The following is a 56,790-nucleotide window of genomic DNA, read 5'->3' as shown; positions in this document are numbered from 1 at the left end:
GCATTGGCGTGCTCCAGGTTTTTGGGCACCGAGTAGTCATAATCGTTGGTGTGGATGGCCCACAACGTGTCCGCGAAGGTCCGGAGTTCGTCCGGCAAGTCCTGGTAGGCGCCCGCAGACGACGCGATGAGCGTTTCGCCCCCGTAGGCAGGAAGATCGATGCTCCGCAGCGTTGAAGCCTGCGGCGGGTTGACCACGAACGTGACATCGGTGTGCCAGTTGTTGGCCGAACCGTTCTCGCTGTCCACGGGAAGGACGTTCTCCTCACCCTCGACCGAGGCAACCGTGGGGTGCGCCTTGGTCAGCGGTCCGAAACGCGAAGCGAACTTCACCTGGGCTTCGTCGGTGAGGATGTTGGCCTCCCTGAACACCAAGGCCTTGTGTTCGTTCAGTGCCGCACGGATTTGGGCCACGGTGTCCTCGCTGAGGTGTCCGCTGATGTCCAGGCCGCGTATTTCGGCGCCGATGCGGGAGCCCAGCTTCTTGAACTCGAGCTTGGTTTCGGTGATGACGGTCATGCTTGTTCCTTACTGTTGGTTGATTTATCAGGGTGGTTTAGGAAGCGTCCGCGCCCACTGCGGTCCGCCAGCGGGAGAAGTGCCGCTCCAGGGCGACGAGGAGGAAGTTCACTCCCAGGCCCAGCAATGAGACGGTGAGGATGCCCGCGTACATGTCCGGGATCAGGAAGCTGCTTTGGGCGTTCACGATCAGGTAGCCGAGCCCTGCCTTTGCGCCTACCATCTCCGCGGCGATCAGCACCAGGATGGACGCTGTGCCCGCCATGCGGATACCGGTGAAGATGGTGGGAACCGCCGAGGGCAGGATGACCTTCTGGAAAAGCCGGAAGCTGTTCAGCCCCAGCGACCTCGCCGCCCGGATCAGCAACGGATCCACGGTTTTTACGCCCGCGATCGTATTGAGCAGCACCGGGAAAAACGCGGCATAGGCAACGATGCTGATCTTCGATTCCTCGCCGATCCCCAGCAGCAACGTGAAAACGGGGAGCAGGGCCAGCGCCGCAGTGTTGCGGAACAGCTCCAGCAGCGGATTCAGGACGGAGTTCAACTTTCCGTACCAGGCGATTAACAGCCCCAGCGCAACACCCGCCACCAGCGCCGCACCGAAACCGGCCACGGACCTGGTGAGGCTCGCTGCGATGTGGCCCTGAATCGTGCCCGCTTCGAAGAGCTTGCCCCACGCCAGGAGCACTTCATGGAGCGGCGGCAGGAAGACACGGGTGGACGGGCTGGCAAGGTACGTCGGGCCAAGCTCCCACAGGGCCAGGAAGGCCAGGATCGCCGCTGCTTTCCACACGGCGGAACCCGCCACGGAGGCGACCCGACGCACTGTGGCGCGGACCGGCGTCGTACGCTGTTCCTCCTGGGGGAGGGAACGTTCGACGGCGGCTGTTCTGTCAGGCGCGGAGGCTGCAGTTTCAGCCCGGGCCAAGGTGGTGGTCATCAGGCGGCGCTCCTTTCGGGAGTGGCGTTGGCAGGTTCGTCAGGTGCGCTGCCGTCGGGCAGGATCTTGCGGTGCCCGGCGTCCTGGGCGCGGCGGACTTCATCGTGCAGGAGGGTCCACACTTCGTGGCGATGCTCCACGAAGGCGGGGTTGGAGCGGATGTCGTCGTCGCCGTCGCGGTCCGGAATGTTGATGTCGACGATTTCCTTGAGCCGGCCGGGACGTGCGCTCAGGACGGCCACGCGCTGGCCGAGGTAGACGGCCTCGTCGATGCCGTGGGTGATGAACACGATCGTCTTGCCGGTCGCCTTCCAGATCCTGAGCAACTCGTCCTGCAACTGCTCGCGGGTCTGGGCGTCCAAAGCGGCGAAGGGTTCGTCCATGAGCAGGACGTCGGGCTCGTAGGCGAGGCTCCGGGCAATGGCCACACGCTGCTTCATGCCGCCGGACAGCTCATGAGGGTAACGGTCCTCGAACCCGGCCAGGCCAACAAGTGCCAGGTACTCCTTGGCTTTGGCGGCCCGTTCGCGGCGGTTCAGCTTTTTGCCGTCCGGCCCGGTGCCCTCAAGCCCGATCGACACATTGGCCGAAGCCGTCCGCCAAGGGAAGAGCGCGTATTGCTGGAATACCACTGCACGGTCCTTGCCCGGGCCCGTGACGGGTTTGCCGTCCACCAGGACCTCCCCGGAGGTCGGCGTGGACAGTCCGGCCAGCAGGTCCAGCAGAGTGGTCTTCCCGGAGCCGCTGGGGCCGACCAAGGTGAGGAATTCGCCGTCGCGAACGTCCAGGCTGAGCCCGTCGATGGCGGTGAGCCGGGTTGCCGCGGCACCCTTGGTTGCGCGGACAGTGAATTCCTTGGTGACGTTCTTGAGGCTGATTTTCGCTGTCATGACTATCCCTTCGTCGCGGGTTGGGCGGCGAACTCGTTGAACTGGTTCGTGTAGTACTTGGACGGCGTGAGCTGGCCCTTCACGATCCCCGAGGAGTTCAGCCAGCTTTCCCAGCGGGTGAAGTCCTCGTCCTTGATCACGCCGTTGTCCGGTACGCCCGGGCTCTTCCAGTACTTGAGGTTGGCTGTGCTTTCGTTGCGTCCGCGGCTCTCGATGATCTTGGTGAAGCGCGCGATGACTTCCTCACGCGGAGTTTCCGTAGCCCACTTGATGGCTTTGGCGATCGCCGTGGTGAATTCGCGTGTGGTGTTGGGGTTCTTCTCGATGAAGTCGTTGCGAAGCACGATCTGGCCCCCGGCGAACGTTCCGAACAGCTCGTAGTCGTTGAACAGGGAGCGCAGTCCGCCGGCTTCGATCGCGCGGTCCTGGAGGACCCCGCCGAGCGTCCCGGCATCCACCTGTCCCCGACGGATGGCTTCCTCGGTGTCATTTGGCGGCAACGGAACCAGTTGGACCTGCTTGATTTCGTCCGGGCTGAGGCCGTTCTTGGTCAAGTAGGTGTTGATGACCGCTTCGTGGTGGGCGCCCAAGGTGTTGACGGCGATCTTCTTGCCGATCAGGTCCCGCGGTTCCTTGATGTCGCTGTCAGCTTTCACGTAGTAGCCGCTGAAGTTCTTCTCGTCGGCGCCGTAGTAGTTCACGACGCCCTTGACGGGTGCCCCGGCTTCGATGAGTTTGGTGACGGCACCAGTGAAAGCACCCCCGAAGTCGGTCTGGTTGGTTGCTGCGGACTGGATATCCTGGGGCCCGCTGGTGGTGTTGCCCACCCACTTCAGCTTGACGTCGCCCAGGTAGCCCAAGTCCTCGGCGAGTTCGGGGAACGTGACTGTATTGGCCCAGCCCTGGTAGCGCAGTTCCTTGACCTCAGTGCCGCTTTGGTTCTCTTGGCCGGCTGTGGCTGCACCGCCGCAGCCGGTCACCGTCAGCGCTAGTACGACGGCGGCCGCGACGCTCAGCAGGGGCAGTTGCAGTTTCATGGGAGCTACTTTCGAGTGGTTGTGATGTGTTGGGGGGAGCCGGCTGCTTCAGCGGCTTGGGAATGATGTAAGCCCATCCCGACGGCGGGTGGAAAGTGCGGCGGTAACGCCCGGAAACGGTGCGAAACAGCGGGAAACGGGACGAAATCCGGGGTTACCGGGGGAAACAATGTCCCTGTGTTGAGCCCAGTGAAGAAGTGCGGCAGGTTCGTTGCCAATGACTGGCGCGTTCGGTCGTCGGCCAGTCATACTCCGCCCAGGGGAAAGTCATACGGCGTTTAGTTCGTATTGATCCTCACAACCGGGCGCAATTCTTGGCCTTGCGGGGCGCCGGGCGGATACGGTAGATACATGACGTCTAGCATCGCCGCCGAGTCCGTTCGGCCTACCCGCAATATTCCCGCCGATATCGCCCGTTCCTGGCTTCTTGTGAATGCCATGAAGACGGAACTTTTTGACGAATCAGCTGGATCACGGGCAGACGCGATCATCCTGGACATCGAAGACGCCGTAGACCCGTCCCAAAAGGACGCCGCACGCGAGAACGTCGTGAACTGGCTCGCCGGTGGCGGCCAGGCCTGGGTCCGCATCAACGATGCCACCAGCAAGTTCTGGGCCGATGACCTGGCGGGCCTGCGCGGCACTCCGGGCCTGCTCGGCGTCATGCTGGCCAAGACCGAATCCGCGGACCAGGTCACGGAGTCTTTCCACCGCATGGACGGCAAGACCCCCGTGATTCCGCTCGTGGAGTCGGCTCTCGGCATCGAGGAAGCCAACCACATCGCGCGTGCCCAGGGTGCTTTCCGTCTTGCCTTCGGTTCGGGTGACTTCCGCCGCGACACCGGTATGGCAGCCACCCCGGAAGCCATGGCCTACCCGCGTGCCAAGCTCGTCGTCGCGAGCCGCGTGGGTAACCTCCCGGGGCCCATCGACGGCCCCACCGTGGGTACCAACCACCCCATCCTGCGCGAGCAGACCGGCATCACGGTGACCATGGGCATGACCGGCAAGCTCTGCCTCGCCATCGATCAAACCACCGTCATCAACGAGGTCATCAGCCCCACGCCGTCTGACGTCGCATGGGCCACTGACTTCATGAACGACTTCGAAGCCAACGGCCGAGTCATCCGCGACGGCTCCGACCTCCCGCGCCTTGGCCGTGCGGAGAAGATCATGAAGCTCGCAGTGGCTTTCGGGGTGCAGCCCTCCCTGTAACCATGCTGGTTCATGGTGTGGCTTGGGACTCCCTGTCCCCGGCGTTGCGGCTTCATTCGGTCGACGGGGAATTCACGAATGTTGCGTTGGCCCAGGGTTCAGCCCTGGGCCTGCGCGTCATGCCCGGCCTCTGGTGTCTTGGCCATACCAAGGTCCACGGTCCTGGAGATCGCACCCATGTTCCGTGCAGGAGCGGTTTACCTGCGGAACGCGGGAAACAATGCGGGGCATGTTTCGCCAAGGACGATTCCCGGCTCATGCATGACTTCCACCGTGGAGGTTCCGTCCCTTCGGGGATGCGGGCGTACCTGATGCAGCCCCATTGGCTCTACGTCGCCACGTTCGCCAAGGGTGCCACCAAGGTTGGAACCGCCTCGTCCCAGCGCAAATGGAACCGCCTGGCCGAACAAGGTGCCGTCCACGCCTCCTATGTCGCCCATGCGGAGGATGGGAAAGTCGTGCGGATACTTGAGGATCTTGTGACGCGCGAGCTTGGGCTCGTGCAGCAAGTCCGTTCCGCCGCCAAGGCGGCGGCGCTCGTGGAGCCGCGACCCGCCGTCGAGCTTGTGTCCATCAACCGAGGTCACGCAGACCGGGTGCGTCGGCTACTGGATGGGCTCGCCATGACTGGATTTTCACTCGTGGAGGAGGAATGGGACCGGCCGGCTTTGGCTGATCCGCTCTGTTCCGTCCGCCCTGCCGGCGCGGTGCGACACCTGTATCCTGCAGCGTTCGACGGCGGCGGGCACGGCCTGCGGGTCCGGTCGCTGTCCGGGGCCATCGCCTTGGCCGGCCTTCCCGACGCTTCCGGCAACGACGTCGAGGGCAGCTTCGTTGCCGACCTGGGCTCGTTGAAGGGGCGAAGGATTGAGTTCGGCGAGCACGTCACAGAGATTCCTGCCCTTCAGGATTCCCTGTTCTAAGTTGTGGGGCCTGCTCCGGGATAGGGCCCACGCCGCCCGGGTTCCCTGCCCGGGCTTGTGAGGTTAGGGCGGCGGTAGGGGGCAAAGCGGGCCTCGCAATTCGGCCCCGGTAGACTTGAACGGTGCTGAACGAATTCTGGGCCACCGCTTCCACCGCCTACAAAGTGCTGGTCTTCAGCGCCATGGGGCTCATTGCCGTCGGGCTTATCCTCTCCATTGCCGGGAACACTTCCGGAAACCAAGGCTTGGCCATGGCATCGCTGCCCGTGATCGGCGTAGGGCTTCTGCTCCATGTGGGCGGGATAGTGGTTCGCGGCCAGCAAATCCGCAAGGGATACAAAAAGTAGCAGCATCCGCGGCACATCGCCCGCGGCGCCGATAGGGTTGAACCAGCCGATAGGGTTGGACCATGAGTATCAATCCGGACCTGCAGGGCCGAAGCTACCCTGCCGCAGAGGTATATGACGTCGGCCGTGAGAAAATCCGCGAGTTCGCGAAGGCCGTAAAGGCGGACAATCCAGCGCACTTCGACGTTGAAACGGCGCGCGCCCTTGGCCATAGCGACCTCGTTGCCCCACCGACGTTTGCGATCATCGTCGCCCAGCGTGCCGACGCGCAGCTCGTCGAGGATCCGGAGTCCGGCATCGACTTCTCCCGGGTCGTCCATGCCGACCAGCGCTTCACACACCACCGCGCGATCGTTGCCGGTGACAGGCTGGTTGCTGAGCTGCATGTGGACGGTGTCCGTGCCATGGGCGGTGGCGCAATGATCACGACCCGCTCCGAAATCTTCGCGCTCACTGGCACCGATGACCGCGAAAAAGTCGCCACCACCACCTCATCCATCCTGGTCCGCGGGGAGGGACAGTAGCCATGAGCCCGAAGTTCGAAGAACTGACCGTCGGCCAGGAAATTGGCTCCCGCAGCATTGAGGTCACCCGCCAGGACCTCGTGAAGTACGCCGGCGCGTCCGGCGACTTCAACCCGATCCACTGGAACGAGGCCTTTGCAACGTCCGTCGAGTTGCCCGGCGTCATCGCCCATGGGATGTTCACCATGGGTTCGGCAGTGCAGTTGGTGAGCGACTGGGCAGGCGACCCGGCCGCCGTCGTCGACTACCAGACGCGCTTCACCAAACCTGTCCTCGTTACTGACACCACCGGGACCGAAGAGCCGGGTGCCGTGATTGACGTTACCGGTGTTGTGGGAGCGCTCGACGCCGAAGCCGGCACCGCGCGCATCGACCTCACTGTCGTGGCCGCCGGACAGAAGGTCCTCATGAAATCCCAGGTGGTCGTGAAGGTCTCAGGAGCCAACTGAACACCTCCCAGCGGCGTGCCACTGCGTCTGAATTGTCGCGGTGGCGCGCCGCTGTTCTTGCTTCCCACGCCGCCAGCGGCATCGCATTTGCTACCGGGGCTGCTTGCTGAACACTTCGGCACCCTGCATTCCCAGCTGGCGCCGTTGGCGCTGCTGGTGATCAGCTTCTTCCTGGCCCCTGTGTCCGGGAAAGGGTCCTCGTCTCTGCACGCGGTCAAAGCCCGTTAGGCTTGATTGGTGACCCAGACGCTGCTTTCCGACCTGACCACAGCTGCCGTCGGCGGCCCCGCCGGCAACTATGTTGAGGCCCGCACCGAGGCTGAAATCATCGACGCCGTTCGCAAGGCTGATGCTGCAGGGGAAAAACTCCTGATTATTGGTGGCGGTTCCAACTTGTTGATTTCGGACGAAGGCTATTCCGGAACTGTCCTCAAGATCGCCTCCGAGGGCTTCACCGTCAACTCGGAGGACAGCTGCGGAGGCGTCTCCTTGGTAGTCCAGGCGGGCCATAATTGGGATGCCCTGGTGGAATACACCGTTCTGCACGCATGGTCCGGCCTGGAAGCGTTGTCCGGCATTCCCGGGGCAACCGGAGCCACGCCGGTACAAAACGTGGGCGCATACGGCGCCGAGGTAGCGCAAACCATTGCCGCCGTCCGAACATGGGACCGCCAACGCAACGCTGTGCAGACCTTCACGAATTCGGAACTGAAGTTCGGCTACCGTGATTCGATCCTCAAACAGACCACTGTTGAGGGCTCCCCTCGCTACGTTGTGCTGACTGTCGAATTCCAGTTGCCCCTTGGACGCATGAGTGCACCCATCCGCTACGCCGAGCTGGCCCGTGTGCTGGGCGTGGAGGTCGGAAGGCGTGCCTACTCCAACGATGTCCGACGCGAAGTACTCAGGCTCCGTGCATCCAAGGGCATGGTCCTGGATGCCTCGGACCGGGACACCTACTCCACGGGTTCGTTCTTTACCAACCCCATTGTCCCCACCGAGCGTGCGGACAAATTGCCGGACAATGCGCCGAGGTATCCGGCTGGAACGGACGGACTGGTGAAGCTCTCCGCGGCATGGTTGATCGACCAGGCAGGCTTCGGCAAGGGGTTCGGGCTCGAAGAATCGAGTGTTTCCGGTGGCAGGGCCTCATTGTCCACGAAACATACCCTCGCCATCACTAACCGTGGTTCTGCCTCGGCGGCAGATATAGTGGCTATCGCGCGCGAGGTACGCTCCGGCGTCGTGGATCGCTTTGGTATCGAACTGCATCCGGAACCGCTGCTCATCGGCGTGGCCCTCTAGGGTACCTACCGGGTCCGTCGCTCCGCGATCGGCAGCACCTTGTTCAGCAGCAGGAACGTCAGGCCGCAACTGACCGATCCCAACAGGAAGATCTGGCTAAAAGCGATGCTCTGAGGGGAAGGGCCACTGGGCATGAAGAGTCCCGCCGTGGCGAAGCCCACCAGGCCCAGCATCATCACGATGGAGCCCAGCAGGAAACTGCGTACCTGCGCTGCAGCTGCCGGATAGAACCACGGCTCGGGGGCGTCGTCGTCGCGATCCGCAACGGGCTGGCTGGCCGCAGCTGTCCCGATCAGCAGTGCGGCGGCGGCTGTCGCCACAAGGCCCACGGTTTGAATGCCTTGCATTGAGGGGGAGAGGCTTACGCCCGTGCCGACAGCGACGATCAGCCCGGATCCTAGCCCGACGGCGGTACACCACCAACCGGCGGCAGCCAACCACCGGCTGAGCGGCCGCACCAGCGGAGCAAGATCACCAAAAAGCATGTAGCTATCTTAGGAAAGGCTGCTGGAAAGCCGCTGGGAGGCGTTGCAACGTTCCCTGTGGCGGTAGTCGCTTCTAGGATGAAGCATGCCCACAGCTATTTCACCGAGGGTCATGGGACGCCTCCGACTTGCCAGCCAAGGCCTGCTCGGCGATGGCTTCGCCTCGATACCTGACGCCGTCCGCTGGATGACCGCAATGCAAGCGCAGGACCTTGGAATGGCTTTGTGGGCAGTAGGGCAGCGGGTGCGGGGAATAGCGGCCTCGGACGTACGCGCCGCAGTGAGTGCCGGCACGGTGGTTCGCTCATGGCCAATGCGTGGCACCCTGCACCTGGTGGCCCCCGAAGATCTCCGGTGGATTTTGGGCATTACCAGTGGGCGGCTCATGACGATGGTGGCGGGCCGCCACCGCGAACTTGGCATCACACCGGACGACATCAGCCACTGTCGTGACATTGCCCTCAAAGCCATGGAGTCCCTCGCAGCAGCCGGAAGCGGACCCGGCGCCACGCGCGAGCAGCTCTTCGCGGCCTTCGAAGAGGCCGGCCAGGCTACCAAGGCCCAACGCGGCATCCACATCCTCGGCAGCCTCTGCCAACGCGCGTGGTTCGTCCAGGGACCCATGGCCGGGAGCGGTGGAAAAGCAGGCGTACAGCAGCTGTTTGTTCCCTATGACGACTGGATCAAGGATTCCCGTGACCTGGACCGCGAGGAAGGCATCGCGGAGCTCCTGCTCCGGTACTTCCGCGGCCATGGGCCTGCCACCGTGAAGGACTTCGCGTGGTGGAGCCAAGTGCCCGTCACAGAAGTGCGCAAAGCGCTGGCATCCATCCGTGACCGCTTGGTGGAGCTGGAATACCGCGGCACCACTTATTGGCTCTCGCCGGAAACGGCTGCGATGCTCGACGACGGTGTTCCCGGCTCCCGCTCGCTGCTTGCACTTCCCGGGTTCGATGAGTTCCTGCTCGGGTACCAGGACAGGAGCCTCGTCCTCGCTCCCGAGCACGCGGAACGTGTGGTTCCGGGCAGGAACGGGGTGTTCAAGCGCATCATCGTGTCCGGGGGAGAAGTGGTAGGCACGTGGGCGAAGGCAGGAAACGGGAAGGGCCCGGGCGTTGTCCCGGAGCCGTTTGTTGGATCGCTCGGTCCTGCCGCGGAGCGTTCGTTCCAGGCACAGGGGCGCGCCTACGCGAAGTTCATGGCGGGCTGAGCGCCCGGTGAGTGCAGCTCAGAACATGGAAAACCCGCTGTTCCAGTGCCGGGCGGCAACGGAACAGCGGGTTAGCGACGGGCTTGGCGGAGGACGGGCTTAGAGTTTGCCCGTCACGATGTTCAGCATGCGGCGCAGCGGCTCGGCTGCACCCCACAGGAGCTGGTCGCCCACGGTGAAGGCGCTGATGTACTCCGGGCCCATCTCAAGCTTGCGGATACGGCCAACGGGGATGTCCAGCGTGCCGGATGCTGCCACGGGGGTGAGGTCGGCCATGGAGGCTTCCTTGGTGTTCGGAACCACCTTGGCCCACTCGTTGTCCTTGGCCAGGAGGTTCTCGATCTCCGTGACGGAAAGGTCTTCGCGGAGCTTGAGGGTCAGGGCCTGGGAGTGGGAGCGCATGGCGCCGATGCGGACGCAGAGCCCGTCCATGGCGATGTGGTCCTTGCCCGCGGTGCCCTTGCCGGTGCCGAGGATCTTGTTGGTTTCCACACCTGCCTTCCACTCTTCCTTGGACTGGCCGTTGCCGAGGTCGGCATCGATCCAAGGAATCAGTGAACCGGCCAGCGGCACGCCGAACTGGGTGGCGTCAACGCCGTTGCGCTGGGCAGCGAGCACCTTGTGGTCGATTTCAAGGATGGCTGACGCAGGATCGTCGAGTTCGCTGCTGACCTCGTTGTTGAGCGTGCCGAACTGGTTCAGGAGCTCGCGCATGTGGCGGGCGCCGCCGCCGGAAGCAGCCTGGTAGGTCATGGATGTGCCCCACTCCACCAGGTTGTTCTTGAAAAGGCCGCCGAGGCCCATGAGCATGCAGGAGACCGTACAGTTGCCGCCGATGAAGTCCTTGACTCCACCGGAGAGGCCGGCGTCGATGACGTCGCGGTTGATGGGGTCCAGCACGATGATTGAATCGTCATTCATGCGAAGGGTGGAGGCGGCATCGATCCACAGGCCGTCCCAGCCGCGGCTGCGGAGTTCGCCGTGGACCTGCTTGGTGTAGTCGCCGCCCTGGGCGGTGACAATAATCGGCAGCTTGGCAAGCGTCTCAATATCGAACGCGTCCTCGAGCTTGCCGGCCCCATCAGCAAAGGACGGGGCGGCACCTCCTGCGTTCGAGGTGGAGAAAAATACCGGGTTGATGGTGGCGAAGTCATTCTCTTCCTGCATGCGCTGCATCAGGACGGAGCCGACCATGCCACGCCAACCGACCAGTCCAACGGACGGATTAGCTGCTGTAGTCATTCATCCAGTCTAAACTTTGGACGCCAAACACCGCTGTCGGTTACGTCACGCACGCAAAGTACGACGCCGGCACTTGGCACCGGCGGCAGGCTCGCCGGACGCGGGACTACAGTCCGGCGTCGTGCTCCTGCAGCAAAGCAGCCTTGCGCTTGCGCAAGGCGAAGAACGCACCGAACGTGAACACCTGGGTCACGACCACCAGGACAATGATGCCCACGATCTTGTTCCCGCCCAGGATCATCGTGAGGCCCACGATTGCCGAGATCAGGGCGAAGAGCGGCAGCAACATGTAGCCCAGCACAAACAGGGTTTCGGGTTTCTTGAGCATTTCCAGCATGTCCTAGTTTTCTAGCTTTCGGTCCGGCGCCACGTAGTGAACCGGTAGTTTGTGCCGTTGTCGGCGGTGAGCCATCCGTCCGCGGGGGCCATGGTGTCGAAGGCCCAATCGTCGCCGAGTTCGGGGGCGAAGGTGTCGCCGTCCAGGTCGGCGTCAATGATGGTGATGACGGCGATGTTGGCGATGCCCATGGATTGTTCGAAGATCTCGCCGCCGCCGATGATCCACACCTTTTGGCCGCCGGGTGCGAACTGCGATTCCAGCAAGGCGGCGTCCAACGAGGACACCACGACGGCGCCCTCGGCCTCGGGGGTGGACGCCCAATCCTGGTTCCGCGTGACCACGATGTTGGTGCGCCCCGGCAGCGGCCGGTACTTGTCCGGGAACGATTCCCAGGTCTTACGGCCCATGATGACGGGGTGGCCGGTGGTGAGTTTGCTGAAGTGCTTCAAATCCTCGGGAAGGTGCCACGGCATGCTGCCGTCCTTGCCGATGACTCCGGCTTTCGTCTGGGCCCAGATCAGGCCGATGCCGGTCATGGCCGCGGCGGTCTCCTGCGTGAAGATCAGGCCGGGAAGCTGGACGTTTGCCTCATCGGATGAAGTGTTCATACGGCGATCGGCGCCTTGATGGTGGCGTGGTGGCGATAGTCCACAACCTCGAAGTCTTCCACGGTGTAATCGAAGATCGAGTCCGGCTTGCGGAGGATCTTGAGCTGCGGGTAGTCATACGGCTCGCGGCTGAGCTGTTCGGTCACCTGTTCCACGTGGTTGTCGTAGATGTGGACGTCGCCGCCGGTCCACACAAATTCGCCCGGTTCCAGCCCCAGCTGCTGCGCCACCATGCACGTGAGCAGCGCGTAGGAGGCGATGTTGAAGGGCACGCCCAGGAAGGTATCGGCCGAACGCTGGTACAGCTGGCAGGACAGTTTGCCGTCCGCAACGTAGAACTGGAAGAACGCGTGGCACGGTGGCAGCGCCATGTCCTTGAGCTCGGAGACGTTCCACGCGGACACGATGTGCCGGCGGGAGTCGGGATTGGCTGCGAGGCTCTTCATGACCTCGGCGATCTGGTCGATGTGTCCGCCGTCGGGCGTGGGCCAGGTGCGCCACTGGACCCCGTACACGGGGCCGAGTTCGCCATCGGCGTCCGCCCATTCATCCCAGATGGTGACGCCTTGGTCCTGCATCCACTTCACGTTCGAGTCGCCGCGCAGGAACCACAGCAGTTCCACCGCCACGGACTTGAAATGGACACGCTTGGTGGTGATGAGCGGGAAGCTTTTGCCCAGGTCGAAGCGCAGTTGTCGCCCGAAGACGCTCCGCGTTCCCGTCCCGGTGCGGTCCGATTTGTGCGTGCCATTCGCCATGACGTCACGCAGAAGGTCTTCATAGGGGGTGGGAATGCTCACGGGTCAAGCTTACTTGCCAGCCGGCCACGAAGCAGGTCAAGCAGGGTTCCATCGCTCACACCCGCGTCGCGGGCGGTCTGTATCAAGCCGTCGACGGCGGCCATCACCGCAGCGTCCGCCCAAACCGTGCCGTGCGGCACGGCAGGCGGCCCGACGACGAGAGTCCCGTTCCGGCGTCGTGTTTCAATCAGCCCGGACTGCTCGAGTTCCTTGTATGCGCGCGCTACTGTCCCCGCAGCGATGCCAAGATCAGCCGCAAGGCTGCGGACCGTGGGCAGGCGGCTGCCGGGTTGGAGGGTTCCTACAAGGATCAGGGAGCTGAGCTGCTGCCTGATCTGCTCATAGGGCGGAACCGGATCCGCGAGGTTGACGGAGATTCCGGCACTCATGGCGACGGTTCGGCCTGCGTCAGCGAACTGTCCCGGGGGATAGCGCTGAAAAGGCTGCGGACAGGTGTGACAGCCGTGATGACGGCAGCGACGGCAAGGATGATCCCTGCGATGAAGGCGGGACTTGGTCCCAGAGGGGACGCTCCCGGGGTGGTCGGGAAGATCCGGTACCAGGCATCCGAGGAGGTGATCAGGAGGACGGCTGCCTGGCCGAGGCAGTATGCCGACAAGATCCGGACGATCCGGTACAGGGCAATGGAACGGAGGGCGGCATCAAGACCCGCTTCATGCTCCCGTTCGGGAATGCCGGGCCGCAATCGCGTGGCAAGTATCGCCACCGCCGCCGCCAAAGCCGTGGAGGCAGCTGCGGCGAGGGAAACCAACCAGAGCCGGGGTCCGAATTGTGCATGTGGTCCGGATTGTCCTGCTGCCGAAAAACTGATTGCCAAGGCCAAGAACAAAACGCTGACGATGCCGAAGGACAGCAGACCATTGGATACGGGCTGCACGGGCCAATGCACCGGCGCCTCCGGATCTCCGTAGTTGCGGCCCACAAGGACCTCCCCGCCGGCGACCGCCAAAAGGAGCACCCCTGCCGTTGCAGCGAACAATCCGGCAAGGCTGGAAGGTGACCGGGTGAAGTCCAGTAACGGCGCAAGAAAGAATCCCGCCGCCAATGCGATGCCGCCAATCAACCCCAGAACCGCGCCCAAGGAAACCGTGAGCCTGGCTGCCCCGTGGGTGCGGGGATCAGCACGGAGGGTACTGCCACTGATAGTCCGCCGGGCTTTTTCCAGGGATGGTAGCGATGGTACTTTCCACCACCACATGACCAGCAGGACTGCCATATTGACGAAACCGAGGTAGCTGACCCAACCGGGTTGCCACAGGGCGCCGGGTGCAGGCAGCGCCGCGAAGTTGCCGGCGATTGTTGCGAGTCCTGCCGCCATGGTGGCGACGGTTCGCAGCAGACGGTTGGCGGCGATGGTGCGAAGCATACGGTTGTCGTCGCCGTCCAGTGTTTCCAATTGGCGTCGCCGGGAAATGAAGATCAGTACCAGCCACGTTCCGAGAACCAGGACTAACAAGGAGGCGCCGAGCCATGCAGCAAGCTCGGAACCGGCAATCCTGCCGTCCTGTCCGTAGCCCGCGTTGTTGCCGGGGCCGACCGCCGATGGGGGAGTCGAGGGCAAGACAGGTGCGTAGGCGGGCAAGGCAGCGATCCATGCGATGGCCACAGCCGCGTAGGCAGCGATACCCGCGGTGGTCCAGGCAAGTCTGCGCGGAAGGACATCAAGGACGCGGCGCACGGTGAGTTCGGCGTACCTGCGCTGCGCCTTGGGCGCAGGGTAGCTCGATTGGCCCAACGCATGAATGGTCAGGGTTGCCAGGACGGGCCAGGCGAAGGCGATGAACAGCTGGTCAGGCGTGCTTGGCGAGTTGTTTACCGCGGGGTTTGCCCGGATGATCCCCGCACTCATCGCACCTTGCAGGGAACTGGCCATCCACCCGATGATTCCCACCCACAGGCCGTGTGACTCCACAGACGTGGCATCGGGTCTGGACCAGACCAGGAGACGCAGGAAGAGGTAAACAATGATCGCGCCTGCCACCGGAGCGAGCAGCAGCATCGGTGGCAAAGAGAAGGACACCACGGAAGACCCCCAAGTCTTTGAATCAATGTGTCAAGTATTTGATACAAAGACCCGGGTGGTCAACCTCACGGTCCTAGTCGTCGTACGGTTTGATCTGCTCCACGGCGATAACTTTTCGCTCGGCCCCCCGTGCAACGTGGCACACGATGACCTCGCCCGGGGAAAGGTACGGGTCGGAGGAAGGAAGCGTGTCGCGCAGGGCGGCCGACATGTGCTGGCCCAACTGTTTGAGGACCGTCGGCAGTGCAGGGCGGTGCGTGCATGCCGCGATGGGCACTTGTTTGTCGAACAACGCCTCAATGGCTGCCGCTGTCTTTTTGGGTGCCCGGTGATGGTTGTGCTCGGTCAGGGCTTCAACAAGTTTGACCTTTGCCCCGCTTGCTTTTGCATACGGTGCAATGGTGGCTACGCAGCGGGTCCAGGGGCTGGTCACGATCCTTTGCGGTTTCCACACCTCAAGGAGTCGTTGGACGGCAACAGCCTGTCGCTGCCCCGTGGCTGCCAAGGGCCGGTCGCCCTCCGCCTTGGTCCAAGAGGATCTGGGCTTGGCCTTGGCATGGCGGATCAGCACAAGCGGCCAGGTATCCAGTTCCCCGCGGACGTGGGCCTTCTCCAAGAACTCGAGGGGCTCCACATCCGTGGGGTTGCTCAAGAATGCCGCGGCACGATCCGGACTGCACCACATGACGCTGTCCACCTCCTTGCCGTCGGGACGGAGTTGATCCCCGTTGACCCGAACAGCCCAGTAGTGGACGACCTTCAAGCCAGCGGCCACGTGGTAGTGGATGGAGGGCAGCGGAATGCCCAGCGAGGCTGTAAGCCCAATCTCTTCCCGAACTTCACGTGCGGCGCATTCCGGAACTGTCTCGCCGTCGTCGAGTTTGCCTTTGGGCCACGACCAATCGTCGTACCGTGGCCGGTGGATCAGCAGGACCTCGAGGGCGCCCTTTTGGACGCGCCAAGGGATGGCGCCGGCCGCAGTGACCGCCACTGCCTCTCCGGGGTGGTCCGTCTGATCCGCCACGGGGGTATCGCTTTTCAACTCTTTCCTTTACCGCCGGGCCGCTGCGCGCTGGCGTGACCGTGAAGCCAGAAGCCAGGACTGCATGTCCAGCAGGGGTTTGCCGTCCTCGTCGAGATGGTGCCGGGTCCAGTGTCCACTGTTATCAAGGTGCCAGCTGGCGGTCTCGTCGTCCACATACCGGTTCATCAGGTCCAGGACCGTGGCTGTATCTTCCTTGCTGGCCAACTGGACCAGGGCTTCCACCCGGCGGTCGAGGTTACGGTGCATCATGTCAGCGGAACCGATGTAGACCACAGGCTCGCCACCGTTGGCAAAGGCAAAGACGCGGGAGTGTTCCAGGAACCGCCCCAGGACGGAACGGACCGTGATGTTTTCGCTGAGCCCCGGGACCCCGGGCCTCAAGGAACAGATGCCGCGAACCACGACGTCAACCTTCACGCCTGCCTGCGAGGCGCGGTAGAGGGCGTCGATGATGGCTTCATCCACCATGGAATTGACCTTGATCTGGACCCGCCCGGGAATGCCGGCCCGGGCATTGCGGATCTCGGCCTCGATCCTGTCCACCAGGCCGGAACGCACTGAACGGGGGGCAACGAGCAGCCTCTTGAACGTGGACTTGGGGGCGTAACCGGAAAGCTGGTTGAACAGCTTGGACAGGTCCTCGCCTACTTGCTCATTGGCGGTCAACAAACCGAGGTCCTCGTAGTAACGGGCAGTTCGCGGGTGGTAGTTGCCCGTACCGATGTGGCAGTACCGGCGCAGCCCGTCTACTTCCTGGCGAACCACCAAGGACAACTTGCAGTGGGTCTTCAGGCCCACGATGCCGTACACCACGTGCACGCCTGCCTGCTCCAGCTTGCGCGCCCAGGAGATGTTGGCCTGCTCATCAAAACGTGCCTTGATTTCCACCAGGGCGAGAACCTGTTTGCCCGCCTCGGCAGCATCGATGAGGGCATCAACGATGGGGGAGTCACCGGATGTACGGTACAGGGTCTGCTTGATGGCCTGGACCTTGGGGTCGGCCGCGGCCTGCTCAAGGAACGCCTGAACGGACGTCGAGAACGAATCGTAGGGGTGGTGGAGCAGGATGTCCCGGCGACGCATGGCGGCAAAGACATTGGCCGCCTTGGAAGTTTCGGATTCGTTGAGGTACCGCGACGTGTGCGGCACGTGCTTGGGGTAATGCAGGTCTGCGCGGTCGATGCCGCCGATCGCCGAGAGCCCCCGGAGGTCCAGCGGAGCGGGAACCGAGTAGACCTCGGACTCTTCAACCCCAAGTTCCCGAACCAGCAGTGCCCTGATGTTCGGGTTGATGTCGGTGGTGACTTCCAAGCGCACCGGAGGACCGAAACGGCGACGCAGCAGTTCCTTTTCCAGCGCCTGGAGGAGGTTTTCGGCGTCGTCTTCTTCTACTTCGAGGTCCTCGTTCCGCGTGACGCGGAACGTGTGGTGTTCCAGCACTTCCATGCCCGGGAACAGCTTGTCCAAGTGGACGGCGATGACTTCTTCCAAAGCGATGAAGCGTGCCACGCGGCCCGGAATGGCTCCGGCCCTCGGGCCGTCCACCGAGATGAGGCGCGGCAGCTGGTCCGGAACCTTTACGCGGGCGAAGAGTTCCTTGTCGCTGACAGGGTTGCTGACGATCACCGCGAGGTTGAGGGAAAGCCCGGAGATGTAGGGGAAGGGGTGCGCAGGGTCCACGGCCAGCGGCGTGAGGATCGGGAAGACCTTCTCCTGGAACATGGTGCTCAGGCGGTGGCGGGCGTCCTCATCCAGTTCGTTCCAGTGCATGATGTGGATGTGCTCGTAGGCGAGGGCGGGCCGGATCTGCTCGGCGAAGACACGGGCATGGCGTTCCTGCAGTTTGTGGGCTTCCTCGCTGATCTGCTCCAGCACCTCGATAGGGCTCAGACCGGCAGGGGAAGGGACAGCGAGGCCCGTAGCGATGCGGCGCTTGAGGCCGGCGACCCGGACCATGAAGAACTCGTCCAGGTTGGAAGCAAAGATCGAGAGGAAGTTCACGCGCTCCAGGAGAAAGAGGTCGGGATCCTCTGCCAGTTCCAGGACGCGGGAATTGAATGCCAGCCAGCTGAGTTCGCGGTCAAGGAAGCGATCGGGTGAAATGTCGCCTTCAGGTTCCAGGCTCGGTGCAAATTCGGGAATGTCAATGCGGTCCTGGGTGGCTCGCGAAGCCGGTACTTCCGAGGACCCGAAGCGTGCGGGCAGCGTTGCGCCCTTCGAGGTGGATCCGGCGGTACCGACGGGGTCCGGCTGCATGGGGTTCTCCTAAGCTCGGGACGGGGGTTTCCTCCCACATTACAAGGAATTGAGGTACCCGAATCCATGAAGTCCAAGGCTTTCGCCACGGAGGCTTTCCAAGGTTAATTCTGGGTTAACAGTCCGTACATGACATCAGTGTCCCAGCGGACGAATCCAAGCTTCTGGTATAGGGCTACCGCGGCCTGATTGTCGGCATCGACGTAGAGCATGACGGAATGCAGGTCCTTGTCCTGCAAGTGCTGGATGCCGGCCACCGTCAGCGCCTTGCCCAGGCCCGAACCTTGCGCAGCCGGTGTCACACCCACCACGTACACCTCGCCGATGGGCGGATGCGGCCCCTGCCGTGGGTGCACCTTGGTCCAGTGGAAACCCAGGATCTCGTCCTCGCTGTTGACGGCCAGCAGGAAACCGGCCGGATCGAACCAGTCCTCGGCCATCCGGGCCTGCAGATCTGCGAGCGTCATGGATCCCTGCTCGGGGTGATGGGCAAACGCAGCACGGTTGGCGGCAAGCCATGGCTTCTCATCCCGGCCCGGCACGAACGTACGCAGCGAGACTCCGACCGGGAGACCGGCGTCGGGCAGTGCCGCGGTGGAGGACATCAGGCGCATCTTCCACAATTCGCGGACCGGACCATAACCGAAGCGCGTCGCCAGTTCCGCAGCGGCTTCGTGGTTCCCGTGGGACCAGGCACTCAACCCATCGAACCCGCGTTTGTCCTGCAAGGCGCCCAGGAGGCGCCCGGCCACGCCCTGGTTGCGGTAGCTCGGGTGGACTGCCAACTCCAGCACACCCGCCGCTTCCGGTTGCCCTGGCGCCTCAACGACGACGGCGATACCCGCCAGGTCTTCGGCCGTCGCCGGATCGGAGTCCTCATCCGGAGCGTAGAGGGCGAGCGACAGGACAGAGTGATCGCCGGCATCCGCCCCGCGCAACATCACCAGCGTCTGTTCGGACAGCGGCGGGTTGCCGTCGGATTCCTCGGCTGCGGCGGCGAGGGTCTTGAAGTCTTTGAAGAGCTCAGGGTCCAAGGCGCCGTTGATGATCAGTACGGGCCAGTTCTCCGGGTGCGCATGACTCATGATGTAAGGCTATACGCCACGGCAATACTCTGTGATTTGATGTGCCCGCAGTTCGGCGGTAGGCTCGTTATCTCGTTCGGCGTTGAAGCCGGATGCAGGGGGGATCCACCAGTGGGGTGGCCTCGATACGTTCGACCCGTATGTCCTCCACAAGCAGAGGCCAGGATTCACGCGAATCCTGGCCTCTTCCAGCTTTAAGCTTCAGAAAGTTCGTCGTCCGGCAGCCGGACCAACGTCAGCCGGTAGCCGACGTTGCGGACCGTGCTGATGAGGTTCTCATGGTCCACGCCGAGCTTTGCCCGGAGCCGTCGAATATGGACGTCCACTGTGCGGGTGCCACCGTAATAGTCATAGCCCCAAACCTCCGTGAGCAACTGCTGGCGCGTAAAAACACGTCCAGGGTGCTGGGCGAGGTACTTGAGGAGTTCGAATTCCTTGAAGGTGAGGTTCAACGGTTGGCCGCTGACGCGCGCCGTGTAGCTGGCTTCGTCGATCACGACGCCGGCGGCGCGGATCTCCGTTTGGGTTTCCTCTTCACCCGGGACGGCGCGGGCCATCGCCAGGCGGATCCGGGCTTCCACTTCGGCAGGGCCGGCAGAGTCCAACACAATGTCATCCACGGACCACGCGGAAGAGACGGCAGCCATGCCACCCTCCGTGAGGATCAGCATGAGCGGTGCACTGAGGCCCGTGGCCTTCAACAATTGCGTCAGTGAGCGTGCCCCCACCAGGTCCTTGCGGGCATCCAGGAAGACGATATCCGTGGGGTCGGTTTCGAGCAGTGCGGTGGGTTCTGCCGGGAGGATGTGCACTCGGTGGTTGAGCAGCTCCAAGGCAGGCAAAATGTCAACCGAAGAGCCGGTGCTGTTCGTCAGGAGCAGGATGTGCGACATAGTTCCTCCAATGGGCTTTGCGCGCATCATCGGGCGTCGAAACCGGAGTTTCACCGGCCGGTCACGGCAGCTTGCGGGCCCCTGCCCGTTGTAACGGGATCGGGGCAAACGCAGTGCGCCGTTGAAGTCCGAGTATACCTACCAAGCCCCTGACAGTCAGGGATTCGTGACGGGCAGGCGTTGGAATTACGACATATTCGTCCGCCATGAGGCAGGATTGTCGAGAGGTCGTAAGGCGCATCGAATTGAGGTCGGGCACACAGTGAAGTCTTGGAGCATCGGGGTATTCGGACTCGTGGCGCTCGCAGCCATCGTGGCCAGCACCTTCGTTTCCCGGGAAGCCATGGTGGGTGTTGGGATCGCGGCGTCGATCGGTGTGGGGCTTGGTTGGCCCCATTTCCTTGCGGTGCCCGCCAAGAAGACCCTGGCAGCTGTCATTGCGTTGGCCGGGGCCGGTTCCGCCGTGACCGCGGCGTACATGCCGGCTCCGGGATTCCTGGACGGAACCCCCGCCTTTGTTGCGCTGGGGGTGATGGCCGTGTTCGTCATCCAGCTCGTCAGGGGCACCGGACAGGCGCAGCGGCTCGAATCGACCCTGGGCTGCTCCGCCGGAGTGCTGCTGAACTGCCTCGGAGCCGGATGGATCGCCGGCGCAAGGTTCAACGGAGTCAAGGAGATGGTCCTCGTCGCCGGGCTCAGCGCGGCGGTGGCCCTCGTGGCCGGGATCATCCGCTGGCCGGACCGGATCGTCGCTCCATTAGGCGTCGTCATGGCCGGGCTCATGGGTCCGCTGGCCGGCTTTGTCTTCTCGGATATCGCAGTGATCCCGGCAGCGATCGTAGGTGTCGTCATCGGCTCGGTCCTGGTGTGCTTCCGCCGCATGACGACGCTCAGGCGCGGACGACTCAATATTCCTGCCGCGGTGGGCATGGGCGTTGCGCCGGTGTGGGCCGTGGGGGCTGTGGCGTATTTCATAGACAAACTACTCATCTACTAGCGGTTAGGATTGCATCATGTCTGTACTCGCATTTGAAATCTTCTTCCTCGTTCTCCTTGGCCTGGCCAGCATCGCCATGGCATGGTTTGCGGGTTTCGTTGTTTACCGCCTTTTCAAGGGCCAGAAGTAATCCTTCTGATCCTGCAGTCCACCAGAGGTAGTCGTTGTGCCCATTGAGATCCCCACAGACCTGACGCCTGAACTCGTCCCTCTTTCCTGGCTCATTGGCGAGTGGGAAGGCCGTGGCCGGCTTGGCAGCGGTGACGAGGGCTCGGAGCATTTCGTCCAGCACGTCTCCTTCACCCATAACGGTCTGCCGTACCTGCAGTACCGGGCAGAGACCTGGCTCAGCGACGACGCCGGCGCAAAGTTGCGTCCGCTGACCGTCGAGACAGGGTTTTGGGCCTTGGAGCGAAAGCTCCAGGAAGGCGACGGCGGTCCCGGGCTGGTTCCGGCCGATATCGTTCCTGTGCTCAAGACAGCCGATGAGGTCGAAGAACGCCGTAACAAGGACGGCGGCTTCGATATTTCCGTGTCCATTGCCCACCCGGGCGGTATCACGGAGCTCTACTACGGCCAGATCAAGGGACCGCAAATCCAGCTCAGCACCGACATGGTGATGCGCGGCAGCCACTCCAAGGAGTACACGGCAGCCACCCGGATCTTCGGGCTGGTGGACGGCAACCTCCTTTGGCGTTGGGACGTCGCCGCCAGCGGAAAGGCGCTTGAGGCTCACGCCTCGGCATTCCTCCATAGAGTGACGTGATCGCTGGCTCGAGGGTCTCACTGAACGTTCCACCAGCAACCGGCAAAGGAGCAGTTAGTGAACAACAACCCCAGGCCAGGAGGCTACGAGGGCCTGAAAGCCGTCTTCTTTAATGGCACCCTGAAGCCGTCCCCGCAGTTGAGCAATACTGACGGTCTGATCAGGATCAGCCGCGGAATCATGGAGCGGCAGGGCGTCGCCACCACCCTCATCCGCACTGTGGACCACGACATCGCCAGCGGTGTCTACCCGGACATGCGGGAACATGGCTGGGCTACTGACGAATGGCCGGAGATCTATCCCGCCGTTCAGGAAGCGGACATCGTGGTGATTGCCGGACCCATCTGGCTGGGTGATAACTCGTCGCAAACCAAGAAGCTCATCGAGCGCCTCTACGCCCACTCCGGCCAACTTAACGAAAAAGGCCAGTGGGCGTTCTACCCCAAGGTCGGGGGCTGCCTCATCACCGGCAACGAGGACGGCATCAAGCACTGTGCCATGAACGTGCTGTACAGCCTCCAGCACATAGGCTTCACCATTCCTCCACAGGCGGACGCCGGCTGGATCGGTCCCGTGGGTCCCGGACCGAGCTACCTCGACGAGGGTTCGGGAGGCCCGGAGAGTGATTTCACTAACAGGAACACCACGTTCATGACGTGGAACCTGCTTCACATGGCCAGGCTGCTCAGGGACTCCGCAGGGATTCCGGCCTACGGCAACCTGCCGGAGGAATGGAGCGCCGGTACCCGATTCGACTTTGAGAACCCGGAATACCGCTGAATCCGGAATACCAATGAGCCCCAAGGACTTCTACTACATATGACTTACAAGAGCCCTCTGTTGTCGCGCCCTGGCGCGGTCGAGGACGCCGGACTTGATGCCGGCGTCGCGGCCCACTATGGCGAGCCGCTGCGTGAGCAACGTGCCCTCGCCACCGGTACCGCCGTCGTCGATCTTTCCCACCGTGGCGTGGTGACAGTAGCCGGACCCGACCGACTCAGCTGGCTCAATACGCTCTCCTCACAGCAGCTCACCAACCTCCAGCCGAAGGTGGCCAGCGAGCTGTTGCTGCTCAGCGTTCAAGGCCGCATCGAGTTTGATGCCCGGGTCATCGACGACGGCGCCACTACTTGGCTGATCGTCGAAGCGGAGGAGGCCGCACCCCTCGCGGAGTGGCTGAACAAGATGAAGTTCATGCTGCGGGTGGAGATCGACGACGTTTCGGATCAGTGGGCGGTGCTCGCTTCCACCAAGCCGGTTGAGCAGTGGGCCGAACGCCTGGTCTGGGAGGATCCCTGGCCGCATGTGGGTCCCGGAGGCTATTCATACAGCGTTGTTCCGGAGGAATCGCACCCCGGGCTTGAGCGTCCGTGGTTCGAATACCTCATACCTTCGGCCGAACTCGAGGCAGCCGTTGAAGGCCTGCCGCTGGCCGGTGCCATGGCCGCAGACGCCCTGCGCATTGCTGCGTGGCGGCCCCGCCTCGGCGCAGAGACCGACGACAAGACCATTCCGCACGAACTGGACCTCCTCCGGACGTCAGTCCACCTGAACAAGGGCTGCTACAAGGGACAGGAAACGATTGCGCGCGTCCACAACCTCGGCCACCCGCCGCGGCGGCTCGTGTTCCTGCAGTTGGACGGCTCGCAACACACGCTCCCGGCGGTCGGCAGTGTTGTATTTGCGGGGGAGCGCAAGGTAGGTACCCTGACATCGGTGGCGCAGCACTTCGAGATGGGTCCCGTGGCGTTGGCCGTCATCAAGCGTTCAGTCTCCCCGGACGAGACGTTGACGGTGATGGACGGCGAGGAGCCGTACGTCGCAGCCCAGGAAGTGATCGTCGCCCCCGACGCCGGCCAGGTTGTCGGACGCCAGACCGGATTCTTGAAGGGACCCCACCGATGAGCCAGTCCACCAGCCCCGAACCCTCCAGCGGGCCCAGCGACGCCGATGACGAAACGTTGGCGTTGGCGCACACTCTCTTCGACGCCGCCCGCGAAGGCAACACCGAGCTGCTCAGGAGCTACCTCAACGCCGGTGCCCCCGCCACCCTTACCAACTCATCCGGGGATTCGCTGCTCATGTTGGCGGCCTACCACGGACATGAAGAAACCGTTCAGTTGATCCTGCACCATGGTGCGGACGCGAACGCCGCCAACGACCGTGGCCAGACGCCCCTTGCCGGCGCGGTCTTCAAGGGATACACGGGAGTCGCCCGGGTGCTGATTGACGCAGGAGCAGATCCCGACGCCGGTACCCCCACCGCGCGTGAAGCTGCCGCCATGTTCGCGAGGGCCGAGATCCTGGCCCTCCTGGGCTGAGGGACGATGCCGGTACCGAAAGCCACAGCACAAGGAAACCGGGACGACGTCGCCCGGCCATGGCCGGCCCTGTGGTCGCTGGTCATCGGCTTTTTCATGATCCTGATCGACACCACCATCGTGTCGGTCGCGAATCCGCGGATCATGGAGGGCCTCAACACCGACATCAACGCCGTTATCTGGGTGACCAGCGCCTACCTTTTGGCCTACGCGGTTCCCTTGCTCATCACGGGAAGGCTGGGCGACCGATTCGGCCCCAAGATCCTTTACCTGATCGGGTTGGTCGTTTTCACCCTGGCTTCACTGTGGTGCGGCCTGTCCGGTGACGTCACCATGCTGATCGCCGCCCGTGCCGTCCAAGGCTTCGGTGCCGCCATGATGACTCCGCAGACCATGGCCGTGATTACCCGTATCTTCCCACCGGACCGGCGCGGCGCAGCCATGGGACTTTGGGGAGCTACTGCGGGCATGGCAGTCCTGGTTGGCCCCATCCTGGGCGGTGTACTGGTGGATGGCCTGGGCTGGGAGTGGATCTTCTTCGTTAACGTCCCCATCGGCATGGTTGCCTTTGCCATGGTGATGCGCTTTGTTCCGAAGCTGACCACCCACAACCATAAGTTCGACGTCGTAGGCGTGGTGCTTTCCGCCGTCGGAATGTTCCTGCTGGTTTTTGGCATCCAGGAAGGGCAGACCTACAAATGGGGGAATGTCACGGGGCTTGTCACAGTGTGGGGCTTGATCGTCTCAGGCCTTGTGGTCCTCGTGCTGTTTGTGGTGTGGCAGTGGCTGCTGGAGCGGCGTGGCGGGGAACCCCTGCTGCCGCTGGGACTGTTCAAGGACCGCAACTTCTCCCTGGGCAACACGGCCATCATGGCGGTCGGGTTCACCGTGACCGCGTTCCCGTTGCCGACGATCTTCTACTACCAGACAGTGCGGGGCCTGACGCCTACCCAGTCGGCACTGCTCATGATCCCCATGGCCGTGATTTCCGGCGGATTGGCCCCCTTTGTCGGCAAGCTGATTGACCGTGCCAATCCGCGCTGGTTTGCCTCCTTCGGGCTGGTTTGCCTAGCCGGAGCCCTTCTCTGGACGTCGTCCTTGCTGGGACCGGAAACGCCGATCTGGATGTTCCTGCTTCCGAGCGCCCTCCAAGGCATCGCCAACGCCTTCATCTGGGGGCCGGTGTCCAACGCGACTACCCGGAACCTGGCGCCGAGGCAGGCCGGGGCGGGCTCGGGCGTCTTCAACACAACACGCCAAATAGGTGCTGTTCTCGGATCGGCAGCAATTGCCGCACTGATCCAGGCACGCCTGGCAGCGGAGCTCCCGAGCGCCCCGGCCGGTGCCCCTGCCAGCGAAGCGTCCATGAAGGGAGTCCTGCCCGAAGCGTTGCACGCAGGATTCTCGACGGCGATGAGCCAGGCAATCCTGTTGCCCGCCTTCGTGGTCTTGCTGGGAGCCGTAGTGGCCCTGTTCTTCGGGAAGCCGAAGGCCGTGGATGGGTGGGGCAGCGCCGCATCGGCAGGGTATCAAGCCGGGGCCGACGCCGAACGCTCCCAGGATGCCGCCCGCAACTAGCCGAGCAGCACGCTCGCGTGAAGCCCGCCGGTGGCGAAGCCAAGGCTGCGGGCCATGGCCAGCGCGCCGCTGTTACTGACGTCGGCTTTCCATTGGAGGGTCAGTCCCGATGCCAGGGCTTCGTGCGCTGCTATTGAAGCGGCAAGCGTGCCGAGGCCCCTCCGGCGCCAAGGTGGTGCCACCAGGACGCCCATGTTGGCCAGGAGGCTCTCCCATTCTGAATAGGCGCCGCAAGCCACGGGGGTGGCATGTTCGTCCTCCGGGTGCATGATGGTGAAGCGGTGTTCCAGTCCCTGAAGGCCTACCTCGTTGACATCGTCCGGTGGGCACAGGGACTCAAGGCCTATCGCTTCAGGGTTACCTTGCGAAACCGTCAGGTCTTCGGAGGGCTGCCTGAGGGGAAGGTCGTCTGCGAAGAACAAGGCTGAGGAACCACGACCATGGCCGCCGTGGGAACGCGTCAGGGTCAGCAAGGTGACGTGCTGCGCAAGTTCGGTATCGGGAAGTCCCGCGGCGGCATCCACCGCCCACTGCGGGCCCACCAGGACCGAGGCACCGAATAGCCGCAGGAACACGAATTCCTTGGCCGAATCATCGGCACGGATGATCCTGTTGGACGGGTCGCCCGGGTCCACCGCGGACGAGGCGAGCCGCTCGGCTGCGGTGGCGAAAGCGTCGTCGTCGAGCCCCAAATGGCGAGCCCACGCCAGCTGGATGATGGCAGCGGACGTGGGCTCGAGAGTCATGGGTTCAGCCTAGCCGACTAGCCGAACAACACACTCGCTTCGTCGTAGCGGTGCTGCGGAACTGTCTTGAGCTTGCCTAGTGCTTCCTCGAAGCCGACGTGGGAGATGTCCGTCCCCTTCAGCGCCACCATGGTTCCCCAGCGGCCGTCAACCACGGAATCGATGGCAGCCATGCCGAGGCGGGTGGCCAGCACGCGGTCATACGCTGTGGGAACGCCACCGCGCTGGATGTGGCCGAGGATGGTTGCACGGGTTTCGATGCCCGTGCGGGCTTCGATTTCAGGTGCGAGCTGGTCTGCGATGCCACCCAAGCGGGGGCGGCCGAACGTGTCAAGGCCGCGCTCGGAGTGCGGGGATTCCATGTGCTCGGGAACGAAGCCTTCCGCGACCACAAGCAGCGGGGCACGGCCACGGTCATGGGCTTCCTGGACCCATTCAGTGATCTGTTCGATGCTGACTTTCTGTTCAGGGATGAGGATCGCGTGGGCACCGGCTGCCATCCCGGCGTGCAGGGCGATCCAGCCGACGTGGCGGCCCATGACTTCGGCAATCATGCAACGGTGGTGGGATTCGCCGGTGGTCCGAAGCCGGTCGATCGCTTCGGTGGCGATCTCAACGGCGGTGTCGAACCCGAACGTGTAATCGGTGGCGTCGAGGTCGTTGTCCACGGTTTTGGGGACGCCAACGATTTTGAGGCCGGCATCCGTGAGGCGCTTCGCTGCAGCCAAGGTGCCTTCGCCGCCGATGGCGATGATGGCGTCGATTCCCAATTGCTCCATGTGGGCCTTGATGACGTCCGGTCCGCCGCCGTTTTCGAACGGGTTGGTGCGTGACGTACCGAGGATGGTGCCACCCTGCTTGGCGATACCCCGGACCATGGTGCGGGGGATGTCTATGACATCACCTTCCACCACGCCGCGCCAGCCGTCCCGGAACCCTACAAAATCCTGGCCGTGAATGGCTATGCCCTTGAGGACTGCTCCGCGGATCACTGCATTGAGGCCGGGGCAGTCGCCGCCGCTGGTAAGAATGCCAATTTTCATGTTTGCTCACTCATGGCTTGGAGGAATACGTGCAGAGCGCCACGCTGAGCTCCCCACGATTGTAGACGGGCATGTGGGGTGGGACACAAATGGTTACCTTGTCCCCGGTTGTGCGGTAGTGGAAATATTCCCGAAAACGAAGAACAGCGCCCCGCTGGTGCGGAACGCTGTTCTGGTGTTTCCCGGACCGTCGTTGCCGGAATTTTTACCTGGAACGCTGGCTGATGAAGGACTCGAGCGCGATCTTGTTGTTCTGGTCCGGCAGGATGAGCCAGGCGAGGATGTAGAACACCACGGCCGGTCCCGGCAGGAGGCAGAAGAGCAGGAACGCCACCCGGACATAGGCCACATCCACGTTGAGCTTGGCTGCAATTCCGCCGCAGACGCCACCCAGCCAGCGTTGCGGTCCACGCTTCAGGCCGAAGCCCCTGACGATGCTGAAGAACTTGTCCATGGCTACAGACTTCCTTGTTGGAGTTGCTTTGTCACTTCGTTCGACCTGTCGCTTCGTTCGAAACGCTCTGTCTTGGTAACGGTCACTTCACCGCGGTGGTTCCACCGGAACCCTTGGTGTTCTTGGATCCTTTGCGGGCGGCGAGCAGTCCACCGATCACCAGTGCGGCACCTGCGCCGATCATGAGGCCGATCAGCACGTATGTCCCGTCCAGGACTACCCAGCCGAGGGTGGAGATGGCCAGCAAGGCGGCCAAGGCGATCACGATCAGCCCCCAGACCACAGTGCCCACCCGCGCCTGCCGGGGTTCGTCGTCGTCGGTGTTTTCCGGTGACCTGTAGCTTGGCTCCAGCGGCGGCGTGAGGGGGATCTGCTGCAGGCGGGGCGAGGGCAGCGGCTCGGTGGGCCGGGTTTCCTTGCTGACTGCTGCGGTGTCCGCGCCGCCGGGTGCTTTGGCGTCGGGAGCGTTGCTTGGCTCGTTGGTGCTCATGTCAGTTTCCTTCCTGGATGGTCACGTTGCTGAACGTGCCGTCGATCTCCACCACGAGGTTGGCGCCGGGCTTGTCGCTGTTATAGACCGACAGTTCATCCTGGAACCGGCCGCCGCGGTCCGAACCGCGCTCGTTGAGGTTGCCGAACGTCATGTCCGCCCTCACCTCCACGGGGACGTCATCCGGGATGACCACCGTGACGTTGCTTGCTGTGGCATCTACTGGCACCACCACTTCAGTGGTCAGCGGGGGAGTCAGGTTCAGCTCGCTGAGGTCAAGGGTGCCCCTGGCGCCCGTGACGTTGATTCCCAAACGTGCCTGCTCGATGCTGACGGGTGTCCAATCCACGTCGTGGAACGAGAAGCGGTCGCCATTCCTGGGAACCACATTGAAGATCCCGCCGATGATCAAGGCCGCAACTGCAAGGAAGCCGAGGAACCCGGAAGTTCGTCCCCGCAGCCCGGCGATGAGGATTCCCAAGCCCAGGACGGCTGCGCCCGTGGCCCATACCACCGCATTGGCCGAGTTTCCGAGGTCGATGACATTTCCGGCGTCCAGCGCCTTCATGGTGCCACCCGCCAGAAGTGCTGCGCCTGCGGTGACCGCGACGATCGCAGGCCCGGGACCTTTGCGCCTGGCTCCCGCAGGTTTGGGCTGTTCGCCCTGCGGCGGAGTCGCACCGTAAGGGGGCCGTGGTCCTGATGGCGAATAGGGACCCGACGGCGGGGTGGGACCGGACGGTAAAGTCGTGCCGGTGCCGTATCCGGTACCGGCGCCGAAGGCGCCACCGGCTGCGTACCCCGCACCGCTTTGGGGCCTGTTGCCGGGCTGGGATGTACCGTAAACCGGCACGCCCGTATTGGTTCCCGACGCCGTGGTGGCACCAAACCCGGCAGTGGTGGCGGTCGCAGCGGGGTCACCATATGCGGTGCCCGGCGATGCTGCGAAGTTCTGCTGGTTCATCGTAGGAGTTCCCTTCCGGGCTTTGTTCCGCTGTACGAGGAAGTAGATGAGGTAGAAAATGCCGCCCATCCAGAAGAGCGTCCAGAACAGGCCGGGAAGGCCGTCCCAGCCCCAGCCCCAGAAGCCGCGGCCCAGGCTGGGCAGCCCGATGATGGTGGTGATCAGTGCACCCGTCATGCCGCCTGACCAGCGGCCCGCCCCGGCTTCCTGCACATGGATGCGGCCGTCCGGCTCGGGAAGCAAAGCCCACGCCAGGCCGTAAAGGAGGACACCGATGCCGGCGAAGAGTGCCAGGACAATGAAGATGCCCCGCACAATGAGGGGATCGATCCCGAAACGATGGGCGACACCGCTTGCCACGCCGCCAATCCAGCGATCCGGTCCCCGGCGGATTCCCTGGTTGCGAATCCAATCAAAGAAGTTTGGCTCGGTTCCGGCAGGCCGGCTTCCTGCCGGAGGGTAGGTGCCGGCGGCAGGGCCTTCCGAGGCGCCCGTGGCGCCCGAAGCGTCCGTGGCGCCCGTGGCGCCCGTGGAAGCGCCGGTAGTGGCGTTCGGACCCTGTGCGGAGGCGTCGCCCGCCGCTCGGGAATCCTCTGAATTCATGCTGTTCGCGTTCATACTTTGATCCTTCCGCCCGGCGGTCCCTGGCCTCTACTGGGGGATACCCTGAATGATCCCTGAGGGACCCCCGAAGAACCCGGGATTCCCGTCGCGGCAACCCTGATCCGTGTTTGGATTGGTACATGACAACCGCTGTACAACGCCCGCCGCTGGTCCGCAGCAGCGACCGGATGATCGCTGGCGTCTGCAGTGGCCTGGCCGACCATTTGGGGTGGCCGGTCAAGCTTGTCCGCCTGGCCATGGTGCTGTGCTGTTTCGCCGGTGGTGCCGGCGTAGCCTTCTATGCGTGGCTCTGGACCATGGTTCCCACGGCGGATGAAAGCGCGCGGCGCAATGCCCGCCGTCCGGCGTCGCCCATTGCTCCCGCGGTGAGCGTCCCGGCTGCCGTCGCTACTCAGCAAGCGCCCGACGGCGGACCCTCGCCGGCGGCGCACAGCACACCGGCGGCAGCCGGCTGGACACAGCAAGCGGAGTCATCGGCGTTGCACCCCGCCGCGTACACGAGCGGCCCTCCCGCCGCCGCAGCGCCCGCACCCGGATTAACTGCTCCCGGCAACCCGGCGTGGGCAGGAACCAGTGATACGGCCACACCGGCTGCTGCCTGGTTCAACTTCCGGAAAATCCACTACGGCAAGGAAATCCTGCTCGGCGCAGGCCTGCTATTGGTTGCTGCCATCCTCATTGCGCGTCAGTTCGGCGTGGATGTGCCTTTGGGAACACTTATTCCCGCTGCTGCCATCCTGGGCGGTGCGGCGATTGCCTGGATGCAGCTGGACGAGACCCGGCGCGCGGGCCTGGTGGACAAGACGAAAGCCGATCAGGCCGGCGGTTGGGTGCGTCTGGGAGCAGGCCTGGCGCTGGTAGTGGCAGGCGTCCTTGTGATGGTCTCCGGTTCCGGGTCATGGGAACAGACCTGGCTTGCACTCCTGGCATCCGTGGCTGTGCTGGGCGGCGTGGCATTGGTGTTGCTGCCTTGGGGTTTGAAGTTCTGGAAAGATCTGGAAACCGAGCGTGCCGGCCGTATCCGCGAGACAGAACGGGCGGAGATAGCGGCCCACTTGCATGACTCCGTGCTGCAGACACTCGCCTTGATCCAGCGCCGGGCGGGTTCGGAGCAGGACGTTGTGCGTCTCGCGAGGGCCCAGGAACGTGAATTGCGATCCTGGCTCTTCAGTGACGCCGCCAAGGAATCGGGTCTTTTGGCAGAGCGCATCAAGTCCGTCGCCGCGGAGGTCGAGGACGCCCACGGACACGCCGTGGAGGTGGTCACCGTTGGCGACACGGACATGACGGACCGGCATGAAGCATTGGTCCAGGCCGCAAGGGAGGCCATGCTGAATGCGGCCAGGCACGGCGGCGGGACCGTCTCCGTCTACCTGGAAAGCACCGCCGGCGGCTCCGAAGTTTTCATTAAGGATAGGGGTTCCGGCTTTGACCTTGAGGCTGTTCCCGAAGACAGGCTCGGCGTCAAGGAATCCATCATCGGCCGTATGAAGCGGCACGGTGGAACGGCGGTCATCGACAGCGGCAGCGGCGGCACCGAAGTCCGTCTGGCCCTTCCAGCGGTGACCACGGAGAACGCAGAAGCCCGGAATGCCGAAGTGCGGAATGTCGAAGTGCGGAATGGAGAAACCAGGCAATGAACACCACCAACCCAAGCGGTGCTTCCCGCACGGTACGTGTGGTCATCGTGGATGACCACACCATCTTCCGCTCAGGTTTGAAGGCCGACCTCGACCACCGCATGGAGGTGGTGGGGGAGGCCGGGACTGTTGAACAGGCCATCGCCGTCATCGCTGAGACACGGCCGGAGGTTGTCCTCCTCGACGTCCACCTGCCGGGCGGGATGGGCGGAGGCGGCCGGGAAGTCATCGCGGGATCGACGCCGCTCCTGGGCAGCACCAGCTTCCTTGCCCTGAGCGTCTCCGATGCCGCCGAAGACGTGGTGGCTGTCATCCGCGCAGGTGCCAGGGGCTACGTCACCAAGACCATCTCCGGTTCGGAGATCTCCGATGCCGTCATCCGTGTGGCCGACGGCGATGCTGTTTTCTCGCCCCGCCTCGCCGGCTTCGTCCTGGACGCCTTCGGCACTGCTCCCGCGGACATTGCCGACAACGAACTGGATAAGCTGTCCGCACGGGAACTGGAGGTCATGCGCCTCATAGCGCGCGGGTACAGCTACAAGGAAGTCGCCAAGGAGTTGTTCATCTCCATCAAAACCGTGGAAACGCACGTCTCCGCGGTGCTTCGCAAGCTGCAACTTTCCAGCCGCCATGAGCTCACTAAGTGGGCAGCAGAGCGCCGCCTCCTCTAGCTACCACCCCCTCCAACCCTCTCTCACCGATGACCCGAAAATCTTGAACCCTCATTCACCGAAGTCCACTTAAACGAAAACGCTCTTCCACCGGCGCGGGTGGAAGAGCGTTCGTGCGGAGGTCTTACTTGGCCTTGCCCAGGAACTCCTGGATCCGGCGGACACCTTCCGCGAGGTCTTCGTCGCCCAGCGCGTAGGAGAGGCGGACATAGCCGGACGGACCAAAGGCCTCGCCCGGAACAACAGCGACCTCAACCTCGTCCAGGATCAGAGTGGCGAGCTCAGCCGACGTCGACGGACGAACCGGACCGTTCGCGGTCTCGAATTCCTTACCCAGCAGTCCACGGACGTCCGCGTACACGTAGAAGGCTCCGGTCGGCGTCGGGCATTCAACACCCTCGATGGCGTTCAGTCCGGCGACAATCGCCTTGCGGCGTCGGTCGAAGGCAACCTTCATTTCGTCGACGGCGGTCAGCGGACCCGTGAGGGCAGCGGCGGCGGCGATCTGCATGATGTTGGAGACGTTCGAGGTCGCGTGCGACTGCAGGTTGGTGGCCGCCTTGATGACGTCTGCGGGGCCGATCATCCAGCCCACGCGCCAACCGGTCATGGCGTAAGTCTTGGCGACACCGTTGAGGATGACTACCTTGTCACCGAGTTCCGGTGCTGCCGTTGCGATGGAGGTGAACTCGACACCGTCATAGGTGAGGTGCTCGTAGATTTCATCCGTGACAACCCACAAGCCCTTGGATGCGGCCCACTTGCCGATCTCGGCAACCTGCTCCGGGCTGTATACGGCGCCGGTGGGGTTGGACGGGGAAACGAACAACAGGATCTTGGTCTTGTCCGTGAGGGCGGCCTCAAGCTGCTCAATGGTTACCAGGTACCCCTGCTCGGGGCCTGCAAAGACCTCCACCGGCACGCCACCGGCGAGGCGGATGGCTTCCGGGTACGTGGTCCAAAACGGGGTGGGAATGATGACCTCGTCCCCCGGATCCACCAATGTGGCGAAGGTGTTGTAGACGGCCTGCTTGCCGCCGTTGGTCACCAGCACCTGTGAAGGATCCACTTTGTAGCCAGAGTCGCGGAGCGTCTTGTCGGCGATTGCCTTCTTCAGCTCCGGAAGGCCCGCTGCGGGGGAATAGCGGTGGTACTTCGGCTGGGACGCGGCCTCAATGGCCGCCTTGACAATGTAGTCCGGGGTGGGGAAATCGGGTTCGCCGGCACCGAAACCGATCACGGGGCGACCCGCGGCCTTCAGTGCCTTGGCCTTGGCATCAACGGCAAGGGTGGCGGACTCGGCAATAGCGGAGATTCGTTGAGAAACGCGGGCGGCAGGTGTTCCGGCAGACATCTATGTACCGTTCTTCGCAGGCAGCTCGTGGGCTGGATGATGGGATTCGACGTAAACTACCTTATGCTGTTCTGCGGAGCTCCCGGGCGCCCGCTGGATATTGTGACTGATAATGCTGCTCACACTGTCAGCGAGGGCTGTCAGCTCCGAAACCGGGCCGGTTCGACTATCGCGAATTTCTTGCGTAGACTGGTTCACCGGTGTTGAAAAGCACCACAGGCTGAAGTGCGGCCTGAAACATGGATTCGATCCATAGGGTAGTGGCGCAATTGGTAGCGCAGCGGTCTCCAAAACCGCAGGTTGCAGGTTCGAGTCCTGTCTGCCCTGCGCAAGCTGTTCCGGCGGAAACGCCGGGGCAAGCGCAGCAACCATGGCTCTGATCAGGGCCGGGTCAAAACGACTTTTGCAAGGTAAGTGAGGACCAGGTGACCGAAACAGCTGCCAGCAGCTCAAAGGGCCGTCCTGCCAAGAAATCCGATGCCGGTTTTTTTGCCCGAATTGCACTCTTCGTCCGCCAGGTCATCGGTGAACTGAAGAAGGTCGTCGCACCGACCCGCAAGGAACTGATCAACTACACGCTCGTGGTGCTGGTGTTCGTGGCAATCATGATGCTCATCGTCACCCTTCTGGACCTTGCTTTCGGCACGGCAGTTAGTTGGGTCTTCGGTGGGACAGGCACCGGAGACAGCTAAGCGGATCTGTCCGCAAACTGTGTGAAATCCCTTGGTATAACAAGGATTTTGCGGGGTTTGCGGAATTGAGCCATTTAAATAGGCATGTTAGGCAATGAGGAAGCAGGAGACCAAGTGTCTGAGCAGGAGCTCGAGGTAAACGGGACTGAGCTGGATGGACCCGCTGAAAGCACGGTCGATCCCGTAGCTGACGCTGCGGAAGAGTCCGAGGTTGATTCCACTGCGCCCGATTCTGCCGACGTCGACGCCGCCGATTCCGAAGAGGATTTCGAGTCCGACGTAGACGCCGAGTCTGATGACGAGTTCGGCGACGAAGAAGCCGGGGAAGAGTCGGGGACCGACTCCCTCGCTGCCGCCGCGGCGGCAGCGCCGGCCGACCCGGCTGAAGAGTTCAAGGCGAAGCTGCGCCGCCAGGAGGGTGACTGGTACGTCATCCACTCCTACGCCGGTTACGAAAACCGCGTCAAGGCAAACCTTGAGACCCGCATCCAGACCTTGGACATGGAAGATTACATCTTCGAAATCCAGGTTCCCATGGAAGAAGTCGTCGAGATCAAGAACGCGCAGCGCAAGGTCATCAACCGCGTGCGGATCCCTGGCTACGTCCTCGTCCGCATGGACCTGACCGACGCTTCATGGGGTGCCGTTCGCCACACTCCCGGCGTTACCGGCTTCGTGGGCAACGCCCACAACCCCGTGCCGCTCCGCCTGGACGAAGTCTTCTCCATGCTTGCCCCCGTCTTCGAGGAAGAGCAGGCCGAGAAGGGCAAGCCGGTCAGCAAGCAGAGCCAGGCTCCCGTCGCCGTCGACTTCGAGGTCGGAGAATCCGTCATCGTCAAGGAAGGTCCGTTCGAAACCCTTCCGGCAACGATCTCCGAAATCAAGCCCGAGTCGCAGACCCTGGTGGTCCTGGTCTCGATCTTCGAGCGCGAAACCCCGGTTACGCTCGCATTCAACCAGGTCACCAAGATCTAGCTGATTCACAGATTTCGCTCCCGTCCCGCCTGCTTAGCGGTTCGGAAGCGGCCGGTCGCCTTGCCATGGCGGCCAACAACCTGGGACGCGCTCCTGTGTCCCAGGAAGCTATTGAGAGAAGGACCCTACATTGGCTCCCAAGAAGAAGGTCACCGGCCTCATCAAGCTGCAGATCCAGGCAGGTGCCGCTAACCCGGCCCCGCCGATCGGTCCTGCGCTTGGCCAGCACGGTGTCAACATCATGGAATTCTGCAAGGCGTACAACGCTGCGACGGAATCCCAGCGCGGAAACGTTATCCCGGTGGAAATCACGGTCTACGAAGACCGTTCCTTCACCTTCATCACCAAGACCCCGCCGGCTGCAGAGCTCATCAAGAAGGCTGCAGGCGTTGCCAAGGGTTCGGCTACCCCGCACACCGTCAAGGTTGCCAAGCTGACCCAGGCTCAGGTTGAGGAGATTGCTTCTACCAAGATGGAAGACCTCAACGCCAACGACATCGCGGCAGCGGCCAAGATCATCGCAGGCACCGCCCGCTCCATGGGCATCACCGTCGAGGGCTAATTACAGCACCCACCCGCCGGGCAACCGGCAACTGAAACATTGAAATGTCGCAGGATCCTTGCCGGATCCGCGACTGTGGCAGGGCCCGGCGCGGTCCGCAGACCACAACTGCACAAGGAGAAATAAGCAGCATGGCAAAGCGCAGCAAAGCATATGAGGCAGCCGTAGCCAAGATCGAGGCAGACAAGGTCTACGCCCCGTTCGAGGCCATCAGCCTGGCAAAGGAAATCAACCCGTCCAAGTTCGACGCAACGGTTGAGGTCGCTTTCCGCCTCGGCGTTGACCCCCGCAAGGCTGACCAGATGGTCCGCGGCACGGTCAACCTCCCCCACGGCACCGGCAAGACCGCCCGTGTCCTGGTTTTCGCAACCGGTGACAAGGCTGAAGCAGCAATCGCTGCCGGCGCCGACTTCGTTGGTTCCGATGACCTGATCGAGAAGATCGCAGGCGGCTGGACCGACTTCGACGCCGCCGTTGCAACCCCTGACCTCATGGGCAAGGTTGGCCGCCTCGGCAAGGTTCTCGGCCCGCGCAACCTCATGCCGAACCCGAAGACCGGCACGGTTACCCCGGATGTCACCAAAGCTGTCAACGACATCAAGGGTGGCAAGATCGACTTCCGCGTCGACAAGCACTCCAACCTGCACTTCATCATCGGCAAGGTTTCCTTCGACGCCGTCAAGCTGGCTGAGAACTACGCAGCCGCTCTGGAAGAGGTCCTGCGTTTGAAGCCGTCCGCTTCCAAGGGCCGCTACATCCAGAAGGCTACGGTTGCCACCACGTTCGGCCCGGGCATCACGGTTGACCCGAACGTCACCAAGGTTCTCACCGAGGCGTAAGCTCCGGGAGCATTGGCTCTGAAAGGACCGTCCGGCTTTGCCGGGCGGTCCTTTTTTCATGCCAGCTTCCTTGTTGGCCCCGCCAGGTGGGCTTAGGCTGTGAGGCGTGGCATCGCCGTCGAACTTTCCCGTCCGCAGTGGGTTGAGCGTGGACCGCATCCAGGTGCCGCATTTCCCGGATGGAGAAGGTGCGTCGGACTTTCGGGCGTTCCACGATTTGGGCGTGGCGCACCAGCTTGAGCTGTGGGGGAGTACGGACCGCTGTGCCACCTTTGCTGAGTCGGTGACGTTCTGGCAGGGCAATGAATACGAGGAACGGCAGGTTTACCTGGCCCGCGTGGATGGAGTGGTGGCCGGCAGCGGAACATTGACACTCCCCTTGAGTGAAAACACGACGACGGCGGGCATGGACGTGCTGGTGGACGCCGCCTTCCGTCGGCGGGGCTTGGGGACGATGATCCTCGAGGTTCTGGAGCGAGCGGCACGCGAGCGTGGCCGTACGTCCTTTGACGGGTACTGCGAAGAGCCGATCGAACCCGTTTTGGCAGGTGAGGCCTTGCTGGAAGCGAAGTCGGGGACCGGCGGCGTGCCCCTGGCGGCAGCGTCGACGCAGTTCGCAGTACGGCACGGCTACTCCCTGGAACAGGTGGAGACGAGCAGTTTGCTGTCATTACCTGTAGACGAAACGCACCTTGCAGGTCTTGAAGCCGTGGCGTCGCAGCGGGCAGCCGGGTATAGCGTGATCGGCTGGCAGGATCGTTGCCCGGATAAGCTGGTGGATGCCTTTGCCAAGCTGAAGAGCCTGATGAGTACCGAGGTTCCCATCGCAGGCCTGGGTTGGGAGGGGGAGGATTGGGATGCGGCCCGCGTCCGGCGGGAGGAATTCACGTGGCAGGCAAGCGGTATCGACCCGATCGTGGCTGTGGCCCGGCATGATGGCACCGGCGAATTGGCTGCCTATACGGTTTTGACGCATCGGAGTGCACTCCCGGCAGTAGTCAACCAGGAGGACACGCTGGTTGCTCCTTCGCACCGGGGCCATAACCTCGGAATGCTCATTAAGGTGGCGAACCTCAGGCGGGCGGAACGCCATTGGCCGGAAGCAACGTCCGTCATGACATGGAACGCCAACGAAAACCGTCATATGCTGGCCATAAATATCGCCCTGGGATTCAAGCCTTCCGGCTTTGAAGGCGAATGGCAGAAACGGCTGGGATGACTGTAGACGAGGCTAAGACCGTTCATGTCGAGCAGTTGTGGGTGCCGGACAACCTGGACAGCCCACAGGCCAAGGACTTCCTGGATGCCGTGGAGGTGGGCCGCAGGGTTCGGATGCAGACGTGGGGCAGCGACGACCTCGCTTACACACCACTGGAGAAGATGCTCGAATTCTCCGATCCCTATGAGCGCCAGATCATCCTCGTGGCCAAGGCCGACGGGATCATCGTGGGGACGGTGGACATTGCCCTTCCCCTGGCCGACAACATGGACCTTGCGGAATTCACCTTGGACATCCTGCCGGAGTACCAGAGCCAGGGTGTCGGACGCCAACTCCTGGAGGCAGCCGAGGAACTGGCCCGCGCGGAGGGCCGGACCATGGTGCTGGTAGACACCAACCACCCGGCAACATCGTTGACCGAGGTGCCTGAGGACCAGCTCATTCCCGGCAGCGGGCCTGGTTTCCTTCCGGTCAGCAGCAGGGAAGTGGACTTTGCCCAGCGCGCCGGTTACACCCTGCAGCACATTGAGCAGTTCAGTTCCTGTGTGTTGCCGCTGGACTCCAAGTTGGTGGCTGATTTGCAGTCCGAAGCGGAGGAAGCAAACGCCGGCCGCTATGCCTTGCACCACTGGACAGACCGCTGCCCCGAACCGTGGCTGGAAGCCGTGGCCGAGCTGGAGAACGCTGCCGGCGAGGTGGTGCACGATGAAGACACCGAGGATGAAACCGCTGCGGTGGAAGATTCCGGCATGGTCTTCGACGCAGCCGTTCTTCGCGAAACGGAAGACGCAGCCCTGGCGCAGGGACGGCGGACGGTGGTGACCGCCGTCGAGCATCTTGCCACCGGGCGGCTGGCCGGCCTGACCACCATCAGTGTCCTGGCACACCGGCAGGACGTCGTCTTCCAGGATGACACGCTGGTGCTGCAGGAACATCGTGGGAACAAGCTGGGCCTCCTGATCAAGGTGGCCAACATGGAAAGGCTCAGTGAGCAGTTTCCGGATGCACGGGTCATCTACACCTGGAATGCCCCGGAAAACCGCTACCTCCTGACCGTCAACAAGCAGTTGGGCTTCACGACGGCCGGCGTCACCGGACTTTGGCAGAAGGAACTTCCGGGCAGGGGACGCAACGTCACGTCGTCGGAGTAGGCCGTGGGTGCCTGGCACCGGCCTCGATTTGGTTTGTCGGGAACCCTCACGTAACCTTGAAGTACCAAAGACCGTCGGTTGATGGGAATCCACTCTTTCGAGCCCAGCTCAATTCTGCAGCGACGCCCGCAAGAACAAAGTGCATTCCTTGACGAAGGACCCTGACATAGGGCGGCCAACGCAGGTGAACGAGTTGAGTCTCCACAGTTGAACTGTGTTGAGCCAAGCCCCGTGCATCTGCGCGGGGCGTTTTTAGTTTTAGCTCACGTGAGCGGGGACCCGGAAGACCGGCTTTATTCCCCGGAAGGAGGGTTATGACAACGCCTAGCAAGGTCTCCGCTGTTGCTGAGATCACCAACGATTTCAAGGAATCGAACGCGGCTGTCCTGACCGAATACCGTGGGCTCTCTGTTGCGCAGCTCAAGGAACTCCGTGTTGCACTCGGCCAGGACACCAAGTTCTCGGTCGTCAAGAACACCCTGAGCGCCATTGCGGCCAAGGAAGCTGGTGTCGAAGCATTCGACGGTCAGCTCGCGGGCCCCACTGCAATCGCCTTCATCAAGGGCGACGCTGTTGCTGCTGCAAAGAGCCTGACGGACTTTGCCAAGGCCAACAAGCAGCTGGTCATCAAGACCGGTTTCTTTGAAGGCAAGGCATTGGACGCAGAAGGAGTTGCCGCACTGGCAGCTCTCGAGTCCCGTGAGCTGCAGCTCGCACGTGTTGCCGGTGTCCTCAAGGCTCCTGCATCCGCTGCTGCACGCATCATTGACGCCCTGCGCCTCAAGCTTGAAGAAGAGGGCGGCGCTCCTGCACCGGCCGCTGAAGAAGCTCCGGCTGCCGAAGAGGCTGCTGCTGAAGAGACTGCGGCTCCGGCCGAAGCCGCTGAAGCTGCAACCGAAGAGAACTAAGTTCTCCCCCAATCAAACTCCGGTGCATGGAGCGGCTCGGTCCGGATCTGCACCACCTAATGGAAGGACGCCACCATGGCGAAGCTCAGCAACGAAGAGCTCATTGAAGCTTTCAAGGAACTGACCATCATCGAGCTCTCCGAGTTCGTCAAGCTCTTCGAAGAGACCTTCGAAGTTACGGCTGCTGCTGTTGCAGTTGCCGGCCCGGCTGCCGGCGGCGCCGGTGCTGAAGCTGCTGAAGAGAAGACCGAATTCGACGTCATCCTCGAAGCTGCTGGCGACAAGAAGATCGCAGTGATCAAGGAAGTTCGTGCCATCACCTCCCTCGGCCTCAAGGAAGCCAAGGACCTGGTTGACGGTGCACCGAAGCCGGTTCTCGAAGGCGCCAACAAGGAAGCCGCAGAGAAGGCAAAGGCTCAGCTCGAAGAAGCTGGCGCAACGGTTACCCTCAAGTAATTCGTTCTGCTTGTGGAAGCCCCGTCCGGTTCGCCGGGCGGGGCTTCCTGCGTCTAATCACCCAAGTAGGTCGCATTAGTGCGCGTTTTGAGCGGTCAAAACGCGCACTAATGCGACTCAGTTGGGTTCGCTGATGTCCGCGACGGTGGCGTTGAGCGCAGAGGTCAGGGCGTCCGCATCAACGAAGGCACTTCGGCCGTGCGCACCGGCACCCATGGAGATCCGGCGGCCGGTGATGGTCGCATCGGCGTACACCGGCCAGGGAGTCGTGCTTCCCAACGGAGTGATGGTTCCGCGCTCATAGCCCGTCGCTTCCAAGGCCACATCGGCATGCGGCAGGGACAGCTTGTTGACGCCCACCAAGGCGCGCAGCTTGGGCCAGGAGATCTGACGGTCCCCGGGAATGAGTGCAAACAGGAAGCTCCCGTCGCGATGCTTGACCACCAACGATTTCACAATGTCCGCGGGACTGATGCCGAGGATGCCCGCGGCCTCTTCGAGGCTGCGGGCTGCAGGGCGCTCGACGACGTCAACGTCCAGTCCGCGGGCAGCGGCGTCCTTCAGGAACCGTTCGGCACCGTCCATCGTGGAATCACCCATTAGTCGCGGTACAGGAGGAGGGCCTCGCCCTGGCCGCCACCGCCACATAATGAAACGGCTGCCTTACCCGTTCCCCGGCGCTTGAGTTCGTGGGCTGCGTGCAGGGCAAGCCGGGCGCCGGAGGCTCCGATAGGGTGGCCGAGGGCGATCGCGCCACCGTGGATGTTGCACTTATCCAGCGGGTAGCGAAGGTCCTTGAGGGACTGCACGGCAACGGACCCGAAGGCCTCGTTGATCTCGATGAAGTCCAGATCCTCGGCGGTCCAGCCGGCCTTCTTCAGGGCTTGTGCAATGGCGTTGGACGGTTGCGAGTGCAACGAGTTGTCCGGCCCGGCCACCTGGCCCGGCTTGCCTACGACGGCGAGGTATTCCAGCCCGTTGTCCGTCGCGAACCGGCGGCTGGTCAGCACCAGCGCCGAGGCGCCGTCGGACAGGGGAGAGGAGTTGCCCGCCGTGATGGTACCGTCCGTGGCGAAGGCGGCCTTCAGGGGTGCAAGGGTTTCGAGGGTGGTGTTCGGACGAACGCCCTCGTCGGAGGTCAGCACCAAGGGGTCTCCCTTGCGCTGCTTGACGCTTACCGGAGCTATTTCGACGTCGAAAATCCCCGCGGCTATGGCGGCGGAAGCGCGTTGGTGGGACGCTGCCGCCACCTCGTCCTGGGCCTTGCGGTCGATGCCGAGCGTGACGTTCTTCGTCTCCGTGGACAGGCCCATCGACTGGCCGTCGAAGGCATCCGTGAGGCCGTCGTGGGCGGCGACGTCCAGGGCCTGGACCGCGCCGTACGTCCACCCTTGCCGGGAGCCGGGGAGCAAATGCGGCGCGCGGGTCATCGACTCCTGGCCGCCTGCGACAACCACGGTCGCATCGCCGCTGCGGATCATGCGGGCGGCGTCAATCACGGCAGTCAGCCCGGAAAGGCATACCTTGTTGATCGTCACCGCCGGAATGTTCCACCCGACGCCTGCTGCAATGGCACTTTGCCGTGCAGGGTTCTGGCCTGCACCTGCCTGGAGCACCTGGCCCATGATCACGGCGTCCACCTGTTCGGCTTTCACGCCGCTGGCCGCCAAGGCGGCGGTGATGGCATGAGCGCCAAGGTCGACGGCGGTAAACCCCGCCAGTTGCCCGTTGAGACGACCCTGCGGGGTGCGGGAAGCAGCAAGGATGACAACGTCATTGTCGTCAGCAGAGATGGTCATGGTCCCTCTTCCAATCCGGTGGTAATAAACCCAAGGCTATCGCGGAGAGCGCGTCAGCCTATCCCTTCCAACGATTCTGTGGTGCCCTGCATTCCTTGGCGCTGACACCATGGCTTAGGTGCCTGCAGCAACAGTGCTTGCATTCACGGACGATCTGGGGTAGACAGGAAGGCTGCTTTGCCGTATCGTAGATATTTGCGTCTTCCCTGTTAACCTTCAGCCTTCATATAGCGGTGGGCTTTACCTCTCAGCTGCTCCATTCACGTGCCGTTTATAACGCGCACAGGCTTGGACGGGCTGGGTCCGGGTCATATAGCGGAACCGGAATACGCATGCTGCGGATCGCTCTGCAGGATGCAAACGGGGGAGATCTGAAAACGCCTGAAGGTCTGTGGAAGGATCCCTCTTGGTCGCCTCGAGCACCTCTAATAACGAAACCGCTAACACGGCAAGCACCGATGGTGCCACCCGCCGCCTCTCATTCGCAAAGATTCACGAACCTCTTGACGTTCCGAATCTCCTCGCCCTGCAGACGGACAGCTTTGACTGGCTCGTCGGAAACGAACGCTGGCAGGCGCGGGTAGCGAAGGCTGTCGAGGAAGGCGACCTCAGCGTCGCCACCACCTCCGGACTTGCCGACATCTTCGAAGAGATCTCCCCGATCGAGGACTTCCAGGGCACCATGTCCCTGAGCTTCTCCGAGCCGGAGTTCGCTGACCCGAAGTACACCATGGCCGAATGCAAAGACCGTGACGCCACCTACTCGGCACCCTTGTACGTCAAGGCCGAGTTCATGAACAACAACACGGGCGAAATCAAGCAGCAGACCGTGTTCATGGGCGACTTCCCGCTCATGACCGAAAAGGGAACGTTCGTCGTCAACGGCACCGAGCGTGTCGTCGTCTCCCAGCTTGTCCGCTCGCCTGGCGCCTACTTCGAGCGCGCAGCCGACAAGACCAGTGACAAGGACATCTTCACCGCGAAGATCATCCCGTCCCGTGGTGCATGGTTCGAGCTTGAGATCGACAAGCGCGATCAGGTCGGCGTTCGCCTCGACCGCAAGCGCAAGCAGTCCGTTACCGTACTGCTGAAGGCCCTTGGCTGGACCGAAGGCCAGATCCTGGAAGAGTTCGGCCAGTACGACTCCATGCGCGCAACGCTGGAGAAGGACGCCACCGAAACCCGCGAAGACGCGCTCCTGGACATCTACCGCAAGCTGCGTCCGGGCGAGCCGCCCACAGTGGAGGCTGCCCAGTCCCTGCTGGACAACCTGTACTTCAACGCCAAGCGTTACGATCTCGCCAAGGTTGGCCGTTACAAGATCAACCGCAAGCTCGGCATCGACCGCTCCCTTGGTGACAAGGAAGCTTCGGTCCTGCACGTTGAAGACATCGTTGCCATGATCAAGTTCCTCGTCGCGCTGCACGCCGGCGAGAAGACCATCATGGGCAAGCGCGATGGCGAAGACCACGAACTCCGCGTTGAGATCGACGACATCGACCACTTCGGCAACCGTCGCATCCGCGCAGTCGGCGAGCTGATCGAGAACCAGGTCCGCACCGGCCTGTCCCGCATGGAGCGTGTTGTCCGCGAACGCATGACCACGCAGGACGTTGAAGCCATCACGCCGCAGACGCTGATCAACATCCGTCCTGTGGTCGCAGCCATCAAGGAGTTCTTCGGAACCTCCCAGCTGTCGCAGTTCATGGACCAGAACAACCCGCTGTCGGGTCTTACCCACAAGCGCCGCCTTTCGGCACTTGGCCCGGGTGGTCTGTCCCGTGACCGCGCAGGCATGGAAGTTCGAGACGTTCACCCGTCCCACTACGGACGTATGTGCCCCATCGAAACTCCTGAAGGCCCCAACATCGGTCTGATTGGTTCGTTGGCTTCCTACGGCCGCATCAACCCGTTCGGTTTCATCGAGACGCCGTACCGCAAGGTATCCAACGGTGTTGTCTCTGACGACGTCGAATACCTCACCGCCGATGACGAGGCCGAGGTCCTGATTGCACAGGCCAACGCTCCGTTGGACTCCGACAAGCGGTTCTCTGAAGAGACCGTCCTTGTCCGTGCCCGCGGTGGTGGAGGCGAGCCCGTCCTGGTTCCGGCCGAAGACGTCCAGTTCATGGACGTTTCCCCGCGCCAGATGGTGTCCGTGGCAACGGCCCTGATCCCGTTCCTTGAGCATGACGATGCCAACCGTGCACTCATGGGTGCCAACATGCAGCGCCAGGCCGTGCCGCTGGTCCGTTCCGAGGCTCCTTTCGTGGGTACCGGCATGGAGCGTGCAGCAGCCGTCGACGCCGGTGACGTCGTCATCGCGAAGAAGGCAGGTGTGGTCACGGAGGTCTCCGCCGAGCTGGTTGTCATGATCAACGACGACGGCACCGAGACCAACTACCGTATCAACAAGTTCGCCCGCTCCAACCAGGGCAACTGCTACAACCACCGCGTCCTGGTCAACGAGGGCCAGCGCCTGGAAGTCGGCGGAATCATCGCAGACGGTCCCGCTACGGACCAGGGTGAACTCGCCCTCGGCAAGAACCTTCTCGTGGCATTCATGTCATGGGAGGGCCACAACTTCGAGGACGCCATCATCCTGTCCCAGCGCATTGTTGCTGAGGACGTCCTTTCCTCCATCCACATCGAGGAGCACGAGATCGATGCCCGCGACACCAAGCTTGGTGCCGAGGAAATCACGCGTGACATCCCCAACGTGTCCGAGGAAGTCCTCGCAGGCCTGGACGAGCGCGGCATCATCCACATCGGTGCCGAGGTTGAAGCCGGCGACATCCTGGTCGGAAAGGTCACCCCGAAGGGTGAAACCGAACTGACTCCGGAAGAGCGCCTTCTCCGCGCGATCTTCGGTGAGAAGTCCCGTGAAGTCCGCGACACCTCGCTCAAGGTTCCCCACGGTGAGTCCGGTACGGTCATCGGCGTCCGCGTCTTCGACCGCGACAACGACGACGAACTGCCGCCGGGCGTGAACCAGCTGGTCCGCGTCTACGTCGCAGCCAAGCGCAAGATCACCGACGGCGACAAGCTCGCCGGCCGTCACGGCAACAAGGGTGTTATCTCCAAGATCCTTCCGGTCGAGGACATGCCCTTCCTTGCTGACGGTACCCCGGTGGACATCGTCCTGAACCCGCTTGGTGTTCCGGGTCGAATGAACGTTGGCCAGGTCCTGGAAACCCACCTCGGCTGGGTTGCCAAGACCGGTTGGAAGATCGAAGGCGAGCCGGAGTGGGCCAAGAACCTCCCGAACCTGCCCCGTGAAACCGGCCAGACCACCGTTGCCACCCCGGTGTTCGATGGCGCCCGCGAAGAAGAGATCACGGGCCTGCTTGACTCCACCAACGTGACGCGCGATGGCGACCGCCTGATCGACTCCTCCGGCAAGACCCGTCTGTTCGACGGCCGCTCCGGCGAGCCGTTCCCGGACCCGATCTCCGTCGGTTACATGTACATCCTGAAGCTCCACCACCTGGTGGACGACAAGATCCACGCACGCTCCACCGGCCCGTACTCCATGATCACGCAGCAGCCGCTGGGTGGTAAGGCTCAGTTCGGTGGCCAGCGCTTCGGTGAAATGGAAGTGTGGGCGCTCGAAGCTTACGGCGCCGCCTACACCCTTCAGGAACTCCTCACGATCAAGTCGGATGACATCCACGGTCGTGTGAAGGTCTATGAAGCCATCGTCAAGGGCGAGAACATCCCTGAGCCTGGCGTTCCCGAGTCCTTCAAGGTCTTGATCAAGGAAATGCAGTCGTTGTGCCTGAACGTGGAAGTCCTTTCCACCGACGGAACCACTATCGAGATGCGTGACTCTGATGACGCAGTCTTCACGGCTGCGGAAGAACTGGGCATCGATCTGTCCCGCGCAGAGCCCAGTTCCGTAGAAGAGGTCTAGCAGCGGTTCCGGCGGGCAGTTCCAAGCACTGTCCGCCGGGGCAGCTCCCTCTTCCCGTAACCAAGACTTCAGAATTTAGAGAACAAGAGAGAACAGGGACCCTATGTCCAGCGAATCCTCCTTCGGCCTCATGCAGATCGGCCTCGCCACCGCGGAAGACATCCGTGGCTGGTCCTACGGTGAGGTCAAGAAGCCGGAAACCATCAACTACCGCACTCTCAAGCCCGAGAAGGACGGTCTTTTCTGCGAGAAGATCTTCGGTCCTTCCCGCGACTGGGAATGCTACTGCGGCAAGTACAAGCGCGTCCGCTTCAAGGGCATCATCTGTGAGCGTTGTGGCGTTGAGGTCACCCGCGCCAAGGTGCGCCGTGAGCGCATGGGCCACATTGAACTGGCCGCACCGGTAACCCACATCTGGTACTTCAAGGGCGTTCCGTCGCGCTTGGGCTACCTTTTGGACCTGGCACCGAAGGACCTTGAGAAGGTCATCTACTTCGCTGCCTACATGATCACCAGCGTTGACACGGAAAACCGCCACGCCGAACTGCCGAACCTCCAGGTTGAGCACGACCTCGAGAAGAAGCAGCTCGTGGACAACCGCGACAGCGACATCGCCCAGATTGCCCGCGACCTTGAAGACGAGCTTGCTCGTCTCGAAGGCGAAGGTGCCAAGGGCGCCGACAAGAAGAAGGCCCGCGACTCCGCAGACCGCCAGATGGCGAACGTCCGCAAGCGTGCCGACGCCGACATCGAGCGCCTTGAGCAGGTCTGGGACCGCTTCAAGAACCTCAAGGTTGCCGACCTCGAAGGCGACGAGGGACTTTACCGCGAACTGCGTGACCGCTATGGCATGTACTTCGAGGGTTCCATGGGTGCCGAGGCCATCAAGAAGCGCCTTGAGACTTTCGACATGCAGGCTGAGGCCGAGGCACTGCGCGACACCATCCAGAACGGCAAGGGCCAGCGCAAGACCCGCGCCCTGAAGCGCCTGAAGGTCGTCAACGCGTTCCTGACCACCAACAACAGCCCGCTCGGCATGGTGCTCGACGCCGTTCCGGTGATCCCGCCGGAACTGCGCCCGATGGTTCAGTTGGATGGTGGCCGCTTCGCGACCTCCGACCTCAACGACCTCTACCGCCGTGTGATCAACCGCAACAACCGACTCAAGCGACTGCTTGACCTCGGCGCTCCGGAGATCATCGTCAACAACGAGAAGCGCATGCTCCAGGAAGCTGTTGACAGCCTCTTCGACAACGGCCGTCGTGGCCGTCCCGTCACGGGCCCCGGCAACCGTCCCCTGAAGTCCCTGAGCGACATGCTCAAGGGCAAGCAGGGCCGTTTCCGCCAGAACCTCCTCGGCAAGCGTGTTGACTACTCCGGCCGTTCGGTCATCGTCGTCGGTCCGCAGCTGAAGCTGCACCAGTGCGGCCTGCCCAAGCAGATGGCACTGGAGCTCTTCAAGCCGTTCGTGATGAAGCGCCTGGTTGACCTCAACCACGCACAGAACATCAAATCGGCAAAGCGCATGGTGGAGCGTTACCGTCCGCAGGTCTGGGACGTGTTGGAAGAGATCATCACCGAACACCCGGTGCTGCTCAACCGTGCACCTACCCTGCACCGCCTCGGCATCCAGGCCTTCGAACCGCAGCTTGTGGAAGGCAAGGCAATCCAGCTTCACCCGCTGGTTTGTGGCGCCTTCAACGCTGACTTCGACGGCGACCAGATGGCAGTCCACCTGCCGCTGAGCCCGGAAGCCCAGGCCGAAGCCCGCATCCTGATGCTGTCCTCGAACAACATCCTGAAGCCGTCCGATGGCCGCCCGGTTACCCTGCCTTCGCAGGATATGATCATCGGCCTGTACCACCTGACCACCAAGCGCGTCGGCTCCGCCGGCGAGGGCCGCGTGTTCTCCTCGGTATCGGAAGCCATCATGGCCTACGACGCCCGCGATCTTCACCTGAACTCCCAGGTCAAGATCCGCCTGGAGAACTTCGTTCCGTACGCCGGTTGGGAAGCTCCGGAAGGTTGGGAGCCCGGCCAGCCGGCTCTCGTCGAGACCTCCCTGGGCCAGGTCATCTTCAACCAGACGCTGCCCGAGGACTACCCGTGGGTTGAGGCTGTGGCGGACAAGGGCGAACTGTCCCGGATCGTCAACGACCTCGCTGAGCGCTACCCGAAGGTTGTCACGGCTGCAACGCTGGACAACCTGAAGGACGCCGGTTTCTACTGGGCTACCCGTTCGGGTGTCACGGTTGCCATCTCCGACATCGAGGTCCCGTCTTCCAAGCCGGGCATCCTCGCCGGTTACGAGAACATGGCCGCCAAGATCCAGGGCCAGTACGACAAGGGCCTGATCGACGACGACGAGCGTCGCCAGGAACTGATCGAGATCTGGAACAAGGCAACCAACGAGATCGCCCAGGCGATGCGCGACAGCCTGTCCCCGATGAACACCATCAACCGCATGGTGTCCTCCGGTGCACGTGGTAACTGGATGCAGGTCCGCCAGATTGCGGGTATCCGTGGTCTTGTGGCCAACCCGAAGGGTGAAATCATCCCGCGTCCGATCAAGTCCTCCTACCGCGAGGGCCTGTCGGTGCTGGAATACTTCATCGCCACGCACGGTGCCCGTAAGGGTCTGGCCGATACCGCCCTCCGTACCGCCAACTCGGGTTACCTGACCCGTCGTCTGGTGGACGTTTCGCAAGACGTCATTGTCCGCGAAGAGGACTGCGGTACCGAGCGCGGCCTGGTTACGCCGATCGCCGTGCCGGACTCCAACGGTGAGCTTGTCCTGGACGAGAACGTCGAGAACAGTGCCTACGCACGTACGCTGGCCGTCGACGTCGTCGACGCCCAGGGCAACGTCCTGGCTCCGGCCGGCACCGACTGCGGCGACGTCGTCATCGGCCAGCTCCTGGCTGCCGGCATCACCGAGGTCAAGGTCCGCTCCGTACTCACGTGTGAGTCCAAGGTCGGCACCTGTGCACTGTGCTACGGCCGCTCCTTGGCTACAGGCAAGACCGTGGACATCGGCGAGGCCGTGGGCATCATCGCGGCACAGTCCATCGGTGAGCCGGGTACCCAGCTGACCATGCGTACGTTCCACACCGGTGGTGCTGTCTCCGCCGGCGGTGGCGACGACATCACCCAGGGTCTGCCCCGTATCCAGGAGCTCTTCGAAGCCCGTACTCCGAAGGGTGTGGCGCCGATTGCTGAAGCAGCCGGCCGCATCACCATCGAAGAGTCCGAGCGCCAGATGCGACTGGTCATCACTCCGGACGACGGTTCCGAAGAGATCGCCTACCCGGTTCTGCGCCGTTCCCGCCTCCTGATCGAGGACGGCGAGCACGTCAGCGTCGGCCAGAAGCTGATCAACGGTCCGGTGGACCCGAAGCAGGTTCTGCGCATCATGGGTCCGCGTGCTGCACAGAAGTTCCTTGTGGACGAAGTTCAGGGCGTTTACCGCAGCCAGGGTATTGGTATCCACGACAAGCACGTCGAGGTTATCGTCCGCCAGATGCTGCGCCGCGTGACCGTCATCGAGTCCGGCGACTCCGAGCTGCTCCCCGGTGAGCTTGCAGAGCGCGCCCGCTTCGAGGACGAGAACCGCCGCGTCGTGTCCGAGGGCAAGTCCCCGGCTTCCGGTCGTCCGGAGCTCATGGGTATCACCAAGGCGTCCTTGGCTACCGAGTCCTGGCTGTCGGCCGCTTCCTTCCAGGAGACCACCCGCGTCCTGACGCAGGCGGCCATGGAAGGCAAGAGCGATCCTCTGCTTGGCCTCAAGGAGAACGTCATCATCGGTAAGCTCATCCCTGCCGGTACGGGCCTGCCCCGCTACACGCAGGTCACGGTGGAGCCGACTGAAGAAGCAAAGGCAAGCCTGTTCACGGGCCCCAGCGCTTTCACCGACTTCTCCTATGACGCCCTGGGTGGCGACGGTGCTCCCGAGTTCCACGCCATCCCGCTGGATGACTACGATCTCGGCAACGACTTCCGCTAACGGGCACGGCGGGCCCTTTCGTGTCGCGTTCCGCGCCACGTAGGGACCCTGCCGCCCTGCCCTTGGCAGTCGTTCAAAGGTCAGGCCCCGCGCTTCAAGCGCGGGGCCTGTCCCGTTAAAGGTGCCGTTCGCGCGGTGACCCGGGGGCGGGGAGGACGACGGCGGCACGCAGCTTCCGCCGTCGTCCTCCATACACCCGATTAAGGCGCCAGATCAAGCCGTGCTAGAATTTTGGTAATTGTTCTGTGTGGCAGTGGATGAAGGCCGCCGCAGCATCATTTTGGTTTTGTTCTCATGGTGCTGGGTGGAGCCTGTTTCCGGGTTGCGGGCAACATGCGCAACGAATGCCGCACTTTTGCACGCCTACCGGATGTTTCGGCCGGCCGCATGAGCAACGCCAAAGTTCCCACGTTTACACCGGCTGGCGCCTGTGTGTGGGGGCAGAGATCAAACAACGGAGAACACGAAAGTGCCTACGATTAACCAGCTGGTCCGCAAGGGCCGCACGCCGAAGGTCTCCAAGACCAAGGCTCCCGCGCTGAAGGGCAGCCCGATGCGCCGCGGTGTTTGCACCCGCGTTTACACCACCACCCCGAAGAAGCCGAACTCGGCTCTTCGTAAGGTCGCACGTGTGCGCCTCAACGGTGGTGTTGAAGTTACCGCCTACATCCCCGGTGTTGGCCACAACCTGCAGGAGCACTCCATCGTGCTCGTCCGTGGTGGTCGTGTGAAGGACCTCCCGGGTGTCCGCTACAAGATCGTCCGTGGTGCCCTCGACACCCAGGGTGTCAAGAACCGCAAGCAGGCCCGCAGCCGCTACGGCGCAAAGATGGAGAAGAAGTAATATGCCTCGCAAGGGTCCGGCCCCGAAGCGGCCGCTCGTTTCAGATCCCGTCTACGGCTCCCCGTTGGTCACCCAGCTGATCAACAAGGTCCTCATCGACGGCAAGAAGTCCACCGCTGAGCGCATCGTTTACGGTGCCCTCGAAGGTGCCCGCGCCAAGACGGGCGGCGACCCCGTCGCAGCCCTGAAGAAGGCCATGGACAACGTCAAGCCTTCCCTCGAGGTGCGCTCCCGCCGTGTTGGTGGCGCCACCTACCAGGTTCCGGTTGAGGTCAAGCCGGGTCGCTCCACCGCCCTCGCTCTGCGTTGGCTCGTGGGCTACTCCAAGGCCCGCCGCGAAAAGACGATGACCGAGCGTCTCCAGAACGAAATCCTGGACGCATCCAACGGTCTCGGTGCCGCTGTCAAGCGTCGCGAAGACACCCACAAGATGGCCGAGTCCAACAAGGCCTTCGCACACTACCGCTGGTAAAACTTCCCGGACGCCGCCGGCTCAACCGAGCCGGCGGCGAACGTGTAGTCCATCCGAAAGGGAGACCCCGTGGCACAGGACGTGCTTACCGACCTTAACAAGGTCCGCAATATCGGCATCATGGCCCACATCGATGCCGGCAAGACCACCACTACCGAGCGCATCCTGTTCTACACGGGTGTGAACCACAAGATCGGCGAAACGCACGACGGCGCTTCGACGACCGACTGGATGGAGCAGGAAAAGGAACGCGGCATCACCATCACGTCCGCGGCCGTGACCTGTTTCTGGAACAAGAACCAGATCAACATCATCGACACCCCGGGCCACGTGGACTTCACGGTTGAGGTTGAGCGCTCCCTGCGCGTCCTCGACGGTGCAGTTGCCGTGTTCGACGGCAAGGAAGGCGTGGAGCCGCAGTCCGAGACTGTTTGGCGCCAGGCTGACAAGTACAACGTTCCGCGTATCTGCTTCGTCAACAAGATGGACAAGCTCGGCGCTGACTTCTACTTCACCGTTGACACCATCGTTTCCCGCCTTGGTGCCAAGCCGCTGGTCATGCAGCTGCCGATTGGTTCCGAGAACGACTTCGTCGGCGTCGTGGACCTCCTTGAAATGCGTGCGCTGGTTTGGCCCGGCGACGCCAAGGGCGACGTGACCATGGGTGCTTCCTACGAAGTCCAGGAAATTCCTGCAGACCTCAAGGAAAAGGCCGAGGAATACCGTGCGCAGCTCGTTGAGACTGTTGCAGAGGCTTCCGAGGAACTCATGGAGAAGTACCTCGAAGGTGAAGAACTCACCCTCGAAGAGCTCAAGGCCGGCATCCGCAAGATGACCATCAACTCCGAGCTCTACCCGGTCTTCTGTGGCTCTGCCTTCAAGAACCGCGGTGTCCAGCCGATGCTTGACGCTGTTGTTGACTTCCTGCCGAACCCGCTGGACGTTCCCGCGATGATCGGCCACGATCCCCGCGACGAAGAGAAGGAACTGACCCGTAAGCCTGCCGCTGACGAGCCGTTCTCCGCTCTTGCGTTCAAGATCGCCGCGCACCCCTTCTTCGGCCAGCTCACCTTCATCCGCGTGTACTCCGGTCACGTCGATTCCGGTGCCCAGGTGGTCAACTCCACCAAGGGCAAGAAGGAGCGCATCGGCAAGCTGTTCCAGATGCACGCCAACAAGGAAATGCCTGTTGAGGGCGCTACCGCCGGCCACATCTACGCTGCGATCGGCCTGAAGGACACCACCACCGGTGACACCCTGTGCGATCCCGCGAACCAGATCGTCCTCGAGTCCATGAGCTTCCCGGAGCCCGTAATCTCTGTCGCGATCGAGCCGAACACCAAGGGTGACCAGGAGAAGCTCTCCACCGCCATCCAGAAGCTCTCCGCTGAGGACCCGACCTTCCAGGTCTCCCTCAACGAAGAAACCGGCCAGACCGTTATCGCGGGTATGGGTGAACTCCACCTGGACATCCTCGTTGACCGTATGCGCCGCGAATTCAAGGTTGAGGCCAACGTCGGCAAGCCGCAGGTTGCTTACCGCGAAACCATCAAGCGCGCTGTGGAGAAGGTTGACTACACCCACAAGAAGCAGACTGGTGGTTCGGGTCAGTTCGCAAAGGTCCAGGTCTCCTTCGAGCCGCTGGAAACCACGGACGGTACCTTCTACGAGTTCGAAAACAAGGTCACCGGTGGCCGTATTCCTCGTGAATACATCCCCTCCGTTGACGCTGGTATCCAGGATGCCATGCAGTTCGGTATCCTTGCCGGCTACCCGATGGTAGGCGTCAAGGCCAGCCTGATCGATGGTGCCTACCACGACGTCGACTCCTCGGAAATGGCGTTCAAGATCGCCGGTTCCCAGGTGTTCAAGGAAGGTGCCCGCAAGGCCAACCCCGTCCTGCTCGAACCGCTGATGGCCGTCGAGGTGCGTACCCCTGAGGAATACATGGGCGACGTCATCGGTGACCTCAACTCCCGCCGTGGCATGATCCAGTCCATGGAAGATGCTGCGGGCGTGAAGGTGGTCCGTGCGAACGTGCCGCTGTCCGAAATGTTCGGCTACATCGGTGACCTCCGGTCCAAGACCCAGGGTCGCGCTGTGTACTCGATGACGTTCGACAGCTACGCGGAGGTCCCGAAGGCTGTAGCCGACGAGATCATCCAGAAGACCCGCGGCGAGTAATCACCCGGATCGGATGCAGTTCCGGTTCCGGGAAGGCATCTCAGCGTGTGGGGCGGGCTGCGGCGAAAGCTGCGGCCCGGCCCCTGCGCGAACAGGCTCTAGGAACTAAGATTGGTTCCTGAATCTGCAATTTCACCAAAACCAAGCCCCCAAGTAGACTTGCTAGAGTTTCTGCCGCGAAAAGCGCGGCCGAGGAGCACGTCACTTGAAATCGTTCTAGGAGGAACCTGTGGCAAAGGCAAAGTTCGAGCGGACTAAGCCGCACGTCAACATCGGCACCATCGGTCACGTTGACCACGGTAAGACGACGCTGACTGCCGCCATTTCCAAGGTGCTGTACGACCAGTACCCGGATCTCAACGAGCAGCGCGACTTCGCGTCCATCGACTCTGCTCCGGAAGAGCGCCAGCGCGGTATTACCATCAACATCTCCCACGTGGAGTACCAGACCGAGAAGCGTCACTACGCACACGTTGACGCCCCGGGTCACGCTGACTACATCAAGAACATGATCACCGGTGCTGCCCAGATGGACGGCGCAATCCTCGTGGTTGCCGCAACCGATGGTCCGATGGCCCAGACCCGTGAGCACGTTCTGCTCGCCCGCCAGGTTGGTGTTCCCTACCTGCTGGTCGCACTGAACAAGTCGGACATGGTTGAGGACGAGGAACTCCTCGACCTCGTTGAAATGGAAGTTCGTGAGCTCCTGAGCTCGCAGGGCTTCGACGGTGACGACGCTCCTGTTGTTCGCGTTTCCGGTCTGAAGGCTCTGGAAGGCGACCCGGTTTGGGTCAAGTCCGTTCAGGATCTGATGGCAGCTGTCGACGAGTCCGTTCCGGACCCCGTTCGTGACCGCGACAAGCCGTTCCTGATGCCGATCGAAGACGTCTTCACCATCACCGGCCGTGGCACCGTTGTTACGGGCCGCGCCGAGCGTGGTACCCTCGCGATCAACTCCGAGGTCGAGATCGTCGGTATCCGCCCGATCCAGAAGACCACCGTTACCGGTATCGAGATGTTCCACAAGCAGCTCGACGAAGCATGGGCCGGCGAGAACTGTGGCCTCCTGCTCCGTGGTCTGAAGCGCGACGATGTCGAGCGTGGCCAGGTTGTCGTCAAGCCGGGTTCCATCACCCCGCACACCGACTTCGAGGCGAACGTCTACATCCTTTCCAAGGACGAAGGCGGACGCCACAACCCGTTCTACTCGAACTACCGCCCGCAGTTCTACTTCCGTACGACGGACGTTACCGGCGTTATCACCCTGCCCGAGGGCACGGAAATGGTTATGCCCGGCGACAACACTGAGATGACCGTTGAGCTCATCCAGCCGATCGCTATGGAAGAGGGCCTCGGGTTCGCTATCCGTGAAGGTGGCCGCACCGTTGGTTCGGGACGTGTTACCAAGATCATCAAGTAGTCTCTGCTTGTAGATCGGGCAATCTTCCGGCCTGCCGGAAAGTTACCCACAAGAAGAACCCCACCGCTTCTGCGGTGGGGTTCTTCTTTGCTACCATTTATCTATCGAATGGATAAAAACTGGGTAAAACCTTGCCCGCACGATCGAGGAGTCCCCATGACCGCAGTGCTGGTATTGATCCTGCTGGCCATCGCAGCCCTGCTGGGCTTTGTGGCGGGCGTTGGCAAGGGACGTAAGCAAGGGGCGGGCGGAGCCCAAGCCCGCGAAGCCGCCGCTTACCATGCGGGATTCCTCGCCGGACACCTTGCAGGGTGGAAGGATGCGAAAGCCCAGGGGTACCGAACCACTCCCAGGACCCGGATACAACCGCAGATTCACACACAGGCCCCGGCCGCTGCTGCGCCGGCCCCACCTGCGCCCCTCCGGCAACCGCTGCTCTTTCCCGCTCCGTCGACGCAGCCGCCGTCGTACGTTCCGGGTGGAGCGCAGGGCCGCCCGTCGGCACTGCGTCCGCAGCCCTTGACTGTTCCGCGGCCATCACCGCAGGAGTCAGCGGAGGCGGCAGCAGTCCGAAAGGCAAAACGAGACCAACAAAACATCAACATCACGCTTTACGTGGCCAGCTTGTTGCTCGTAGCGGCTGGAGCCTTGTTTTTGGGTACGAGTCTTCCGGAGCTCCTCCGGTTCGTGGGGATCTGCTGTATCACTGCCTTGTTCTACGTCTGTGGAATGGTGATCCACGCCCGCGTGCCCCGCTTGCGGCCAGCGGCTATCGCATTTGTCGGCACCGGCTTGGCGCTGATTCCTGTGACTGGGCTCGCTATGTATAACTTCGCCCTCCACAACGGTCCTGCGGCATGGCTCGTGACCTCGATCCTTGGAACGCTTGCTTACACGTACGCGGCCCTCCGCCTTGATAACAAGGTCCTGGCTTTCCTTTCCCTGACCTTCGTTATTTCCACTGCATGGTCCGGGGTGTCCGTCTTGGGCGGTGCCCTGGTGTGGTACTTCACGGCACTCATTGGTATGGCTATCCTGCTCACACTCATGGCCCTGTTGAGTCCAAGGTGGCTCCCTCCGCTCTTCCTCCGTCCAGTGATGACGCTGCATCCCTTCGTGGTGCCCCTGGTTGCGGTGGCCGTGACGTGCATGCCGCAGTTTCTGGCGAAGGGGGAGTACGCCATGGTGATGGCGATGTGTGGGATCTACTTCGCGGTGATGGTCTTCGTACCGCGGGCAAAATTCCGGCTCCAGCATTTCTATGCTTCGCGGACTGCCCTCACGTTGGCTGTACTCGGCTTGGTCTGGGATGTGTCCTCGGATGCCACGCACGTCATGCTGGCGGCGGTGGTTTGCCTCGGCGTCCAGTCGGTTGCTGTTGCGTTCGGCGGGAACAGGTTGGTTCCCCGCATCTGGTGGAACGACGCCATCTCCTGCTTGGCGCTCCAGGTCATCGGATCCGTGATCCTGATGGTTGTGCTGGCTCTTGGCTCATTTGATGTGCCGGCCTCCACGCCATTGGCCATCACCATGCTGTCTGCGATGG

53 protein-coding genes and 1 tRNA gene (2 of these 54 only partly in view) are annotated in these 56,790 nt (G+C 62.7%); 31 read left to right on the top strand and 23 right to left on the bottom strand.

Annotation, left to right across the window (positions count from 1 at the left end):
- The 4 genes in view from AB0N65_RS08315 to AB0N65_RS08300 are tightly spaced (at most 37 nt apart) and all read right to left on the bottom strand, a layout consistent with a single transcriptional unit that may run on beyond the window.
- A protein-coding gene (locus AB0N65_RS08315; protein WP_364159995.1) for a TauD/TfdA family dioxygenase crosses the window boundary here: on the bottom strand, positions 1–518 show its 5' portion. 406 nt of this gene lie to the left of the window's left edge; only the first 518 of its 924 coding nucleotides appear in the window; it begins with the start codon at positions 516–518; its stop codon lies beyond the left edge, outside the window.
- Between the two features lie 37 nt (positions 519–555).
- Positions 556–1,461, bottom strand: coding sequence for an ABC transporter permease (locus AB0N65_RS08310; protein WP_364159993.1), 906 nt, complete (start codon positions 1,459–1,461; stop codon positions 556–558).
- Positions 1,461–2,351 carry an ABC transporter ATP-binding protein gene (locus AB0N65_RS08305; RefSeq protein WP_364159991.1) on the bottom strand — a complete coding sequence of 297 codons (891 nt, stop codon included), beginning with the start codon at positions 2,349–2,351 and terminating at the stop codon, positions 1,461–1,463. The genes AB0N65_RS08310 and AB0N65_RS08305 overlap by 1 nt, the downstream gene beginning before the upstream one ends.
- 2 nt (positions 2,352–2,353) lie before the next feature.
- A complete protein-coding gene (locus tag AB0N65_RS08300) occupies positions 2,354–3,388 on the bottom strand; it encodes an ABC transporter substrate-binding protein (protein WP_364159989.1) in 1,035 nt (344 codons plus the stop codon).
- A gap of 351 nt (positions 3,389–3,739) precedes the next feature.
- Here AB0N65_RS08300 and AB0N65_RS08295 point away from each other — a divergent pair, with 351 nt between their 5' ends.
- The 6 genes from AB0N65_RS08295 to AB0N65_RS08270 all read left to right on the top strand — a co-directional run bounded on the left by AB0N65_RS08295 (position 3,740) and on the right by AB0N65_RS08270 (position 8,151).
- Positions 3,740–4,603, top strand: a complete 864-nt coding sequence (locus AB0N65_RS08295; RefSeq protein ID WP_364159987.1) for a CoA ester lyase — start codon at positions 3,740–3,742, stop codon at positions 4,601–4,603.
- A gap of 257 nt (positions 4,604–4,860) precedes the next feature.
- Positions 4,861–5,526: a DUF2797 domain-containing protein gene (locus AB0N65_RS08290; RefSeq protein WP_364159985.1), complete on the top strand. Its 666-nt coding sequence runs from the start codon at positions 4,861–4,863 to the stop codon at positions 5,524–5,526.
- Between the two features lie 122 nt (positions 5,527–5,648).
- On the top strand, positions 5,649–5,873 hold the full coding sequence (locus AB0N65_RS08285; protein WP_364159983.1) for a DUF3188 domain-containing protein: 225 nt from the start codon (positions 5,649–5,651) through the stop codon (positions 5,871–5,873).
- Positions 5,874–5,935: 62 nt separating this feature from the next.
- Positions 5,936–6,397 (top strand): MaoC family dehydratase N-terminal domain-containing protein, encoded by a 462-nt coding sequence (locus AB0N65_RS08280; protein WP_364159981.1) that lies wholly within the window; start codon positions 5,936–5,938, stop codon positions 6,395–6,397.
- Positions 6,398–6,399: 2 nt separating this feature from the next.
- Positions 6,400–6,846 (top strand): MaoC family dehydratase, encoded by a 447-nt coding sequence (locus AB0N65_RS08275; protein WP_364159979.1) that lies wholly within the window; start codon positions 6,400–6,402, stop codon positions 6,844–6,846.
- Positions 6,847–7,083: 237 nt separating this feature from the next.
- Positions 7,084–8,151: a UDP-N-acetylmuramate dehydrogenase gene (locus tag AB0N65_RS08270; protein ID WP_364159977.1), complete on the top strand. Its 1,068-nt coding sequence runs from the start codon at positions 7,084–7,086 to the stop codon at positions 8,149–8,151.
- 5 nt (positions 8,152–8,156) lie between these two features.
- On the opposite strand, the gene AB0N65_RS08265 is transcribed toward AB0N65_RS08270, so the two are convergent.
- A complete protein-coding gene (locus tag AB0N65_RS08265; RefSeq protein WP_364159975.1) occupies positions 8,157–8,636 on the bottom strand; it encodes a hypothetical protein in 480 nt (159 codons plus the stop codon).
- Between the two features lie 85 nt (positions 8,637–8,721).
- Here AB0N65_RS08265 and AB0N65_RS08260 point away from each other — a divergent pair, with 85 nt between their 5' ends.
- On the top strand, positions 8,722–9,846 hold the full coding sequence (locus AB0N65_RS08260; protein ID WP_364159973.1) for a winged helix DNA-binding domain-containing protein: 1,125 nt from the start codon (positions 8,722–8,724) through the stop codon (positions 9,844–9,846).
- Positions 9,847–9,945: 99 nt separating this feature from the next.
- Here the strand turns inward: AB0N65_RS08260 and asd are convergent, their stop codons facing one another.
- From asd to AB0N65_RS08210, 10 genes are all read right to left on the bottom strand, one after another.
- Positions 9,946–11,088, bottom strand: coding sequence for an aspartate-semialdehyde dehydrogenase (asd, locus tag AB0N65_RS08255; RefSeq protein ID WP_364159971.1), 1,143 nt, complete (start codon positions 11,086–11,088; stop codon positions 9,946–9,948).
- Positions 11,089–11,194: 106 nt separating this feature from the next.
- Positions 11,195–11,416 carry an NF038396 family protein gene (locus tag AB0N65_RS08250; RefSeq protein WP_364160011.1) on the bottom strand — a complete coding sequence of 74 codons (222 nt, stop codon included), beginning with the start codon at positions 11,414–11,416 and terminating at the stop codon, positions 11,195–11,197.
- Positions 11,417–11,436: 20 nt separating this feature from the next.
- The gene (locus AB0N65_RS08245) at positions 11,437–12,036 is read right to left on the bottom strand and encodes a dihydrofolate reductase (protein ID WP_364159969.1); all 600 of its coding nucleotides are present in this window, start codon (positions 12,034–12,036) and stop codon (positions 11,437–11,439) included.
- Entirely contained in the window at positions 12,033–12,836 is an 804-nt protein-coding gene (locus AB0N65_RS08240) for a thymidylate synthase (protein WP_364159967.1), read from the bottom strand. Before AB0N65_RS08240 ends, AB0N65_RS08245 begins: the two co-directional genes overlap by 4 nt.
- Entirely contained in the window at positions 12,833–13,225 is a 393-nt protein-coding gene (locus tag AB0N65_RS08235; protein ID WP_364159965.1) for a GntR family transcriptional regulator, read from the bottom strand. Before AB0N65_RS08235 ends, AB0N65_RS08240 begins: the two co-directional genes overlap by 4 nt.
- Complete coding sequence (locus tag AB0N65_RS08230; RefSeq protein WP_364159963.1) at positions 13,222–14,880, bottom strand: hypothetical protein; 1,659 nt, start codon at positions 14,878–14,880, stop codon at positions 13,222–13,224. Before AB0N65_RS08230 ends, AB0N65_RS08235 begins: the two co-directional genes overlap by 4 nt.
- Before the next feature lie 73 nt (positions 14,881–14,953).
- Positions 14,954–15,922 carry an NUDIX hydrolase gene (locus AB0N65_RS08225; RefSeq protein ID WP_364159961.1) on the bottom strand — a complete coding sequence of 323 codons (969 nt, stop codon included), beginning with the start codon at positions 15,920–15,922 and terminating at the stop codon, positions 14,954–14,956.
- Positions 15,923–15,931: 9 nt separating this feature from the next.
- The gene (locus tag AB0N65_RS08220; RefSeq protein WP_364159959.1) at positions 15,932–18,181 is read right to left on the bottom strand and encodes an RNA degradosome polyphosphate kinase; all 2,250 of its coding nucleotides are present in this window, start codon (positions 18,179–18,181) and stop codon (positions 15,932–15,934) included.
- A 104-nt stretch (positions 18,182–18,285) separates the two neighbouring features.
- Positions 18,286–19,266 (bottom strand): mycothiol synthase, encoded by a 981-nt coding sequence (gene mshD, locus AB0N65_RS08215; protein ID WP_364159957.1) that lies wholly within the window; start codon positions 19,264–19,266, stop codon positions 18,286–18,288.
- 194 nt (positions 19,267–19,460) lie between these two features.
- The gene (locus tag AB0N65_RS08210; RefSeq protein WP_216925061.1) at positions 19,461–20,159 is read right to left on the bottom strand and encodes a response regulator transcription factor; all 699 of its coding nucleotides are present in this window, start codon (positions 20,157–20,159) and stop codon (positions 19,461–19,463) included.
- 262 nt (positions 20,160–20,421) lie between these two features.
- On the opposite strand from AB0N65_RS08210, the gene AB0N65_RS08205 reads away from it, so the two are divergent.
- The 6 genes from AB0N65_RS08205 (at position 20,422) to AB0N65_RS08180 (ending at position 25,821) form a co-directional block, all read left to right on the top strand.
- The gene (locus AB0N65_RS08205) at positions 20,422–21,156 is read left to right on the top strand and encodes a permease (protein WP_364159955.1); all 735 of its coding nucleotides are present in this window, start codon (positions 20,422–20,424) and stop codon (positions 21,154–21,156) included.
- Between the two features lie 166 nt (positions 21,157–21,322).
- Positions 21,323–21,922 (top strand): FABP family protein, encoded by a 600-nt coding sequence (locus AB0N65_RS08200; RefSeq protein WP_364159953.1) that lies wholly within the window; start codon positions 21,323–21,325, stop codon positions 21,920–21,922.
- A gap of 57 nt (positions 21,923–21,979) precedes the next feature.
- Entirely contained in the window at positions 21,980–22,702 is a 723-nt protein-coding gene (locus tag AB0N65_RS08195; RefSeq protein ID WP_364159951.1) for a flavodoxin family protein, read from the top strand.
- A gap of 39 nt (positions 22,703–22,741) precedes the next feature.
- Positions 22,742–23,827, top strand: coding sequence for a folate-binding protein (locus tag AB0N65_RS08190; RefSeq protein WP_364159949.1), 1,086 nt, complete (start codon positions 22,742–22,744; stop codon positions 23,825–23,827).
- Entirely contained in the window at positions 23,824–24,243 is a 420-nt protein-coding gene (locus AB0N65_RS08185; protein ID WP_364159947.1) for an ankyrin repeat domain-containing protein, read from the top strand. The genes AB0N65_RS08190 and AB0N65_RS08185 overlap by 4 nt, the downstream gene beginning before the upstream one ends.
- A 6-nt stretch (positions 24,244–24,249) precedes the next feature.
- Entirely contained in the window at positions 24,250–25,821 is a 1,572-nt protein-coding gene (locus tag AB0N65_RS08180; protein ID WP_364159945.1) for an MDR family MFS transporter, read from the top strand.
- Here AB0N65_RS08180 and AB0N65_RS08175 read toward each other — a convergent pair.
- From AB0N65_RS08175 to AB0N65_RS08155, 5 genes are all read right to left on the bottom strand, one after another.
- Positions 25,818–26,567, bottom strand: coding sequence for a GNAT family N-acetyltransferase (locus AB0N65_RS08175; RefSeq protein ID WP_364159943.1), 750 nt, complete (start codon positions 26,565–26,567; stop codon positions 25,818–25,820). The two genes, AB0N65_RS08180 and AB0N65_RS08175, sit on opposite strands and share 4 nt — an antisense overlap.
- Before the next feature lie 17 nt (positions 26,568–26,584).
- A complete protein-coding gene (locus AB0N65_RS08170) occupies positions 26,585–27,610 on the bottom strand; it encodes an ATP-dependent 6-phosphofructokinase (protein ID WP_364159941.1) in 1,026 nt (341 codons plus the stop codon).
- A 205-nt stretch (positions 27,611–27,815) separates the two neighbouring features.
- Positions 27,816–28,064: a PspC domain-containing protein gene (locus AB0N65_RS08165; RefSeq protein WP_364159939.1), complete on the bottom strand. Its 249-nt coding sequence runs from the start codon at positions 28,062–28,064 to the stop codon at positions 27,816–27,818.
- An 82-nt stretch (positions 28,065–28,146) separates the two neighbouring features.
- Positions 28,147–28,554: a hypothetical protein gene (locus tag AB0N65_RS08160; RefSeq protein ID WP_364159937.1), complete on the bottom strand. Its 408-nt coding sequence runs from the start codon at positions 28,552–28,554 to the stop codon at positions 28,147–28,149.
- A gap of 1 nt (position 28,555) precedes the next feature.
- Positions 28,556–30,136, bottom strand: coding sequence for a PspC domain-containing protein (locus tag AB0N65_RS08155; protein WP_364159935.1), 1,581 nt, complete (start codon positions 30,134–30,136; stop codon positions 28,556–28,558).
- Positions 30,137–30,261: 125 nt separating this feature from the next.
- Here AB0N65_RS08155 and AB0N65_RS08150 point away from each other — a divergent pair, with 125 nt between their 5' ends.
- Both AB0N65_RS08150 and AB0N65_RS08145 read left to right on the top strand, forming a co-directional pair.
- Positions 30,262–31,782 carry a PspC domain-containing protein gene (locus AB0N65_RS08150; protein ID WP_364159933.1) on the top strand — a complete coding sequence of 507 codons (1,521 nt, stop codon included), beginning with the start codon at positions 30,262–30,264 and terminating at the stop codon, positions 31,780–31,782.
- Complete coding sequence (locus AB0N65_RS08145) at positions 31,779–32,453, top strand: response regulator transcription factor (RefSeq protein WP_364159931.1); 675 nt, start codon at positions 31,779–31,781, stop codon at positions 32,451–32,453. The genes AB0N65_RS08150 and AB0N65_RS08145 overlap by 4 nt, the downstream gene beginning before the upstream one ends.
- A 124-nt stretch (positions 32,454–32,577) precedes the next feature.
- Here the strand turns inward: AB0N65_RS08145 and AB0N65_RS08140 are convergent, their stop codons facing one another.
- Positions 32,578–33,807 carry a pyridoxal phosphate-dependent aminotransferase gene (locus tag AB0N65_RS08140; protein ID WP_364159929.1) on the bottom strand — a complete coding sequence of 410 codons (1,230 nt, stop codon included), beginning with the start codon at positions 33,805–33,807 and terminating at the stop codon, positions 32,578–32,580.
- 254 nt (positions 33,808–34,061) lie between these two features.
- Here AB0N65_RS08140 and AB0N65_RS08135 point away from each other — a divergent pair.
- The 9 genes from AB0N65_RS08135 to rplL all read left to right on the top strand — a co-directional run bounded on the left by AB0N65_RS08135 (position 34,062) and on the right by rplL (position 40,609).
- Positions 34,062–34,134 (top strand) — tRNA-Trp (locus AB0N65_RS08135).
- Positions 34,135–34,232: 98 nt separating this feature from the next.
- The gene (secE, locus tag AB0N65_RS08130; protein WP_364159927.1) at positions 34,233–34,499 is read left to right on the top strand and encodes a preprotein translocase subunit SecE; all 267 of its coding nucleotides are present in this window, start codon (positions 34,233–34,235) and stop codon (positions 34,497–34,499) included.
- Between the two features lie 114 nt (positions 34,500–34,613).
- Entirely contained in the window at positions 34,614–35,474 is an 861-nt protein-coding gene (gene nusG, locus AB0N65_RS08125) for a transcription termination/antitermination protein NusG (protein ID WP_364159925.1), read from the top strand.
- Between the two features lie 130 nt (positions 35,475–35,604).
- Positions 35,605–36,036 carry a 50S ribosomal protein L11 gene (gene rplK, locus AB0N65_RS08120; protein ID WP_166183617.1) on the top strand — a complete coding sequence of 144 codons (432 nt, stop codon included), beginning with the start codon at positions 35,605–35,607 and terminating at the stop codon, positions 36,034–36,036.
- 131 nt (positions 36,037–36,167) lie between these two features.
- Entirely contained in the window at positions 36,168–36,875 is a 708-nt protein-coding gene (rplA, locus tag AB0N65_RS08115; protein ID WP_347108088.1) for a 50S ribosomal protein L1, read from the top strand.
- Between the two features lie 106 nt (positions 36,876–36,981).
- Positions 36,982–38,094, top strand: coding sequence for a GNAT family N-acetyltransferase (locus AB0N65_RS08110; protein WP_364159922.1), 1,113 nt, complete (start codon positions 36,982–36,984; stop codon positions 38,092–38,094).
- Entirely contained in the window at positions 38,091–39,245 is a 1,155-nt protein-coding gene (locus AB0N65_RS08105) for a GNAT family N-acetyltransferase (RefSeq protein ID WP_364159920.1), read from the top strand. The genes AB0N65_RS08110 and AB0N65_RS08105 overlap by 4 nt, the downstream gene beginning before the upstream one ends.
- Positions 39,246–39,559: 314 nt before the next feature.
- Positions 39,560–40,153, top strand: a complete 594-nt coding sequence (rplJ, locus tag AB0N65_RS08100) for a 50S ribosomal protein L10 (RefSeq protein WP_364159918.1) — start codon at positions 39,560–39,562, stop codon at positions 40,151–40,153.
- 75 nt (positions 40,154–40,228) lie between these two features.
- The gene (gene rplL, locus AB0N65_RS08095) at positions 40,229–40,609 is read left to right on the top strand and encodes a 50S ribosomal protein L7/L12 (protein WP_364159916.1); all 381 of its coding nucleotides are present in this window, start codon (positions 40,229–40,231) and stop codon (positions 40,607–40,609) included.
- Positions 40,610–40,726: 117 nt separating this feature from the next.
- Here rplL and AB0N65_RS08090 read toward each other — a convergent pair whose 3' ends face one another.
- Positions 40,727–41,209, bottom strand: a complete 483-nt coding sequence (locus AB0N65_RS08090) for a YbaK/EbsC family protein (RefSeq protein ID WP_364159914.1) — start codon at positions 41,207–41,209, stop codon at positions 40,727–40,729.
- The gene (locus AB0N65_RS08085) at positions 41,209–42,408 is read right to left on the bottom strand and encodes an acetyl-CoA C-acetyltransferase (RefSeq protein WP_364159912.1); all 1,200 of its coding nucleotides are present in this window, start codon (positions 42,406–42,408) and stop codon (positions 41,209–41,211) included. Before AB0N65_RS08085 ends, AB0N65_RS08090 begins: the two co-directional genes overlap by 1 nt.
- A 406-nt stretch (positions 42,409–42,814) precedes the next feature.
- Between AB0N65_RS08085 and rpoB the strand changes: the two genes are divergently transcribed.
- The 7 genes from rpoB to AB0N65_RS08050 all read left to right on the top strand — a co-directional run.
- Positions 42,815–46,321 (top strand): DNA-directed RNA polymerase subunit beta, encoded by a 3,507-nt coding sequence (rpoB, locus tag AB0N65_RS08080; RefSeq protein WP_364159910.1) that lies wholly within the window; start codon positions 42,815–42,817, stop codon positions 46,319–46,321.
- 103 nt (positions 46,322–46,424) lie between these two features.
- Positions 46,425–50,324 (top strand): DNA-directed RNA polymerase subunit beta', encoded by a 3,900-nt coding sequence (locus AB0N65_RS08075; protein ID WP_364159908.1) that lies wholly within the window; start codon positions 46,425–46,427, stop codon positions 50,322–50,324.
- Positions 50,325–50,793: 469 nt separating this feature from the next.
- The gene (gene rpsL, locus AB0N65_RS08070) at positions 50,794–51,168 is read left to right on the top strand and encodes a 30S ribosomal protein S12 (RefSeq protein WP_009358312.1); all 375 of its coding nucleotides are present in this window, start codon (positions 50,794–50,796) and stop codon (positions 51,166–51,168) included.
- A 1-nt stretch (position 51,169) separates the two neighbouring features.
- Positions 51,170–51,640: a 30S ribosomal protein S7 gene (gene rpsG, locus AB0N65_RS08065; protein WP_021472399.1), complete on the top strand. Its 471-nt coding sequence runs from the start codon at positions 51,170–51,172 to the stop codon at positions 51,638–51,640.
- A gap of 69 nt (positions 51,641–51,709) precedes the next feature.
- Positions 51,710–53,824, top strand: a complete 2,115-nt coding sequence (gene fusA / locus AB0N65_RS08060; RefSeq protein WP_364159905.1) for an elongation factor G — start codon at positions 51,710–51,712, stop codon at positions 53,822–53,824.
- A 229-nt stretch (positions 53,825–54,053) separates the two neighbouring features.
- Entirely contained in the window at positions 54,054–55,244 is a 1,191-nt protein-coding gene (gene tuf / locus AB0N65_RS08055; RefSeq protein ID WP_021472401.1) for an elongation factor Tu, read from the top strand.
- A 156-nt stretch (positions 55,245–55,400) separates the two neighbouring features.
- On the top strand, positions 55,401–56,790 hold the start of the coding sequence (locus tag AB0N65_RS08050; RefSeq protein ID WP_364159903.1) for a hypothetical protein. 2,756 nt of this gene lie beyond the right edge of the window; the window shows 1,390 of its 4,146 coding nt (coding positions 1–1,390); its start codon is at positions 55,401–55,403; its stop codon lies off the right edge, out of view.

The sequence above is a fragment of the Paenarthrobacter sp. NPDC089322 genome, from assembly GCF_040684895.1.
Taxonomy (GTDB): Bacteria; Actinomycetota; Actinomycetes; order Actinomycetales; family Micrococcaceae; genus Arthrobacter.
The sequence above is the reverse complement of the archived record's forward strand: the minus strand, read 5'-3'. Positions and strand labels throughout refer to the sequence as shown.

What these genes read in the sequence shown, in the direction of transcription:
- rplL (WP_364159916.1), top strand. Translation starts at nt 40,229, where the DNA reads ATGGCGAAGCTCAGCAACGAAGAGCTCATTGAAGCTTTCAAGGAACTG.
- AB0N65_RS08170 (WP_364159941.1), bottom strand. Translation starts at nt 27,610, where the DNA reads ATGAAAATTGGCATTCTTACCAGCGGCGGCGACTGCCCCGGCCTCAAT.
- AB0N65_RS08265 (WP_364159975.1), bottom strand. Translation starts at nt 8,636, where the DNA reads ATGCTTTTTGGTGATCTTGCTCCGCTGGTGCGGCCGCTCAGCCGGTGG.
- AB0N65_RS08245 (WP_364159969.1), bottom strand. Translation starts at nt 12,036, where the DNA reads ATGAACACTTCATCCGATGAGGCAAACGTCCAGCTTCCCGGCCTGATC.
- AB0N65_RS08235 (WP_364159965.1), bottom strand. Translation starts at nt 13,225, where the DNA reads ATGAGTGCCGGAATCTCCGTCAACCTCGCGGATCCGGTTCCGCCCTAT.
- AB0N65_RS08260 (WP_364159973.1), top strand. Translation starts at nt 8,722, where the DNA reads ATGCCCACAGCTATTTCACCGAGGGTCATGGGACGCCTCCGACTTGCC.
- AB0N65_RS08295 (WP_364159987.1), top strand. Translation starts at nt 3,740, where the DNA reads ATGACGTCTAGCATCGCCGCCGAGTCCGTTCGGCCTACCCGCAATATT.
- AB0N65_RS08290 (WP_364159985.1), top strand. Translation starts at nt 4,861, where the DNA reads ATGCATGACTTCCACCGTGGAGGTTCCGTCCCTTCGGGGATGCGGGCG.
- mshD (WP_364159957.1), bottom strand. Translation starts at nt 19,266, where the DNA reads ATGAGTCATGCGCACCCGGAGAACTGGCCCGTACTGATCATCAACGGC.
- AB0N65_RS08275 (WP_364159979.1), top strand. Translation starts at nt 6,400, where the DNA reads ATGAGCCCGAAGTTCGAAGAACTGACCGTCGGCCAGGAAATTGGCTCC.
- AB0N65_RS08250 (WP_364160011.1), bottom strand. Translation starts at nt 11,416, where the DNA reads ATGCTCAAGAAACCCGAAACCCTGTTTGTGCTGGGCTACATGTTGCTG.
- AB0N65_RS08190 (WP_364159949.1), top strand. Translation starts at nt 22,742, where the DNA reads ATGACTTACAAGAGCCCTCTGTTGTCGCGCCCTGGCGCGGTCGAGGAC.
- AB0N65_RS08180 (WP_364159945.1), top strand. Translation starts at nt 24,250, where the DNA reads ATGCCGGTACCGAAAGCCACAGCACAAGGAAACCGGGACGACGTCGCC.
- AB0N65_RS08305 (WP_364159991.1), bottom strand. Translation starts at nt 2,351, where the DNA reads ATGACAGCGAAAATCAGCCTCAAGAACGTCACCAAGGAATTCACTGTC.
- AB0N65_RS08105 (WP_364159920.1), top strand. Translation starts at nt 38,091, where the DNA reads ATGACTGTAGACGAGGCTAAGACCGTTCATGTCGAGCAGTTGTGGGTG.
- AB0N65_RS08090 (WP_364159914.1), bottom strand. Translation starts at nt 41,209, where the DNA reads ATGGGTGATTCCACGATGGACGGTGCCGAACGGTTCCTGAAGGACGCC.
- AB0N65_RS08075 (WP_364159908.1), top strand. Translation starts at nt 46,425, where the DNA reads ATGTCCAGCGAATCCTCCTTCGGCCTCATGCAGATCGGCCTCGCCACC.
- AB0N65_RS08280 (WP_364159981.1), top strand. Translation starts at nt 5,936, where the DNA reads ATGAGTATCAATCCGGACCTGCAGGGCCGAAGCTACCCTGCCGCAGAG.
- AB0N65_RS08310 (WP_364159993.1), bottom strand. Translation starts at nt 1,461, where the DNA reads ATGACCACCACCTTGGCCCGGGCTGAAACTGCAGCCTCCGCGCCTGAC.
- AB0N65_RS08150 (WP_364159933.1), top strand. Translation starts at nt 30,262, where the DNA reads ATGACAACCGCTGTACAACGCCCGCCGCTGGTCCGCAGCAGCGACCGG.
- AB0N65_RS08165 (WP_364159939.1), bottom strand. Translation starts at nt 28,064, where the DNA reads ATGGACAAGTTCTTCAGCATCGTCAGGGGCTTCGGCCTGAAGCGTGGA.
- AB0N65_RS08175 (WP_364159943.1), bottom strand. Translation starts at nt 26,567, where the DNA reads ATGACTCTCGAGCCCACGTCCGCTGCCATCATCCAGCTGGCGTGGGCT.
- AB0N65_RS08140 (WP_364159929.1), bottom strand. Translation starts at nt 33,807, where the DNA reads ATGTCTGCCGGAACACCTGCCGCCCGCGTTTCTCAACGAATCTCCGCT.
- asd (WP_364159971.1), bottom strand. Translation starts at nt 11,088, where the DNA reads ATGACTACAGCAGCTAATCCGTCCGTTGGACTGGTCGGTTGGCGTGGC.
- AB0N65_RS08300 (WP_364159989.1), bottom strand. Translation starts at nt 3,388, where the DNA reads ATGAAACTGCAACTGCCCCTGCTGAGCGTCGCGGCCGCCGTCGTACTA.
- rpsG (WP_021472399.1), top strand. Translation starts at nt 51,170, where the DNA reads ATGCCTCGCAAGGGTCCGGCCCCGAAGCGGCCGCTCGTTTCAGATCCC.
- AB0N65_RS08185 (WP_364159947.1), top strand. Translation starts at nt 23,824, where the DNA reads ATGAGCCAGTCCACCAGCCCCGAACCCTCCAGCGGGCCCAGCGACGCC.
- AB0N65_RS08210 (WP_216925061.1), bottom strand. Translation starts at nt 20,159, where the DNA reads ATGTCGCACATCCTGCTCCTGACGAACAGCACCGGCTCTTCGGTTGAC.
- AB0N65_RS08085 (WP_364159912.1), bottom strand. Translation starts at nt 42,408, where the DNA reads ATGACCATCTCTGCTGACGACAATGACGTTGTCATCCTTGCTGCTTCC.
- AB0N65_RS08160 (WP_364159937.1), bottom strand. Translation starts at nt 28,554, where the DNA reads ATGAGCACCAACGAGCCAAGCAACGCTCCCGACGCCAAAGCACCCGGC.
- AB0N65_RS08145 (WP_364159931.1), top strand. Translation starts at nt 31,779, where the DNA reads ATGAACACCACCAACCCAAGCGGTGCTTCCCGCACGGTACGTGTGGTC.
- rplJ (WP_364159918.1), top strand. Translation starts at nt 39,560, where the DNA reads ATGACAACGCCTAGCAAGGTCTCCGCTGTTGCTGAGATCACCAACGAT.
- rplA (WP_347108088.1), top strand. Translation starts at nt 36,168, where the DNA reads ATGGCAAAGCGCAGCAAAGCATATGAGGCAGCCGTAGCCAAGATCGAG.
- AB0N65_RS08220 (WP_364159959.1), bottom strand. Translation starts at nt 18,181, where the DNA reads ATGCAGCCGGACCCCGTCGGTACCGCCGGATCCACCTCGAAGGGCGCA.
- AB0N65_RS08155 (WP_364159935.1), bottom strand. Translation starts at nt 30,136, where the DNA reads ATGAACGCGAACAGCATGAATTCAGAGGATTCCCGAGCGGCGGGCGAC.